The organism is Pseudomonas monachiensis, assembly GCF_047345015.1.
Lineage (GTDB): Bacteria > Pseudomonadota > Gammaproteobacteria > Pseudomonadales > Pseudomonadaceae > Aquipseudomonas > Aquipseudomonas monachiensis.
This window is the reverse complement of record NZ_CP178857.1, coordinates 2852453-2910123: the sequence shown is the minus strand read 5'-3', so window position 1 is coordinate 2910123 and position 57671 is coordinate 2852453. Positions and strand designations below refer to the sequence as shown.

At 60.5% G+C, this 57671-nt stretch carries 51 protein-coding genes (2 of these 51 running past the window's edge); 33 read left to right on the top strand and 18 right to left on the bottom strand.

Going from position 1 to position 57671, the window contains the following annotated elements:
* From ACMDB8_RS13030 to ACMDB8_RS13010, 5 genes are all read left to right on the top strand, one after another.
* Positions 1–436, top strand: the 3' portion of a protein-coding gene (locus tag ACMDB8_RS13030; RefSeq protein ID WP_008018646.1) for an amino acid ABC transporter ATP-binding protein. 287 nt of this gene lie to the left of the window's left edge; the window shows 436 of its 723 coding nt (coding positions 288–723); its start codon lies off the left edge, out of view; it ends in the stop codon at positions 434–436.
* 115 nt (positions 437–551) lie between these two features.
* Positions 552–1580 carry a trans-3-hydroxy-L-proline dehydratase gene (locus tag ACMDB8_RS13025; protein WP_056724735.1) on the top strand — a complete coding sequence of 343 codons (1029 nt, stop codon included), beginning with the start codon at positions 552–554 and terminating at the stop codon, positions 1578–1580.
* A gap of 126 nt (positions 1581–1706) precedes the next feature.
* On the top strand, positions 1707–2624 hold the full coding sequence (locus ACMDB8_RS13020) for a dihydrodipicolinate synthase family protein (RefSeq protein WP_056724733.1): 918 nt from the start codon (positions 1707–1709) through the stop codon (positions 2622–2624).
* Between the two features lie 73 nt (positions 2625–2697).
* Positions 2698–4095 (top strand): fosfomycin efflux MFS transporter AbaF, encoded by a 1398-nt coding sequence (gene abaF, locus ACMDB8_RS13015; RefSeq protein WP_409079030.1) that lies wholly within the window; start codon positions 2698–2700, stop codon positions 4093–4095.
* Positions 4096–4234: 139 nt separating this feature from the next.
* Positions 4235–5815, top strand: coding sequence for an aldehyde dehydrogenase (NADP(+)) (locus ACMDB8_RS13010; protein ID WP_056724729.1), 1581 nt, complete (start codon positions 4235–4237; stop codon positions 5813–5815).
* 148 nt (positions 5816–5963) lie between these two features.
* Here the strand turns inward: ACMDB8_RS13010 and ACMDB8_RS13005 are convergent, their stop codons facing one another.
* The gene (locus ACMDB8_RS13005) at positions 5964–6971 is read right to left on the bottom strand and encodes an Ldh family oxidoreductase (RefSeq protein WP_409079031.1); all 1008 of its coding nucleotides are present in this window, start codon (positions 6969–6971) and stop codon (positions 5964–5966) included.
* A 314-nt stretch (positions 6972–7285) separates the two neighbouring features.
* Between ACMDB8_RS13005 and mexE the strand changes: the two genes are divergently transcribed.
* From mexE to ACMDB8_RS12990, 3 genes are read left to right on the top strand one after another with little or no spacing between them, the layout of a single operon-like run.
* Positions 7286–8539, top strand: a complete 1254-nt coding sequence (gene mexE, locus ACMDB8_RS13000) for a multidrug efflux RND transporter periplasmic adaptor subunit MexE (RefSeq protein ID WP_056724725.1) — start codon at positions 7286–7288, stop codon at positions 8537–8539.
* A 12-nt stretch (positions 8540–8551) separates the two neighbouring features.
* Positions 8552–11731, top strand: coding sequence for an efflux RND transporter permease subunit (locus ACMDB8_RS12995; RefSeq protein ID WP_056724724.1), 3180 nt, complete (start codon positions 8552–8554; stop codon positions 11729–11731).
* Positions 11731–13152 (top strand): efflux transporter outer membrane subunit, encoded by a 1422-nt coding sequence (locus tag ACMDB8_RS12990; protein WP_056724721.1) that lies wholly within the window; start codon positions 11731–11733, stop codon positions 13150–13152. The genes ACMDB8_RS12995 and ACMDB8_RS12990 overlap by 1 nt, the downstream gene beginning before the upstream one ends.
* 201 nt (positions 13153–13353) lie before the next feature.
* On the opposite strand, the gene ACMDB8_RS12985 is transcribed toward ACMDB8_RS12990, so the two are convergent.
* The 3 genes from ACMDB8_RS12985 to ACMDB8_RS12975 are packed head-to-tail and all read right to left on the bottom strand — an operon-like array spanning position 13354 to position 16631.
* A complete protein-coding gene (locus ACMDB8_RS12985) occupies positions 13354–14301 on the bottom strand; it encodes an HlyD family secretion protein (RefSeq protein ID WP_056724719.1) in 948 nt (315 codons plus the stop codon).
* A gap of 4 nt (positions 14302–14305) precedes the next feature.
* Positions 14306–14506, bottom strand: coding sequence for a DUF1656 domain-containing protein (locus ACMDB8_RS12980; RefSeq protein ID WP_056724717.1), 201 nt, complete (start codon positions 14504–14506; stop codon positions 14306–14308).
* Positions 14496–16631, bottom strand: coding sequence for an FUSC family protein (locus ACMDB8_RS12975; RefSeq protein ID WP_056724715.1), 2136 nt, complete (start codon positions 16629–16631; stop codon positions 14496–14498). Before ACMDB8_RS12975 ends, ACMDB8_RS12980 begins: the two co-directional genes overlap by 11 nt.
* A gap of 184 nt (positions 16632–16815) precedes the next feature.
* Between ACMDB8_RS12975 and ACMDB8_RS12970 the strand changes: the two genes are divergently transcribed.
* The 3 genes from ACMDB8_RS12970 (at position 16816) to ACMDB8_RS12960 (ending at position 21157) form a co-directional block, all read left to right on the top strand.
* Entirely contained in the window at positions 16816–17871 is a 1056-nt protein-coding gene (locus ACMDB8_RS12970; protein WP_056724713.1) for a tetratricopeptide repeat protein, read from the top strand.
* A 116-nt stretch (positions 17872–17987) separates the two neighbouring features.
* Positions 17988–19490 carry an ATPase domain-containing protein gene (locus ACMDB8_RS12965; protein ID WP_056724711.1) on the top strand — a complete coding sequence of 501 codons (1503 nt, stop codon included), beginning with the start codon at positions 17988–17990 and terminating at the stop codon, positions 19488–19490.
* Complete coding sequence (locus ACMDB8_RS12960) at positions 19487–21157, top strand: response regulator (RefSeq protein ID WP_056724709.1); 1671 nt, start codon at positions 19487–19489, stop codon at positions 21155–21157. Before ACMDB8_RS12965 ends, ACMDB8_RS12960 begins: the two co-directional genes overlap by 4 nt.
* A 4-nt stretch (positions 21158–21161) precedes the next feature.
* On the opposite strand, the gene ACMDB8_RS12955 is transcribed toward ACMDB8_RS12960, so the two are convergent.
* From ACMDB8_RS12955 to ACMDB8_RS12935, 5 genes are all read right to left on the bottom strand, one after another.
* Positions 21162–21539, bottom strand: coding sequence for a response regulator (locus ACMDB8_RS12955; protein WP_007970583.1), 378 nt, complete (start codon positions 21537–21539; stop codon positions 21162–21164).
* 77 nt (positions 21540–21616) lie between these two features.
* Positions 21617–22798 (bottom strand): hybrid sensor histidine kinase/response regulator, encoded by a 1182-nt coding sequence (locus ACMDB8_RS12950; RefSeq protein WP_409079032.1) that lies wholly within the window; start codon positions 22796–22798, stop codon positions 21617–21619.
* On the bottom strand, positions 22792–23385 hold the full coding sequence (locus ACMDB8_RS12945; protein ID WP_056724704.1) for a chemotaxis protein CheB: 594 nt from the start codon (positions 23383–23385) through the stop codon (positions 22792–22794). The genes ACMDB8_RS12950 and ACMDB8_RS12945 overlap by 7 nt, the downstream gene beginning before the upstream one ends.
* Entirely contained in the window at positions 23382–24215 is an 834-nt protein-coding gene (locus tag ACMDB8_RS12940) for a CheR family methyltransferase (protein ID WP_409079033.1), read from the bottom strand. The genes ACMDB8_RS12945 and ACMDB8_RS12940 overlap by 4 nt, the downstream gene beginning before the upstream one ends.
* Positions 24215–27706 (bottom strand): response regulator, encoded by a 3492-nt coding sequence (locus ACMDB8_RS12935; protein ID WP_409079034.1) that lies wholly within the window; start codon positions 27704–27706, stop codon positions 24215–24217. The genes ACMDB8_RS12940 and ACMDB8_RS12935 overlap by 1 nt, the downstream gene beginning before the upstream one ends.
* 246 nt (positions 27707–27952) lie before the next feature.
* Between ACMDB8_RS12935 and ACMDB8_RS12930 the strand changes: the two genes are divergently transcribed.
* The 13 genes from ACMDB8_RS12930 to ACMDB8_RS12870 all read left to right on the top strand — a co-directional run bounded on the left by ACMDB8_RS12930 (position 27953) and on the right by ACMDB8_RS12870 (position 41490).
* Positions 27953–28315 (top strand): response regulator, encoded by a 363-nt coding sequence (locus tag ACMDB8_RS12930; RefSeq protein ID WP_056724696.1) that lies wholly within the window; start codon positions 27953–27955, stop codon positions 28313–28315.
* Between the two features lie 74 nt (positions 28316–28389).
* A complete protein-coding gene (locus tag ACMDB8_RS12925; protein WP_056724694.1) occupies positions 28390–29688 on the top strand; it encodes a glycosyltransferase in 1299 nt (432 codons plus the stop codon).
* Between the two features lie 106 nt (positions 29689–29794).
* Positions 29795–30685: a phospholipase gene (locus ACMDB8_RS12920; RefSeq protein ID WP_409079035.1), complete on the top strand. Its 891-nt coding sequence runs from the start codon at positions 29795–29797 to the stop codon at positions 30683–30685.
* Positions 30686–30746: 61 nt separating this feature from the next.
* On the top strand, positions 30747–31652 hold the full coding sequence (locus tag ACMDB8_RS12915) for an AraC family transcriptional regulator (protein WP_056724690.1): 906 nt from the start codon (positions 30747–30749) through the stop codon (positions 31650–31652).
* Positions 31653–31937: 285 nt separating this feature from the next.
* Positions 31938–33248: an ABC transporter substrate-binding protein gene (locus tag ACMDB8_RS12910; RefSeq protein ID WP_056724688.1), complete on the top strand. Its 1311-nt coding sequence runs from the start codon at positions 31938–31940 to the stop codon at positions 33246–33248.
* A 199-nt stretch (positions 33249–33447) separates the two neighbouring features.
* Positions 33448–34347, top strand: coding sequence for a carbohydrate ABC transporter permease (locus ACMDB8_RS12905; protein ID WP_223541245.1), 900 nt, complete (start codon positions 33448–33450; stop codon positions 34345–34347).
* Positions 34348–34355: 8 nt separating this feature from the next.
* Complete coding sequence (locus tag ACMDB8_RS12900; protein ID WP_056724684.1) at positions 34356–35186, top strand: carbohydrate ABC transporter permease; 831 nt, start codon at positions 34356–34358, stop codon at positions 35184–35186.
* 131 nt (positions 35187–35317) lie between these two features.
* Positions 35318–36421, top strand: coding sequence for an ABC transporter ATP-binding protein (locus tag ACMDB8_RS12895; RefSeq protein ID WP_409079036.1), 1104 nt, complete (start codon positions 35318–35320; stop codon positions 36419–36421).
* Positions 36422–36437: 16 nt separating this feature from the next.
* Positions 36438–37910 (top strand): mannitol dehydrogenase family protein, encoded by a 1473-nt coding sequence (locus tag ACMDB8_RS12890; protein WP_409079037.1) that lies wholly within the window; start codon positions 36438–36440, stop codon positions 37908–37910.
* 74 nt (positions 37911–37984) lie between these two features.
* Positions 37985–39490 carry a xylulokinase gene (gene xylB / locus ACMDB8_RS12885; RefSeq protein ID WP_409079038.1) on the top strand — a complete coding sequence of 502 codons (1506 nt, stop codon included), beginning with the start codon at positions 37985–37987 and terminating at the stop codon, positions 39488–39490.
* A 7-nt stretch (positions 39491–39497) separates the two neighbouring features.
* Entirely contained in the window at positions 39498–40442 is a 945-nt protein-coding gene (locus ACMDB8_RS12880; protein ID WP_409079039.1) for a carbohydrate kinase family protein, read from the top strand.
* Positions 40443–40732: 290 nt separating this feature from the next.
* Entirely contained in the window at positions 40733–40999 is a 267-nt protein-coding gene (locus ACMDB8_RS12875) for a DUF2790 domain-containing protein (RefSeq protein ID WP_409079040.1), read from the top strand.
* Positions 41000–41094: 95 nt separating this feature from the next.
* Entirely contained in the window at positions 41095–41490 is a 396-nt protein-coding gene (locus tag ACMDB8_RS12870; protein ID WP_056724672.1) for a hypothetical protein, read from the top strand.
* On the opposite strand, the gene ACMDB8_RS12865 is transcribed toward ACMDB8_RS12870, so the two are convergent.
* Positions 41487–41753 (bottom strand): DUF1652 domain-containing protein, encoded by a 267-nt coding sequence (locus ACMDB8_RS12865; protein WP_056724670.1) that lies wholly within the window; start codon positions 41751–41753, stop codon positions 41487–41489. The genes ACMDB8_RS12870 and ACMDB8_RS12865 overlap by 4 nt on opposite strands.
* Positions 41754–42032: 279 nt before the next feature.
* On the opposite strand from ACMDB8_RS12865, the gene eco reads away from it, so the two are divergent.
* On the top strand, positions 42033–42515 hold the full coding sequence (gene eco / locus ACMDB8_RS12860) for a serine protease inhibitor ecotin (protein WP_409079041.1): 483 nt from the start codon (positions 42033–42035) through the stop codon (positions 42513–42515).
* A 174-nt stretch (positions 42516–42689) separates the two neighbouring features.
* Here the strand turns inward: eco and ilvA are convergent, their stop codons facing one another.
* The 3 genes from ilvA to ACMDB8_RS12845 all read right to left on the bottom strand — a co-directional run bounded on the left by ilvA (position 42690) and on the right by ACMDB8_RS12845 (position 45486).
* Positions 42690–43706 carry a threonine ammonia-lyase, biosynthetic gene (ilvA, locus tag ACMDB8_RS12855; RefSeq protein ID WP_082562959.1) on the bottom strand — a complete coding sequence of 339 codons (1017 nt, stop codon included), beginning with the start codon at positions 43704–43706 and terminating at the stop codon, positions 42690–42692.
* Positions 43707–43910: 204 nt separating this feature from the next.
* Positions 43911–45071: a PQQ-dependent sugar dehydrogenase gene (locus tag ACMDB8_RS12850; RefSeq protein ID WP_409079042.1), complete on the bottom strand. Its 1161-nt coding sequence runs from the start codon at positions 45069–45071 to the stop codon at positions 43911–43913.
* Positions 45072–45138: 67 nt separating this feature from the next.
* Positions 45139–45486 carry a hypothetical protein gene (locus ACMDB8_RS12845; RefSeq protein ID WP_056724664.1) on the bottom strand — a complete coding sequence of 116 codons (348 nt, stop codon included), beginning with the start codon at positions 45484–45486 and terminating at the stop codon, positions 45139–45141.
* A 193-nt stretch (positions 45487–45679) separates the two neighbouring features.
* Here ACMDB8_RS12845 and ACMDB8_RS12840 point away from each other — a divergent pair, with 193 nt between their 5' ends.
* On the top strand, positions 45680–46540 hold the full coding sequence (locus ACMDB8_RS12840) for a Ku protein (RefSeq protein ID WP_409079043.1): 861 nt from the start codon (positions 45680–45682) through the stop codon (positions 46538–46540).
* Between the two features lie 64 nt (positions 46541–46604).
* Here the strand turns inward: ACMDB8_RS12840 and lpxO are convergent, their stop codons facing one another.
* Positions 46605–47504 carry a lipid A hydroxylase LpxO gene (lpxO, locus tag ACMDB8_RS12835; protein ID WP_056724661.1) on the bottom strand — a complete coding sequence of 300 codons (900 nt, stop codon included), beginning with the start codon at positions 47502–47504 and terminating at the stop codon, positions 46605–46607.
* A 489-nt stretch (positions 47505–47993) separates the two neighbouring features.
* Here lpxO and ACMDB8_RS12830 point away from each other — a divergent pair, with 489 nt between their 5' ends.
* Together ACMDB8_RS12830 and ACMDB8_RS12825 are read left to right on the top strand one after the other, a co-directional pair.
* Positions 47994–49580: an ABC-F family ATPase gene (locus ACMDB8_RS12830; RefSeq protein WP_056724659.1), complete on the top strand. Its 1587-nt coding sequence runs from the start codon at positions 47994–47996 to the stop codon at positions 49578–49580.
* A 280-nt stretch (positions 49581–49860) separates the two neighbouring features.
* Positions 49861–51048 carry an MFS transporter gene (locus ACMDB8_RS12825; RefSeq protein WP_409079044.1) on the top strand — a complete coding sequence of 396 codons (1188 nt, stop codon included), beginning with the start codon at positions 49861–49863 and terminating at the stop codon, positions 51046–51048.
* Between the two features lie 84 nt (positions 51049–51132).
* On the opposite strand, the gene ACMDB8_RS12820 is transcribed toward ACMDB8_RS12825, so the two are convergent.
* Positions 51133–52170: an alpha/beta hydrolase family protein gene (locus tag ACMDB8_RS12820; RefSeq protein ID WP_056724655.1), complete on the bottom strand. Its 1038-nt coding sequence runs from the start codon at positions 52168–52170 to the stop codon at positions 51133–51135.
* 167 nt (positions 52171–52337) lie between these two features.
* Complete coding sequence (locus tag ACMDB8_RS12815) at positions 52338–52949, bottom strand: FMN-dependent NADH-azoreductase (protein WP_056724653.1); 612 nt, start codon at positions 52947–52949, stop codon at positions 52338–52340.
* Between the two features lie 131 nt (positions 52950–53080).
* On the opposite strand from ACMDB8_RS12815, the gene ACMDB8_RS12810 reads away from it, so the two are divergent.
* Both ACMDB8_RS12810 and ACMDB8_RS12805 read left to right on the top strand, forming a co-directional pair.
* Positions 53081–53989 (top strand): LysR substrate-binding domain-containing protein, encoded by a 909-nt coding sequence (locus ACMDB8_RS12810; RefSeq protein ID WP_056724651.1) that lies wholly within the window; start codon positions 53081–53083, stop codon positions 53987–53989.
* Complete coding sequence (locus ACMDB8_RS12805) at positions 53986–54345, top strand: MmcQ/YjbR family DNA-binding protein (protein ID WP_056724649.1); 360 nt, start codon at positions 53986–53988, stop codon at positions 54343–54345. Before ACMDB8_RS12810 ends, ACMDB8_RS12805 begins: the two co-directional genes overlap by 4 nt.
* A gap of 11 nt (positions 54346–54356) precedes the next feature.
* Here the strand turns inward: ACMDB8_RS12805 and ACMDB8_RS12800 are convergent, their stop codons facing one another.
* The gene (locus tag ACMDB8_RS12800) at positions 54357–54785 is read right to left on the bottom strand and encodes a DUF1294 domain-containing protein (protein WP_056724647.1); all 429 of its coding nucleotides are present in this window, start codon (positions 54783–54785) and stop codon (positions 54357–54359) included.
* The gene (locus tag ACMDB8_RS12795; RefSeq protein WP_056724645.1) at positions 54782–55612 is read right to left on the bottom strand and encodes an undecaprenyl-diphosphate phosphatase; all 831 of its coding nucleotides are present in this window, start codon (positions 55610–55612) and stop codon (positions 54782–54784) included. Before ACMDB8_RS12795 ends, ACMDB8_RS12800 begins: the two co-directional genes overlap by 4 nt.
* Before the next feature lie 296 nt (positions 55613–55908).
* On the opposite strand from ACMDB8_RS12795, the gene pnuC reads away from it, so the two are divergent.
* From pnuC to ACMDB8_RS12780, 3 genes are all read left to right on the top strand, one after another.
* Positions 55909–56472 (top strand): nicotinamide riboside transporter PnuC, encoded by a 564-nt coding sequence (gene pnuC / locus ACMDB8_RS12790; RefSeq protein WP_056724643.1) that lies wholly within the window; start codon positions 55909–55911, stop codon positions 56470–56472.
* On the top strand, positions 56469–56993 hold the full coding sequence (locus ACMDB8_RS12785; RefSeq protein WP_056724641.1) for an AAA family ATPase: 525 nt from the start codon (positions 56469–56471) through the stop codon (positions 56991–56993). The genes pnuC and ACMDB8_RS12785 overlap by 4 nt, the downstream gene beginning before the upstream one ends.
* Before the next feature lie 354 nt (positions 56994–57347).
* Positions 57348–57671 carry the 5' portion of a hypothetical protein gene (locus tag ACMDB8_RS12780; protein ID WP_056724639.1) on the top strand. The gene runs 114 nt beyond the window's last position, so only the first 324 of its 438 coding nucleotides appear in the window; the start codon lies at positions 57348–57350; its stop codon lies off the right edge, out of view.

Below are 57671 nucleotides of genomic sequence, written 5' to 3'. Positions count from 1 at the left end.
AAACGTCATGCTTGCGCCGCGCAAAGTGCTGGGCAAAAGCAAGGCTGAAGCTGAAGAACTGGCGGTCAAGCAACTGACCCACGTCGGTCTGGGCGACAAGCTCAAGACCTTCCCCGGCAAGCTGTCCGGTGGACAGCAGCAACGCATGGCCATCGCCCGCGCCCTGGCCATGTCACCGGACTACATGCTGTTTGACGAAGCCACCTCGGCCCTCGACCCGCAGTTGGTCGGTGAAGTGCTGGACACCATGCGCATGCTCGCCGAAGACGGCATGACCATGGTCTTGGTGACCCACGAAATCCGTTTTGCCCGGGACGTGTCCGACCGTGTGGCGTTCTTCCGCAATGGCCTGGTGCATGAGATTGGTTCGCCGGATCAGGTGATTGGCAATCCGGTGCGTGCGGAGACTGCAGAGTTTCTGAAATCAGTGAAATAGCCACTGTCCCCATCGCGAGCAAGCTCGCTCCCACCCTGATCTGTGTACGCCGTAAACCCTGTGGGAGCGAGCTTGCTCGCGATGAGGCCTTCACAGGCGAAACAAGGAGCAAACCATGCGTTCATCGAAAGTCATTCATGTAGTCAGCTGCCACGCCGAAGGCGAAGTCGGCGACGTGATCGTCGGCGGTGTCGCCCCGCCGCCCGGCGCCACCGTGTGGGAACAGTCGCGCTGGATCGCCCGGGACGAAACCCTGCGTAACTTCGTCCTCAACGAACCCCGCGGCGGCGTGTTCCGCCACGTCAACCTGCTGGTCCCGGCCAAGGACCCACGGGCGCAGATGGCCTGGATCATCATGGAACCGGCGGACACCCCGCCGATGTCCGGCTCCAACTCGTTGTGCGTCGCCACCGTATTGCTCGACAGCGGCATCCTGCCCATGACCGAGCCGCAAACCCGCCTGGTGCTGGAAGCGCCCGGTGGCCTGATCGAAGCCGTGGCCGATTGCCGCGATGGCAAGGTCCAGCGAGTGGAGGTCAAGAACGTGCCGTCCTTCGCTGATCGCCTGGATGCGTGGATTGAAGTCGAAGGCATCGGCTCGCTGAAGGTTGATACCGCTTATGGTGGCGACAGTTTTGTGATTGCCGATGCCAAAGGCCTGGGTTTTTCCATCAGCCCGGATGAAGCCGCCGATCTGGTGGCGGTCGGTCTGAAAATCACTCGAGCGGCCAACGAACAACTGGGCTTCGTGCATCCGCTGAACCCCGAGTGGTCGCACATTTCCTTCTGCCAGATCGCTGCGCCCATCGTCCATGAGAACGGCATCGCCACCGGTGCCAATGCGGTGGTCATCCAACCAGGCAAAATCGACCGCTCCCCCACCGGAACTGGTTGCTCGGCGCGCATGGCGGTGTTGCAGGCCAAAGGCTTGATGCAGGTTGGCGAGCGCTTTATCGGCCGTTCGATTATCGGCTCCGAGTTCCACTGCCGCATTGATTCGTTGACCGAAGTCGCCGGCCGCGCCGCGATTTACCCGTGTATTTCCGGCCGAGCCTGGATCACCGGCACCCATCAATTGCTGCTCGACCCAAGCGATCCGTGGCCACAAGGCTATCGCCTGTCCGATACCTGGCCCGGCGCCTGATCGCGGCATGCCTGAACACCGGACCAACGGCGCATAAACAACCCCTGAAAACTGAAAAAAGCACTAGCCGAAATTTGTCATTTTAAATATCGTATACGAAATACTATTAACGAACCGGAGGCAACAATGAGCAAGCGCATTAACTGGAGTGGCGTCTTCCCTGCAGTGACCACTCAATTCAACGATGACTTCACGATCAACCTGGATAAGACACACCAGGTGATTTCCAATGTGATTCGCGATGGCGTCTCAGGCCTGGTGGTCTGCGGTTCGGTGGGAGAGAACACCTCGCTGACCGCCGAAGAGAAAATCGCCGTGACCGAAGTCGCTGTCGATGCCTCCCGCGGTCGCGTACCGGTGATTTGCGGCGTGGCCGAGTTCACCAGCATACAAGCGGCCAAGGTCGCCAATGCCGTACGCCGGGTCGGCGTCGATGGCGTGATGCTGATGCCGGCGCTGGTCTACGGTTCCAAGCCGTTCGAGACCGCCGAGCATTACCGCTACGTGGCGAAAAACGCCGACGTGCCACTGATGGTCTACAACAACCCGCCTATCTATAAGAATGACGTCACCCCGGACATCCTGATTTCCCTGGCCGACTGCGACAACGTGGTGTGCTTCAAGGATTCTTCCGGCGACACCCGCCGCTTCATCGACGTGCGCAACGAAGTCGGTGACCGTTTCGTGCTGTTCGCCGGCCTCGACGACGTGGTGCTGGAAAGCATCGCCGTGGGTGCCGAAGGTTGGGTCTCGGGCATGTCCAACGTGTTCCCGAAAGAAGGCGAAACCATCTTCCGCCTGGCCAAGGCCGGGCGTTTCGCCGAAGCCATGCCGATCTACGAATGGCTGATGCCGATCCTGCACCTCGATGCCCGTGCCGACCTGGTGCAGTGCATCAAGCTGTGTGAAGCCATCGCCGGTCGCGGCAGTGCCTTGACCCGTCCGCCACGCCTGGCCCTGCCGGAAGCCGACCGCGTATTCGTCGAGCAGATCATGGCCAAGGCACTGGCCAACCGCCCGGAACTGCCGGACGTCGGTCTCTGAGTGATTGTCGGGCGGGCCTTTACCGGCCCGGCCCGGCTGCCCGCTTTTTTGCGCCTTAACAAGGTACGTCAGCATGTCGAATCCTCAACACACGCAAAGCGCAACCTCACCCTCCGGACTCAAACGCGTAGTAGCCGCCGCCATGGCTGGCACCGTCGCCGAATGGTATGAATTCTTTCTCTACGGCACCGCCTCGGCATTGGTTTTCGGCAAGCTGTTCTTCCGCCAGACCGACAGCCCCATCGACGGCATCATCGCCGCCTTCGCCTTGTACGCGGTCGGCTTTCTCGCCCGGCCGTTGGGCGGGTTGGTATTCGGTCACTACGGTGACAAATTCGGCCGCAAACGCCTGCTGCAACTGAGCCTGGTCGTGGTCGGCATCACCACCTTCCTGATGGGTTGCCTGCCTGGCTTCGACCAGATCGGTTACGCAGCGCCGGTGCTACTGGTGCTGTTGCGGTTGATCCAGGGCTTCGCTTTCGGTGGCGAATGGGGCGGCGCGATTCTGCTGGTGTCCGAACACTGCCCGGACAATCGTCGGGGCTTCTGGGCCAGTTGGCCGCAAGCCGGAGTGCCGGCCGGCAACCTGGTGGCCACGGCCGCCCTGCTGCTGTTGTCGTCGAACCTGTCAGAGCAACAGTTCCTGGCCTGGGGCTGGCGCGTGGCGTTCTGGTTCTCGGCGGTAGTGGTGTTGATCGGTTACTGGATTCGCACCAGCGTCGATGACGCGCCGATCTTCAAGGAAGCCCAGGCCCGTCAGGCACAGACCCAACAGCAACAGCTCGGTGTGGTGGAGGTGCTGCGTCATCACTGGCGCTCGGTGTTGGTGGGAATCGGTGCACGCTTTGCCGAGAACATCCTCTACTACACCGTGGTGACGTTCTCGATTACCTATCTGAAACTGGTGGTGCACAAGGACACTTCGCAAATTCTGCTGCTGATGTTCGGCGCGCACCTGGTGCACTTTTTCCTGATTCCGCTGATGGGCTATCTGTCGGACATTGTCGGGCGCAAGCCGGTGTACCTGACCGGCGCGGTGCTCACAGCGTTCTGGGGTTTCATCGGTTTCCCGATGATGGACACCGGCAACAACTGGCTGATCATGGCCGCCATTACCCTGGGCCTGGCCATCGAATCGATGACTTATGCGCCTTACTCGGCGCTGATGGCTGAACTGTTCCCGACCCACGTACGCTACACCGCTCTGTCTCTGTGCTACCAGGTGGCGCCGATCTTCGCCGGTTCCCTGGCACCGCTGATCGCCATCACCTTGCTCAACAAGTACAACAGCTCGACTCCGATCGCCTGGTACCTGGTGGGCGCCGCGCTGATTTCCGTGGTGGCGGTCGGCCTGACCCGCGAGACCCGTGGCAAGTCATTGCGCCAGGTGGATGCCGAGTCGGCGGCGCGGGTTGCTGCCGTGGACGCAGCCTTGCCAGCCACCCCGTGCCGGGGTGATTCGTTGGCTTGAGTGCCTCAAAAGATCGCAGCCTTCGGCAGCTCCTACAGAAATGGTGTCCATCCGTTAATGCCGGGTGAATACGGTCAGTGTAGGAGCTGCCGAAGGCTGCGATCTTTTGCCCTTTATCTTTCCAGACCGGAGATTTTCAATGCTCGAAATCCTTGGCCACAACTACATCGGCGGAGCGCGCAGCGCCGTCGGCGGAATCATCCTGAACAGCCATGACGCCAGCACCGGCGAAGCACTGCCCTACTCTTTCGTGCAAGCCACCGCGCAAGAAGTCGACGCGGCCGTCCAGGCCGCTGCGGCCGCCTACCCGGCCTTTCGCAACCTGCCGGCGACGCGCCGGGCGCAATTCCTTGAAGCCATCGCCGCGCAACTGGATGCCCTGGATGACGAGTTCGTTGCCCTGGTGACCCGTGAAACCGCCCTGCCCAGTGCCCGGATACAGGGCGAGCGCGGCCGCACCAGCGGCCAGATGCGTCAGTTCGCTCAGGTCCTGCGTCGGGGCGATTTCTACAGCGCGCGCATCGACCGTGCCCTGCCGGAGCGTCAGCCGCTGCCACGGGTTGACCTGCGCCAGTACCGGATCGGCGTCGGCCCGGTGGCCGTGTTCGGCGCCAGTAATTTTCCGTTGGCCTTTTCGACGGCTGGCGGCGATACCGCAGCGGCCCTGGCCGCCGGTTGCCCGGTGGTGTTCAAGGCCCACAGCGGGCACATGGCAACCGCCGAATGCGTGGCCAATGCGATCCTGCGCGCCGCCGAGCAGACCGACATGCCCAAGGGTGTGTTCAACATGATCTACGGCGCGGGTGTCGGTGAAGCGCTGGTCAAGCACCCGGCGATTCAGGCCGTCGGTTTCACCGGCTCGCTCAAAGGTGGCCGTGCCCTTTGCGACATGGCCGCCGCACGGCAACAACCCATCCCGGTGTTCGCCGAGATGAGCAGCATCAATCCAGTGTTGGTGTTACCCGAAGCCTTGCGTGCGCGCGGCGAGAAAATCGCCGGTGAACTGGTGGCATCGGTGGTCCAGGGTTGCGGGCAGTTCTGCACCAATCCGGGGTTGGTCATTGGCATTCGCGCCCCTGAATGGACGGCGTTCATTGCGCGACTAAGCAACCTGATGGCCGAACAACCGGCACAAACCATGCTCAATGCCGGCACCCTCGGCAGCTATGAAAAAGGGCTGCGGGCCTTGCTCGAGCATCCGGGTGTGACGCACCTGGCGGGCCACGACCAGCAGGGCAATCAGGCGCGGCCGCAACTGTTCAAGGCCGACGTCAGCCTGCTGCTCAATGGGGATCCGCTGCTGCAGGAAGAAGTGTTCGGGCCGACCACCATTGTCGTTGAAGTGGCGGACAAGGTTGAACTGCGGCAGGCGTTGAACAGCTTGCACGGGCAACTGACTGCGACATTGATTGGCGAAGCATCGGATCTTCAGACCCATGCGGACCTGCTGATACTGCTGGAACAAAAAGTCGGCCGGGTACTGTTCAACGGTTACCCCACCGGGGTCGAAGTCTGCGATGCCATGGTCCATGGCGGGCCGTACCCTGCAACCTCCGACGCCCGTGGCACGTCGGTTGGCAGCCTGGCCATCGAGCGCTTCCTGCGTCCGGTGTGCTACCAGAATTGCCCGGACGCCTTGCTACCCGACGCCTTGAAAAACGCCAACCCGCTGGGGATTGCACGGTTGGTGGATGGCAGCAGCCAACGCGACTCAATCTAGAAAACCACACAAATACCTGTAGGAGCTGCCGCAGGCTGCGATCTTTTGATGTTGATTTTTAAGATCAACAGATCGCAGCCTTCGGCAGCTCCTACGCAAAATATGTGATCGCCACCAATCAAATGTGGAAGCGGGCACGTTGATTCAATCAGGCGAGCAATGCCTTGAGGTCGTTGTACAGCGCCTCGGGAATTTGCACGCCGTCCACCAGGCTGCGTACCCGCGCCGCGTAACGTCGTTGCGACGGTAAGCGTGCGCCCTGCCCTTCAATGCCCTGGAACAACGTTTCGGCCCGGGCCAAATGTTCTTCAGTGGCGTCCCCCAGAAAGCGCCGAGGGTCCAGGGCGATGATCAATTCGCCATGGTACGGCGACGACTTGCTGCCTCCATCGTAAGCCAATGACTCGGCACTGGTCAGGTCACCAATCAGCGGCCCGGCAATCAACTCCACCATCGCCGCCAGCGCCGAACCCTTGTGCCCGCCGAACGTCAGCATCGCGCCGCTGTCGAGCACCACGTTGGCGTCGGTGCTCGACTGGCCTTGGGCGTCGACGCCCCAACCCTCGGGAATCGCCTTGCCGGCACGCCGGTGCAGTTCGATATCACCACGGGCAATCGCGCTGGTGGCGAAGTCGAACACAAACGGATCTTGCCCCGCACGGGGCCAACCGAAGGCAATGGGATTGGTGCCGAACACCGGCAGTCGTCCTCCGGCCGGCGCCACCCAGGCGTGGCTCGGATTACACGCCAGTGCCACCAGACCGGCAGCCGTCAGCTGCTCGATCTCCACCCACAGCGCCGAGAAATGCACACAGCGGTTGATTGCCAACGCCGCAATGCCGTTGGCCCGGGTTTTCTGCGCCAGCAACGGCAACCCCGCCTGAAACGCCAACTGCGAAAACCCACCGCCTGCATCCACCCGTACAATCGACGGCGCCTGGTCGATCACCTGTGGCTCGGCATCGGCTGACACCTTGCCGGCCCGCAGGGAATTGACACACCCCAGAATCCGGTACAAACCGTGGGAGGCACAGCCATCACGTTCGCCAGCAATCACCGTCGCCGCCACCGCTTGTGCATGGGCCAGATTAAAACCGTTGTGCAACAGGATCGATTCGGCCAACTCACGGGCTTCGATCAGGGTCAGTCGGATCATGGTCATCTCCTTGGACAGACCGGTCAGAGTGGTCTATCCGAGGCGTCATGGCTTGATGGGTTTGGGCATTGGCGGTGACGAAATTGGCACAGTTCGGGCCGTTGTGGCCCGTTGAACCAACTGACTATTGCATCCAAAGCAACACACAATTGTCATCAATCCAGTTGATGACGACCAAGCGCAAGGCGCAGGCTAGAGGGCTGGCTTGGGTCTTATATCATTCCGGATGATAGTTACCTTCGCCCCATTCGATTCGTGAGATACAAACCCGCCGCGCATCATTCGCCAATCTCAACACATTGGCGGATGCATCCATGGAACAGTCACTCAAACATTTGCGCTTCCCGTTGGCTCTGTTGGCCGTCGTGGTGATCAGCGCGTGCGGCAAGGCCCCGGAAACCGCCGCCAGTATGCCAGCGGCCAAGGTCAGCGTGGCCAAGGTGCTGGAACAACCGGTCAACGAGTGGGACGAATTCACCGGCCGCCTCGAAGCGCCGGAAACCGTCGAGATTCGCCCACGGGTCTCCGGCCAGATCGATGAAGTGGCCTTCACTGAAGGCGCCCTGGTCAAGAAAGGCGACCTGTTGTTCCAGATCGACCCGCGTCCGTTCCAGGCTGAGGTCCGCCGCCTCGAAGCCCTGGTTGCACAATCGCGCGCCAACGCCACCCGCAGCGAAAACGAAGCCCAGCGCGGTGAGCGCCTGCGCACCAGCAACGCCATTTCCGCCGAGCTGGCCGATTCGCGCACCAGCGCCGCCCAAGAAGCCCGCGCCGCCGTCGGTGCCCTGCAAGCGCAGCTTGATCTAGCGCGGCTGAACCTGAGCTTCACCCGCGTGACTGCTCCCATCAGCGGCCGCGTCAGCCGTGCCGAAATCACCGCCGGCAACCTGGTGACCGCCGACACCACCCCGCTGACCAGCGTGGTCTCCACCGACAAGGTGTACGCCTACTTCGACGCCGACGAGCGTGTATTCCTCAAGTACACCGAGCTCGCTCGCCAGGGCAAGCGCGGCGCCACCACCCCGGTCTACATGGGCCTGTCCAATGAGGACGGCAACCCGCACCAGGGTGTGATGAACTTCGTCGACAACCAGGTCAACCCGAAGACCGGCACCATTCGTGGTCGCGCCGTGTTCGACAACAGCGACGGCAGCTACACGCCGGGCCTGTATGCACGCCTGAAACTGGTGGGCAGCGGTACCTACAGCGCCATGCTGATCAACGATGAAGCGGTCGGCACCGACCTGGGCAAGAAGTTCGTGCTGGTGATGGATGCCGACAACAAGACCGCCTACCGCGCGGTGGAGCTGGGTCCGAAGATCGAAGGCCTGCGCATCGTGCGCAACGGCCTGAACAAGGACGACACCATCATCGTCAAGGGCCTGCAACGGGTACGTCCTGGTTCACCGGTCACCCCTGAAGTGATTCCGATGGCCAGTGAACAAACCCTCGCGGCACTCGCACAACAACGCCAAGCGCTGGAAGCCAGCAACCTGCCCCAAGTCGCGCCTGCCAAGGTCGCGCCGGGTACGGCTGTGAAACTGGCTGCCACGACCCCACGCGGTTAAGGGATTTTTACGATGAATTTTTCCCAATTCTTCATTTCGCGGCCGATCTTCGCGGCGGTTCTTTCGCTGCTGATCCTGATCGCCGGTGCGATCTCGCTGTTCCAGCTGCCGATCAGCGAATACCCGGAAGTGGTGCCGCCGACCGTGGTGGTCCGCGCCAACTTCCCGGGTGCCAACCCGAAAGTCATCGGTGAAACCGTGGCCGCTCCCCTGGAGCAAGCCATCACCGGCGTCGAGAACATGCTGTACATGTCCTCGCAGTCGACTGCCGACGGCAAGATCACCCTGACCATCACTTTTGCCCTGGGTACCGACCTGGACAACGCCCAGGTGCAGGTGCAGAACCGTGTGACCCGCACCGAGCCGAAACTTCCCGAGGAAGTGACGCGCATCGGTATCACCGTGGACAAGGCGTCGCCCGACCTGACCATGGTGGTGCACTTGACCTCGCCGGACAAACGCTACGACATGCTGTACCTGTCCAACTACGCCCTGCTCAACATCAAGGATGAGCTGGCGCGCCTGGGCGGTGTCGGTGATGTGCAGCTGTTCGGCATGGGCGATTACTCGCTGCGAGTGTGGCTCGATCCGAACAAGACCGCTTCGCGCAACCTGACCGCGACCGATGTGGTCACCGCGATTCGCGAGCAAAACCGTCAAGTCGCGGCCGGTGCGCTGGGGGCGCCTCCTGCACCGAATGCCACGGCCTTCCAGTTGTCGGTCAACACCCAGGGTCGTCTGGTTTCCGAGGAAGAGTTCGAGAACATCATCATTCGCTCTGGCGACAACGGTGAAATCACTCGCCTCAAGGACATCGCCCGCGTCGAACTGGGCTCCAGCCAGTACGCCCTGCGTTCGTTGCTGAACAACCAGCCGGCGGTGGCGATCCCGATCTTCCAGCGTCCGGGTTCCAACGCCATCGAAATCTCCAACGAAGTTCGGGCAAAAATGGCCGAACTGAAGAAGAGTTTCCCCGAAGGCATGGACTTCAGCATCGTCTATGACCCGACGATCTTCGTGCGCGGTTCCATCGAGGCGGTGGTTCACACCCTCTTCGAAGCGCTGATCCTCGTGGTACTGGTGGTGATCCTGTTCCTGCAAACCTGGCGCGCCTCGATCATTCCACTGGTCGCTGTGCCGGTATCGCTGATCGGTACCTTTGCCGTGATGCATCTGTTTGGCTTCTCGCTCAATGCCCTGTCGCTGTTTGGCCTGGTACTGGCCATCGGTATCGTGGTCGACGATGCGATCGTGGTGGTGGAGAACGTCGAACGGAACATCGAGCTTGGATTGACCCCGGTTGAAGCCACCAAGCGCGCCATGCGTGAAGTGACCGGCCCGATCATTGCCACCGCGCTGGTGCTGTGTGCGGTGTTTGTTCCGGCGGCGTTCATTTCCGGCCTGACCGGGCAGTTCTACAAGCAGTTCGCCCTGACCATCGCGATTTCCACAGTGATTTCGGCCTTCAACTCCCTGACCCTGTCGCCGGCACTGGCCGCGGTTTTGCTCAAGGGTCACGACGCGCCGAAAGACCGTTTCTCCAAGGTGCTGGACAAGATTTTCGGTGGCTGGTTGTTCCGTCCGTTCAACCGCTTCTTTGAAAAGGCCAGCCATGGTTACGTCGGCACCGTTGCCCGCGTGATCCGTTCCAGCGGTATCGCCCTGCTGCTGTACGCCGGCCTGATGGTCCTGACCTTCTTCGGTTTCTCCAGCACTCCGACCGGTTTCGTACCCGGCCAGGACAAACAATACCTGGTGGCCTTCGCGCAATTGCCGGATGCCTCGAGCCTTGACCGTACCGAAGACGTGATCAAGCGCATGTCCGAGCTGGCCCTTAAACAACCTGGCGTGGAAAGTGCGGTGGCCTTCCCTGGCCTGTCGATCAACGGTTTCACCAACAGTCCGAACGCCGGCATCGTGTTCGTGACCCTCAAGCCGTTCGACGAACGTAAAGACCCGAGCATGTCCGCAGGGGCCATTGCCGGTGCCTTGAACGGCCAGTACGCGAACATCCAGGAAGCCTACATGGCGATCTTCCCGCCGCCGCCGGTACAAGGCCTGGGCACCATCGGTGGTTTCCGCCTGCAGATCGAAGACCGGGGCAACCTGGGCTACGAAGAGCTGTACAAGGAAACCATGAACATCATCAACAAGAGCCACAACGTGCCGGAACTGGCCGGCCTGTTCACCAGCTACACGGTGAACGTGCCCCAGGTCGATGCCGCCATCGACCGCGAGAAAGCCAAGACCCACGGCGTGGCCGTCAGCGACATCTTCGACACCCTGCAGATCTACCTGGGTTCGCTGTATGCCAACGACTTCAACCGCTTCGGTCGCACCTATCAGGTCAACGTCCAGGCCGAGCAACAGTTCCGCCTCGAATCCGACCAGATCGGCCAGCTGAAAGTGCGTAACAACAAGGGCGAGATGATCCCGCTGGCGACCTTCATCAAAGTCAGCGACACCTCGGGGCCCGACCGCGTGATGCACTACAACGGCTTCATCACCGCTGAAATCAACGGTGCGGCAGCCCCCGGCTACAGCTCCGGCCAGGCGGAAAAAGCCATCGAGAAACTGCTCAAGGAAGAATTGCCCAACGGCATGACCTACGAATGGACCGACCTGACCTACCAGCAGATCCTGTCCGGCAACACCGCGTTGTTCGTGTTCCCGCTCTGTGTGCTGCTGGCGTTCCTGGTACTGGCGGCGCAGTACGAAAGCTGGAGCCTGCCACTGGCGGTGATCCTGATCGTACCGATGACTCTGCTGTCGGCCATCACCGGAGTGATCGCCTCTGGCGGTGACAACAACATCTTTACCCAGATCGGCTTGATCGTATTGGTGGGACTTGCCTGCAAGAACGCGATCCTGATCGTCGAGTTCGCCAAGGACAAACAGCTGGAAGGCCTCAACCCGCTGGCAGCGGTCCTGGAAGCGTGCCGCCTGCGTCTGCGGCCGATCCTGATGACCTCCTTCGCGTTCATCATGGGTGTGGTGCCGCTGGTGTTCTCCAGCGGTGCCGGTGCCGAGATGCGTCATGCCATGGGTGTGGCGGTGTTCTCCGGGATGCTCGGGGTGACCTTCTTCGGTTTGTTGCTGACACCAGTGTTCTACGTACTGATCCGTAACTTTGTCGAGCGCGGCGAGAAGCGCAAAGCTGCCAAGGCCACCCTGAAGCTGGAGTCGCACTGATGAGTTTGAAAGCCTTCCTGCCGAGCCTGCTGGTACTGGCCCTGAGTGCCTGTGCCGTGGGCCCGGACTACAAGACGCCAACCACCGAGGCGGCCAACATCACGGCTGCCACCGATGGCGCCGCCGGCCAGAAGAACTTTGACCGCTCGCGTTTCGAAGGCATCTGGTGGCAGCAGTTCGAAGATCCGACCCTCAACCAGCTGGTGACGAAATCCCTGCAAGGCAACCGCGATTTGCGCGTCGCCTTCGCCCGCTGGAAAGCCGCACGGGCGATCCGCGATGATGTCAGCAACGACGCCATGCCGACTGTCACCAGCCGCGTCAGCAGTGACCTGGGCAAAGGCCAGATTCCGGGCCAGACCACCGACCGGGTCAACAGCGAACGCTATGACCTGGGCCTGGACATGGCCTGGGAAATCGACCTGTTCGGCCGCATCCAGCGCAACCTGGAGTCGGCCAACGCCGAGCAACAGGCGTTCGAGGCCGACCTGTACCAACTGCAAGTCACCATGATTGCCGAACTGGTGGATTCTTACGGTCAACTGCGCGGCGCGCAGCTGCGGGAGAAAATCGCCCTGGCCAACCTGGAGAACCAGCAGGAATCGCGCAAGATCACCATCAGCTTACGTGATGCCGGTGTCGGCGACCAACTCGATGTGGAGCGCGCCGATGCGCGACTGGCGTCGGTCGAGGCCAGCGTGCCGCAACTGCAGGCCGAACAGATCCGGCAGAAAAACCGCATCGCCACCCTGCTGGGTGAGCGTCCGGACAAGCTGACCGTGGACCTGAGCCCGAAAGACCTGCCGGCGATCGCCAAGGCTTTGCCGATCGGTGATCCGGGTGAACTGCTGCAACGCCGTCCGGACATTCGCAGTGCCGAACGCCAACTGGCATCGGCCACGGCGCGTATCGGCGTGGCCAAGGCGGATCTGTTTCCTCGGGTCAGCCTTAGCGGCTTCCTTGGCTTTACCGCCGGGCGCGGTTCGCAGATCGGCTCCTCGGCGGCCAACGCCTGGGCGCTGGGCCCGAGCATCACCTGGGCGGCGTTTGACCTGGGCAGTGTGAAGGCCCGTTTGCGCGGCGCCGATGCCGATGCCGAAGGCGCCCTGGCAACCTACGAGCAACAAGTGTTGCTGGCCCTGGAAGAATCGGAAAACGCTTTCAGCGACTACGGTAAACGCCAGCAGCGCCTGATCTCGCTGATTCGCCAGAGCGAGTCCAGCCGCTCGGCCGCCGACCTGGCGGAAATCCGCTACCGCGAAGGCACCGCCGATTTCCTCGTGCTGCTCGACGCCCAGCGTGAACGCCTGGCGGCCGAAGACACCCAGGCCCTGGCCGAAGTCGACCTGTATCGCGGGATCGTCGCGATCTACAAGGCCCTCGGTGGCGGCTGGCAGCCGGAGACGGTCGCCAGCAAGTAATGCGGTTTTAAAGCGCTCCTTTGGTTGGCCGCAACCAACCAATTTCCTTGCCCTGCGTCTCATTCGGTCGCGGGGCTTTTTTTGCACACAATACATATCCCTGTAGGAGCTGCCGAAGGCTGCGATCTTTTGACCTTTTTGTGTACTTGACCCGCGAAGATCAAAATCAAAAGATCGCAGCCTTCGGCAGCTCCTACAGGGTTAGCGCTGTTCTTCGACGGTCACAGTAGCCGTGGTCCCCGCCCGCAGATTGTTTTTACCCGCATAGTCGGCATCTATCTCGATCCGCACCGGTACCCGTTGCGCCAGTTTGATCCAGGTGTAACTGGGGTTGATGCTGGCCAGCAGGCGACCGCCCGGCAGGTTTTCCCGGTCGGCAATGGCGAAGGCAATGCTCTGCACTTTGCCGCCAAATGTCTCGCCACTCATCAACTCGATCCTGACTAGGTCGCCCTCCCCGATCCGCGGCAACTTGGTTTCTTCGAAGTAACCGCTGACATAGAACGATTCGCTGTCCACCAGCGCCAGCAAGGGACCGCCGGCCGAGGCGTAATCACCCTCCCGGGTCAGCAGATTGGTGACATAGCCGGTCACCGGTGAAACGACGTGGGTACGCTGCAAGTCGAGCTCGGACTGGGTCAAGGCCGCAATGGCCAGTTGCACGTTGGCCTGGGCCAACACCATATTGGCCTGGTTACGCAGCAAGTCGGCCTGGGCCACCGATACATCGGTGTTGGCCTTCTCCCACTCTTCGCCGGAAATCGCCGAACGATCCTTGAGCGTGCGCCGGCGCTGCTCCTCGCTCTGACGTTGCTTGAGCAACGCTTCGCTGGCGATGATGGCCGCCTGGGCCTGCCCGAGCGAGGCTTTCGCCACCTCCACCGCGCGCTTGGCATGTTCCACCGCCAGGGTGTAACGCGCCGGGTCGATCTCCAGCAGCGCCTGGCCTTTGTTCACATGCTGGTTGTCCTGTACGGCCAGGCTGACGATTCGCCCCGATACGTCGGCGGACAAGGTCACCACATCGGCACGCACTCGCGCATCCCGGGTCCAGGGCGCACGGGTGTAATGCTCCCAGGCGAACCAGCCCAGGATAAAGGCCAGCAGTACCACCGCCACCGTCGTGAGTCGGGAAAGGATGTTCTTCATGGCATCAAGCTCCCATCACCAGAATCAACGTGGCGCAGACGCAGGCGTAAAGCGCGCCTTCGAACAACGCCTCGTGCCAGATGAACTGCAGCACGCCGAGGCGCCGCAACGCCCAGTCCAGCAGCAGGAAAATCGGCAGGCCCAGTAGCAGCGCCTGGGCAATCGGGGGCAGATAGGCACCGCCCACTTCAAGATCAATGGGCAAGGACAGGGTCTCCTTCAAGGCCTGATGGTTGAAAGTAGCCGCGATAGCGTTCGACGAACGACACCACGATCAACAGCGCCACACGCATGCGGAACACCGACCACAAGTGCTCATGAACATCGGTATGCAGGGCATCCAGGTCGTCGCCCAGGGTGTGCAGGCTATCGAGCACCTGCGCCACTTCGACCCCGGGCCGGCCGGCGACCAGCCTGCCGGTTTCCCGGACTGTCGAAAACAGGCGACTTTGCAGATCAGGAGTCAGCAATGCGTTGTTCTGCCCCTGCTGCCTGAGCTGATTCAAGGCAATACCCAATGCCATGCAGGCCAGGCTGACTTGAAACAGCTCACGGGATTGTGGCTCCCGGGTCGCCGGCAGCAGCCCCAGCATCATGGTCAGGCGATCAACCATGCGGCTCTCGAAGGCAAACTGCTGTTCATCGCTCGCCGAGGTTTTCAGCAAGGCATACACCTGCTCGCCGTTCTCTTTGTGGAGCCGGCGCATGCGCAAATCCGGCATGAACGGAAAGACCAGCGCATAGACACTCAACGCCAGTGCGGTCGCGCAGGTATAGGCACCCGCAAACTCAAACCACTGGATGGCGGTGTTTTGCCCAATCCCCACGTTCAACGGGCCGAGCAACAGAAAGGTCGTGAGCCCCAGGCCAATGCCGGTACCGGTGGTGGCTGGACTGGCCAGCCCCACCGCGACCGCGTAGAGCAAGGGCGCCAGCAGCAAGGCCAGCATCTCGAAATTGCTGATCATCGGCACAAACATGAACTGAAGGAGCGCCGAGGCCACCAGTGCCAGCCCGAACCCCCTGGCATAGCTTTGCACCGCCAGCAGCGGCCGGGGAAACGTCGACATCAGCGAACACAGGATCCCCACCAGCACCATTCCGCCTCGGGCACCGTCCCAACCGGTTTCGATCCAGATCAGGCCGGCGATCAACAGCGCGCAAAAGGCCCGGACGGCATTCATGGTCGCCAGGGTGAAGTCCAGGTGCAGCGGGTTTTCCCGCCCGCGATACACGCTGCTGGCCGGTCGCCCGCTCTGGATGGCATCACTCAATTCCAGAATCTGCTCCAATTGCTGCAACAGACGCGCCTGCTCCCAGCGCAGCGACCAGGCCAGCGAACGCAAGGTGGCCGGCAGCGGTTCGGTCAATTGTTCGGCCCTGTAGGCCAGCTCATCAAAGCGTTGTTGCAGCGAAGTGAAATGCTGGCGCTTGTCACTCGACAGCGAACGGCCCTCCCGCGCCAGTTCATCGAGAAAGGCCAGTTCTTCGCCGCGCAACCGTTGAATCTCTTCAGGCAACTCGCCCTCCCAGCGCTCGGTCAATAACAGTCGCTGGTGGCGCAAGGCGGTCAACCGCGCGGTCAATAGCACCAATTGGTTGCCCAACAGTTGCACCAGACCGTTGGCACTGCGCAAGCGCGGAGCATCGAAGTACAGGTGCCGGCGCACGCCTTCCAGGCCGCTGATCTGGCCCAGCAGCTGCATTTGCCGCTGCTGGAACTCGGCTTCGCTCTCTTCGGTGCGGATGACGGCGCTGGCGTGGGTGGCCAGCAAACGGGTGATTTGATCGATCCTGGCGAAGTAATCCCGGGCCACGGCTTGTGGCCTGGCGGTGAGCAGGCTGACCACGCACACGCAGGCAACCGCCAGCAGCGTCTCGGTGACACGGGTGACCGCCAGCAAAAACATGCCGTCCGGGTCCGGCACCGCCAGCAAGGCCACCACCACGGCGGTGTAGCCGCTGAGGACAAACGCCCCGGAACTGGTATAGCGCAACAGGGTGCCACCGGCGGTGCACAGCGCCAGCCACAGCGCCAGGGTGGTGATGAACGGCAGCGGCGCCTGGGGAAAGATCGCCATGATCAGCACCGCCACGGCCGCGCCCACCGTGGTGCCGATCACCTGGCCAAAGCTGCGGGCCAGCACCATGCCGCCAAGGGGCTGGCTGATGATGACCACGGCCATGATCGACCACTTGGGCTGGTCCAGGTCGAACAAAAACGCCAGGTACAGGGTCAACAATCCGGCTGCGATGGTTCGCAGGGCAAACAGCAACACCCCGGGCCCGGGGTTGAGAATGGCCTTGAAGTACTGTAACAACCCTTGCATGGAAGCACCCGTCGAGACACCTCCAGCAAGCGTAGTCACTGCCGCGCTGCCTCGAGAGGTTTTGCTGTCGACGCAGCTTGCTGGTCCATTGAATCGTCAGTGAACGTCGTCAAGGTTTGACTCAAAGCCTGGCCTGACCGAAGCTGGCGCCTTTGCAAAAGCTTGCCAGCTTCCGGATTCCTGCATGCCCAAGTCCCGCCGCCTCCTGTTTATCAGCGTCTTTGCCCTGCTCGTCATCGGCCTTGTGTGGTTCTCCCTGCGCGATACCACCCCGGTGGTTCCCGAAGCCATCCAGCATGGCTACAGCGAAGCGCTGGCGGCTGCCCGGGGCGGTCAACCGGGTGCCGCGCGGGTGCTCTACCAGCAATTGGCCCGTCCGGACCTGTCCCCCAAGCGGCGTATCTGGTTGCATGCCGAGCTGCCCAACTATCCAAGCTCGGTGGCCCTGAAGCTGGCGGATGCCGACTTGCAGAACGAGTCGCCCGAAGTACGTATCGCGGCGATCAGGAGTATCAGTGGCCTGGTACCGAACGGCCAGCGCAGTCTGCTGCTGGGGCCATTGCTCGATGACAGCGAACAAAGCGTGCGGCTGGCGGCGATCAACGCGCTGCTGGGGTTGTCCCCGGATGAACTGGGTTTGTATTTCGGGCCGCTGGAACAAGCCATCGATGCCTGGGAACAAGTGCTCAAGAGCGAGCCGCAAAGCGCCGCAAACCAATTCCAACTGGCCCGGTTGCACCTGCACAACGCCGAGCTCAAGCAAGCGCAACAGGCGCTGGATAACACCCTGCGCCTGGCGCCGGAGAACCTGCCGGCGCTGGTGCTGCAAATCGAGGTGCTGGATAAACAGGGCCAGAACGACGCCGCCCGGCAGCTGTTGGCCAGGCAACTGCAGACACAACCCAACTCGGCCTACCTGCAACACGCGCTGGGGCTCTGGCTGCTGCATCACGAGCAAAGCGAATTCGCCCTGCTCGGCCTGTCCAAGGCCGTAGAGCTTGAGCCTGACAACCGGGATTACCGCTACGACCTGGCCACCACGTTGCACGGTGAACATGAGCTCGAAGCGGCACAGAACCAGTTGCAGGAAGTCGTTCAGCGCCATCCGAACGATCGCAAGGCCCGGGTGCTGCTGATCAATTACTGGAAGGAAAGCGGGCAGCTGCAAAACGTGCAGATCCTGTTGGCCCAACTCGAACAGATGAACCCCGATGATCCGGCGTTGCAACAAGGGCTTTGACCCCGACTGAAATTTCGTTGAACCGTCGTCCTGGCCAAGGGTCAAGTGAACAAGCAGCCCGTTGCGGCACTTCGCAGCGGCTGCTTCGTTGACCCTGGCCATATGAGGACGCTTGTTTGTCTCTATCCGACGATTTGAACCAAGCCAAGGCCGCCACCGGTATCGAAGGTCTGGACGATATCCTCGACGGCGGATTGTCCCGCGGACATGTGTTTTTGCTCGAGGGCGAGCCGGGCACCGGCAAGACCACCGTGGCGCTGCACTTCCTGCTGGCGGGCGCGCAAGTCGGTGAGCGCTCGTTGTACATCACGCTGTCCGAGACCGAACGCGAACTGCGCCAAGGCGCCTTGTCCCATGGCTGGGAGATGGACGAAAACGTCCATATCTTCGAGCTGACGCCCCCGGAAAGCCTGCTCAATGCCGAACAGCAGCAGACACTGCTCTACTCCTCCGACCTGGAACTTGGCGAAGCCACCCGCCAGATCTTCGAAGTGGTCGAGCGGCTCAAGCCGACCCGCGTTGTCTTGGACAGCCTTTCGGAGATTCGCCTGCTGGCGCAAAGCTCGCTGCGCTACCGCCGGCAGATTCTGGCCATCAAGCATTATTTCGTGCGTTACGACGCCACAGTGCTGCTGCTCGATGACCTGACCGCCGAGTCCCTCGACAAAACCGTGCACAGCGTGGCCCACGGCGTGATTCGCCTGGAAGAACTGACGCCAAACTACGGCGCCGAGCGACGTCGCATCCGCGTGGTCAAGTACCGTGGCCAGAAGTACCGCGGCGGCTTCCATGACTTCACCATCATGGGCGACGGCGTGCATGTATTCCCGCGCCTGGTGGCCGCCGAACATCGCGGTCAATACCTGCGTCAGCAATTGACCAGCGGCATCCGGGAAATGGATGCGCTGCTGGGCGGTGGTATCGAAACCGGTTCCAGCACCTTGATCCTCGGTCCGGCAGGGACCGGCAAATCGCTGATCTCCATGGTGTTCGCCGCCGCAGCCGTGGCCCGGGGCGAAAAAGCCGCGCTGTTCATTTTCGATGAAGAGTTGGGGTTGCTGTTCGAGCGCATGAAGAACATCGGCATCGACCTGCAGGCCCTGCAAGACAGCGGCAATTTGCTGATCGAACAAGTGGACGCGGCTGAACTGTCCCCCGGCGAGTTCTCCCACCGGGTCCGGCGCTGCGTTGACGAAGGCAATATCAAGACTGTGGTGATCGACAGCATCAACGGCTATCAGGCGGCGATGCCGGAAGAAAACGCCCTGGTGCTGCACATGCACGAGTTGCTGCTGTACCTCAATCGCCAAGGCGCCGCGACCTTCATGACGGTGGCCCAGCACGGCCTGGTCGGCGATATGCAGGCGCCGGTGGACATCACTTACCTGGCCGATACGGTCATTCTGCTGCGTTACTTCGAAGCCCTGGGCAAGGTGCGCCGGGCCATTTCGATCATCAAGAAGCGTACCGGCAGCCATGAGTCGACCATCCGTGAATACCGCATCAGCGGCCTGGGCATGACCATCGGCGAACCGCTGGAAGCCTTCCAGGGCGTATTGCGTGGCGTCCCCACCTATCTCGGGGCCAGCAACCCGTTGCTCGCGGATGAAATCCGGTGACGGCCATGCTAGCCACGCCCGAACGCACAATCATCCTTGCACCGCGAGGGCGCGATGGCCAGATCGCCCTGATGATGCTCAACGAGGCCGGGTTTCACGGGGTGATCAGCTCCGACCTGCCAGGATTGTGCGCCGAACTGGAACAGGGGGCCGGCCTGCTGCTGATCTCCTCCGAGGCACTATTGGGTGCCGATCTGGAACCGCTGATCCGCCTGATCGAACACCAGCCCGCCTGGTCGGATCTGCCGATCGTGGTGATGACGCACCACGGTGGCCCGCAACAGGACCTGGCATCACGCTTCGGCCCGCAATTGGGCAACGTCACCTTCCTTGAGCGGCCGTTTCACCCGGTCACACTGATCAGCCTGGTCACCACGGCCCTGCGCGGGCGGCGACGACAGTATGAAGCCAGGGACCGGCTGATCGACCTGAGCCAGAGCGAATTGCGCCTGCAGAATACCCTCGAAACCCTTGAGCAACAGGTGGAAGAGCGCACGGCGCAACTGCGTCACAACGAAGAGGCATTGCGTCAGTCGCAGAAAATGGAAGCCGTCGGCCAGCTCACCGGCGGCATCGCCCATGACTTCAACAACATGCTGACCGGTATCATCGGCAGTCTGGAGTTGTTGCGCCGACGCCTGGCCCGGGGGCGAACCGAAGACCTCGACAGCCTGATCGACCTGGGGGTGACGTCGGCCAACCGCGCGGCGGGCCTGACCCACCGCCTGCTGGCGTTTTCCCGGCGCCAGTCGCTGGATTCGAAACCCGTGGAGATGAACAGTCTGGTGATCTCCATGGATGAACTGCTGCAACGCAGCATCAACGAAACCATTCGCCTGGACATGCAACTGGACGAGCAACTGTGGGTGGCCGAAGCCGACCCCAATCAACTGGAAAGCGCCCTGCTCAACCTGGTGATCAATGCACGCGATGCCATGCCCAATGGCGGACGGCTGCTGGTCTCGACCGCGAACCAGCACTTTGACGAGGACTTCACCCAGGGCCAGAACAGTCTCGATGCGGGTGACTACGTGGTGCTCAGCGTCACCGACACCGGCTGTGGCATGCCGCAAAGCACCATCAACCGCGCCTTCGACCCCTTCTTCACCACCAAGCCCATCGGCCAGGGCACCGGGCTGGGGTTATCGATGATCTATGGTTTCAGCAAGCAGTCGGGAGGTCACGTCGCCATCCACAGCGTCGTGGGCGAAGGCACCACGGTGAGCCTGTTCCTGCCACGCTTTAGTGGAGACCTGCCCCTGGAGCGTCCATTGGACGTCGAACATTCACCTTTGGCCAAGCATGGCGAGACGGTGTTGATCGTCGAGGACGACCCGGCGGTGCGGGTGCTGGTCAGCACGGTGTTGAGCGACCTGGGGTATGCCTACGTCGAGGCCTGTGATGGCGATAGCGCGGTGCCGATACTCGACTCGGCCCAGCGCATCGACCTGCTGATCAGCGATGTCGGCCTGCCCGGCATGAATGGCCGGCAACTGGCGGAAATCGGCCGGCAACTGCGACCCGACCTCAGGGTGCTGTTCATCACCGGCTACGCCGAGCACGCCGCAGTGCGCGGCGGGTTCCTTGATCCGGGCATGCAGATGATCACCAAACCGTTTACCTTCGACCTGTTGACGGCGAAGGTCAGGGAGATGATCAGCGCCTGAGCGCTCAGGAAAGCATGTCCTGCATCAGTTCCTGCAATTTATCCAGATCGAAGGGTTTGTCGAGGATCGGCGCCTTGCGGGTGATCGGGCTGTCGGTCTCACGGATTTCCTGGGCATAGCCACTGATGAAAATCACCTTGAGCTCCGGTCGCAGCTTCACGGCGGGCTCGGCGATCTGCACGCCGGAGATTCCCCCGGGCAGGCGGAAGTCGGTGATCATCATGTCCAGGTGCGGTTTGCTCGCCAGGATCTCGAAAGCCTGCTCGCCGTTTTCGGCCTGCAACACGCGGTAACCCTCGCCCGACAGATAAGCGGACAGCACCATCAGAATCGAGGGATCGTCCTCGACGACGAGTACTACATCTTGTGCATCTTCGCTCATGGGAAGCCTTTGTTCGGTCAATTGCTGCTGATACGACCGTGGTGTCGATCAGAGGTTGCGTTTACCTGGCTGTTTTCCTACAGCGGCAGACAAACGCGAAACAAGGCGCCTTCGCCAATCCTGCTCTGGACGGTAATAGTACCGCCATGGGCGGCCACAATCTGCTCAGAAATAAACAATCCCAGACCCAGTCCGGCGACGGCGTGCCTGGCCGATACCCGCTCGAACTGCTGGAAGATCCGCTTCTGGTTTTCCTCGCTGATGCCGATCCCTTGATCCTGAACATCCACCAGTGCCTGGCCACCCTCACTGTAGACCTTCACCGCGATCGGGCTCTTGGCCCCGTAGCGCAAGGCGTTGGTCAACAGGTTGGAAATGACCTGTTCAATACGAAACTCATCCCAGTTTCCGATCACCGGTTGCACGGCATCGAGCGAAACCGAAGCCTCTGCGGCGTCGATCTGCTGGGAGAAGTTGTGCAGCACGTCGCGAACCAGCGTCGAAAGATCAACGCGCTTGGGCCGGATCGACAACTTGCCGGTACGGATGCGCGAGACATCGAGCATGTCTTCGATCAAGCGAATGAGGCTTTTGATCTGCCGCTCGTCGCGGTCGACCATGGCATGCATCTTGTCCAGGGTGAAGGCGGCGGCGTTGTCCCGGGCCAGGTGCATCTTGCGCAGCTGGGTCTCAAGGATCAGACCGTTGAGCGGCGTTCGCACTTCATGGGCGACGATGGACATGAAGTCATCGCGCATGCGCACCGCCTGCTCCAGTTCCAGCTGGGTGTTTTGCAGTTGCTCGAGCAGCGCTTCCTGTTCGCGGCGGCTTTGCTCAAGGGCCAGCACTTGTTCCTTCATCGCCTTGCTCTGGCGATACAGGTCGACGAACACATTGACCTTGCTCTTGACCGCCTGGACGTCCAGCGGCTTGTGCAGGAAGTCCACGGCTCCGCTTTCATAGCCCTTGAATGCATAGTTCAGTTCACGCCCGGCGGCGCTGACAAAAACGATCGGGATGTTCCTGGTCTTTTCCGTGCCGCGCATCAACTCGGCCAGCTCGAAGCCATTCATGCCGGGCATCTGCACATCGAGGATGGCCAAGGCGAACTCGTGTTCCAACAGCAGGGACAAGGCTTCGTCGGCGGACAGCGCCTTGTACACGATGCGGTCTTCACGCTTGATCAGCGCTTCGAGCGCCAGCAGATTCTCCGGCAGATCGTCCACGATCAGCAGTTTGGCCTGGATATTACTCAACATGCGATTCGTTCCAGCTCGACAAGCAAACGGCCGATGCCGCGTACAGGAAGTATGTGGTCCGGCTGGTGCATGTCCAGCGCGGCCTGGGGCATGGTGGCAACCTGAGCCTCCTGCGGGTCCTGCACGATGGTCATGCCACCGCGCTGCTTGACCTGAGCCAGGCCGCGCGCGCCATCGCGGTTGGCGCCGGTAAGCAACACTGCAGCCAGATGGGCGCCGTACGCATCGGCGGCCGATTCGAACAGGTAATCGATGGCGGGTCGCGAATGATGCAACCGAGGCTCCAGGCTCAGCGAAAAGCTGCGGTCCCGCTCCACTGACAGGTGATAACCGGGCGCGGCGAAATACAGCGTGCCGGCCTCGACCGGGGTCTTGTCGCAGGCCTCCCGCACCGGCAGGGCAACCCGGCGGGAAAACACGTCCGCCAGCTGGCTGCGGCGCTCGTCCGGCATGTGCAGCACGACAATGATCGGCAGTGCGAAGCCTTCGCGCAGCGGGCCGAGGATGCTCAACAGCGCCTCGACGCCACCGGCGGAGGCACCGATCACGATCGCTTCGATCGCCGGTAATTTCCTTGCACTGTTCATGTTTTTCGATAAATCCGTTCTTGTTTGACCAACGGCTCGAACTGATCGCCGAAGGCTGAGAAATCCGGGGTTTCCTTACTGCCCAGCACCAAAAAACCGCGATGACAGAGGGACTCATGAAACAGTCCGAATGCCCGATCCTGAAGTTTTTTATTAAAATAAATCAATACGTTACGGCATGAAATTAATTGAGTTTCCGAGAATACGCTGTCCGTCGCCAGGCTGTGATCGGCGAAGGTCACGTTCTCGCGCAGTGTCTTGTCGAAAATCGCGTACCCATAGGCCGCCGTATAGTAGTCGGCAAACGAACTCTGGCCACCGGCCTGCTGGTAATTAGCAGTGTAGGCGCGGACGTTCTCCATCGAGAAAATCCCTTGCTTGGCCTTTTCCAGCGAGCGCGGATTGATATCGGTTGCATAGATGATCGTGCGGTCCAGCAGGCCTTCTTCGCGCAGCAGAATGGCCATTGAATACACCTCTTCTCCGGTGCTGCATCCAGCGATCCAGACCTTGATCGAGGGATAGGTTCGCAGCAACGGCACCACTTCCTTGCGGATGGCCAGGAAGTGCGAGGGGTCGCGAAACATCTCGCTCACCGGAATGGTCAGCCATTGCAGCAGTTGCATGAACGCGGCGGGATCGTGCAGGACCTTATCCTGCAATGCCGAGATGGTGTTGCACTCCAACTGGCTCAACGCATGGTTGACCCGGCGCTTGATCGAAGCGCCGGAGTAATCGCGAAAATCGTAGCTGTACTTGAGATAGATCGCCTCGATCAACAACCGCAGTTCGATTTCGCTGTTTCGCTCCACTGGGAAATTGCGCTCCACTAGATCCGTTCCATCTTCGGTAACCACACACGGATCAGCGAAAACAGGCGATCGAGGTCAATGGGCTTGGCCAGGTAATCGTTGGCGCCGGCCTGCAGGCAGCGCTCCTGATCGTCCTTCATGGCCTTGGCCGTCACCGCGATGATCGGCAGCTTGCGCCAGCGCGGGTCCTTGCGGATTTCAACGGTGGCTTCAAAACCATCCATTTCCGGCATCATCACGTCCATCAACACTAGATCGATGTCTTGCACCTCATTGAGTCGTTCTATCGCTTCGCGGCCATTGCGGCCAATGACCACGACTGCGCCCTTATGCTCCAGCGCACTGGTGAGGGCGAAAATGTTGCGCACATCGTCATCCACCAGCAGCACCTTGCGGCCTTCAAAGACCTTGTCGCGGCTGCGGGCGACCTTGAGCATCTTCTGTCGATCATGGGACAACCGTGATTCGACTTTGTGCAGAAAAAGCGTCACCTCATCCAGCAACCGCTCTGGCGAGCGTGCGCCCTTGATGATGATCGAACGCGAATACTTGCGCAGTTCGGCTTCTTCATCCCGGGTCAGGTTGCGCCCGGTATAGACGATGACCGGTGGAAAGGAGCAGATGTCTTCGGTGGACATGCGCTTGAGCAGGTCATTGCCGAGCATGTCCGGCAACTTGAGGTCGATGATCATGCAATCGAAGACCGACGTGCGCAGCAGGTCCAGCGCCTCCTGCGCCAGGCCAACGGCGGCGATCTCGATGTCATCGTCGCCGATCAGGCGGGCAATGCTATCGCGCTGCAAGTCATCGTCCTCGACCAGCAGCACGCGCTTGACCTTCTGGGTCAGCTTGGCCTCGAGGCGTGCAAACACCTCTTTGAGTTCCTCGCGGCTGGTCGGTTTGACCGCATAGCCAATGGCACCCATGTGCATCGCCGCCTCGACCCGGTCTTCGACTGAAATCACATGCACCGGAATGTGTCGGGTTTCGGCGTGCTCCTTCAAACGTTGCAGCACGGTCAGGCCGGAATGATCCGGCAGGCGCATATCCAGCAGGATCGCATCGGGGATGAACGCCTTGGCCAGCTCGTAGCCTTCATCGGCACCATGGGCCACCAGGCATTGATAACCCAGTTCATGGGCCAGATCGTAGAGGATGTGGGCAAAGTTCGGCTCATCCTCCACCACCAGAATGCAGCGGGTGGTGAACGGACCCTTGTTGCGATCGTCATCGAAACGCGGAATGTCGACTTCGGCCACCCGTGGCGACAACGTGGGCGTCGGCACACTCGACGCCGCCACCACTGGAGCGGCTCGCATCGGTTCGACAGGCACTTCGCCCGGTTCCACGTACTGCCGCGGCAAGACCAGGGTAAATACACTGCCCTGCCCCGGCGTGCTGGTCACGCTGATGGAGCCGCCGAGCAAGGCCGCCAGGTCTCGGGAGATCGACAAACCCAGCCCCGTGCCACCGTAGCGCCGGTTGGTGGTGCCATCGGCCTGACGGAACGCTTCGAAGATGCTTTCGTGATGATCCACCTCGATGCCGATCCCGGAATCGCCGATGCTGAACGCGATGCCGTCGTTCGGCGCCGAGGCGACGGACAGGCTGACGCTGCCGCTTTCCGTGAATTTCACGGCGTTGGACAACAGGTTCTTGAGCACTTGCTCCAGGCGCTGGCGGTCGGTGAATAGCATCAGCGGTGCGCCGTCCTGAATATCCACCTGGAAATCCAGCTGCTTGTCCGTGGCCAATGGCTGGAACAGGCCGCGCAGGCCATCCACCAGACGCGCCACGCTGGTGTTCTCCGGATGGATCTCCAGCTTGCCGGCCTCGACTTTGGAGATATCCAGAATGTCGTTGATCAGGTGGAGCAAGTCATTGCCGGCGCAGTAGATCGACTCGGCGAACTTCACTTGCTCGGCGGTGAGGTTTTCTTCCGGATTTTCCGCCAGCAGCTTGGCCAGGATCAACGAGCTGTTGAGCGGCGTGCGCAACTCGTGGGACATGTTGGCGAGGAATTCGGACTTGTATTTGCTCGATCGCTGCAGTTCTACCGCGCGCTCTTCGAGCTGGATCTGGGCCTGATTGAGTTCGGTATTCTTCAGGTCCATGGCGTCGCGTTGTTCGGCCAGTATTTCTGCCTGCTCGGCGAGTTGTTCGTTGGTCTGCTCCAGCTCCACCTGCTGGGTTTCCAGGTGTGCCTGGGACTCCTTGAGAATCCGCGACTGCTCCTCGAGTTCTTCGTTGGCGGTCTTGAGTTCTTCCTGCTGAACCTGCAATTCTTCGTTGAGTTGCTGGGTTTGGGCCAACACCTCCTGCAAACGCTGGCGATAGCGTGCCGCCTCGATCGAGGTGCCGATGTTGCCGGCTATCAACTCAAGCAATTCAACGTCACGGTCGGTCAGTGGACGCAGGAAGCCCAACTCGATCACGCCATTGACCCGCTCGTCGTCGCTGGTGGGCACCACCAGCACACTGCGGGGCAAGCCGTCACCGAGGCCGGAGCAGACCTTGAAATAATCCCCCGGCACCTCGTCCAGGCGAATCAGCCGTGCCTGTTGCGCCACCTGGCCGACAATACCTTCGTCGCTGTAGATCTGCTGTTCACGCTCTTCCTGTTCACGGGAAAACCCGTAGGTGGCGATGCGCTTGAGGCCATCGTGGTCTTCGCGCACATAAATGGCCGCCACGGCGCTGCCCAGGTACTGCGCACAGAATTGCAGGATGTTGCGACCGAGCATGGCCAGGCTCAATTGCCCCAATACCTGCTCGGCCAGTTCGGTCTGGCCGTTGCGCAGCCAGGCCTGTTGCTCCAGACGATGGGCGCTGGCCTGTTGGCCGGCAAGGTTGACGCTGTAGTTCTGCGACAGGGTCATCAAGTCGCGACGCCCGACATACGCCAGCAACCCGCTGACCCCGGCTATGAGCAACAGGTAGAGGCTGATGCTCATAATCGTGGTGCGCCGCACTTCATCATTGCGCGATGCGCGCAACTGTTGCTCGGTGTCGATCACCGCCTCGAACTGCTTGCGAATTTCATCGGTCAGGCGTTTGCCGCGTCCGGCCTTGACCACGGCGCGATAATCGCCGCTGCTGCGCTGCAAATCGATCATCGATTGTGCGTAGCTCGCCCACTCCTGCTGCAAGGCCTGCAACCGCAACAAGCGGTCGGTCTGCACCGGGTTGTCGTCAGTCAGTTCGAGCAAGGTGTTGAGCGCCACGGCGATGCGCGGCTTGGCGGTTTCGTAGGGGTCGAGGAAATGTTCATCGCCACTGAGCAGGAAACCGCGCATCCCGGTTTCCAGATCCACGGTCAGCTTGACCGCTTCATTGGCGTTATTGATCACCCGGTCGGTGTGCTCCACCCACTGGATCGTCGACAACAAATAGCTGATCAGCGAGACGAAGAACACGGCGCTGATGAAACCCAGCCCCAACGGCAGGCTGATGTTACGGCTCAGGAGTTTACGAAATCGTTGCTCATCAACCGAGGACGCTGAGGTCATGGGGCAGGCCTTGTCGAACTGTCAGGATGCAAGGAGTTTGCCCCAAAACTGGCACATCGATCCAATTATCTGACATGTTTGCGCGCAAGGTCCTAATTACGCTGTGTCCGCGCTATCCTTGCCTTTCCCGCGCCGTGAAAGCTTTTTCCAACGTGCTGGGAACTTGTCGGGATCCACCACTTACTCATGCAAGAGGCCGGTGATCTCCTGCGACCGGCAATACCAATCTTTTTCGGGAATTCGACCATGTCATCCGCCAACGCCTCCACCATCCTCGTCGTCGAAGACGATGCCATCGTGCGCATGCTGATCGTCGATGTACTGGAGGAACTGGAGTTCAAGGTGCTGGAAGCCGATGGCAGCGAACAGGCGCTGGAGACCCTCAAGGATGTGAACCTACACATTGACCTGATGATGACGGATGTTGGCCTGCCGGTCATGGACGGACGTGAACTGGCCACCCTTGCCCGCACGTTACGTCCCAACCTGCCCATCCTGTTTGCCAGCGGCTATGCCGAAAGCATCGAAGTCCCTGTCGACATGCACGTGATCGGCAAACCCTTCTCCATTGATCAGTTGCGCGACAAGGTCAAAAGCATTCTCGGGTGACCCTGGGCTGCGCTGTGGTTTAATGCGCGCCTTTTTCATCCCCGCCCTGTCTTCGCTTCAAGGAACGCCCGTACATGATTGAGTCCCGCGCAACCAAAGTCCTGGTCATTGGTTACGTCTGGCCCGAGCCCCGTTCTTCGGCGGCCAGTGGGCATGTCATGCAGATTCTCGAGGTTTTCCTGGAACAAGGCTGGGACATCACGTTCAGCAGCCCGGCAGGCTTCGGCGAGCAACGCGCAGACCTTACTGCGTTGGGTATCCGTGAAGTCCCCATCGAACTGAACAACAGCAGTTTCGATGCTTTCATCAGCGAACTGGCGCCGGACATCGTGCTGTTCGATCAATTCATGATGGAGGAACAGTTCGGCTGGCGAGTCGAGAAGCATTGCCCCGATGCCTTGCGCGTACTCGAAAGCTGCGACCTGCAAAGCCTCAGGCAGGGCCGGCATCAACGCCTCAAGGAGCGTTTGAAGGCCAGTGACGACAACAACGACTTCAGCGATCTGTTCGCCCCCGCGTCGCGTGAAGAGTTCGAACACATGGCCGATACCGATATGGCGAAGCGCGAGATCGCCTCGTTCTATCGTTGTGATTTGACGCTGATGGTTTCCGAAGTGGAAATCGAATTGCTGGTCGAGCAGTTCAGGTTTGCGCGCAACCTGTTGCACTGGTGCCCGTTGATGGTCGATGTTCCGACCCGTGCGCCGGTACCCTTTGAAGACCGGGCACACTTTCTTCATATCGGTAACTTTCGCCACGCGCCCAACTGGGATGCCGTGCTCTGGTTGAAAACCGCTATTTGGCCGCTGATTCGCGAGCAGATACCCGGCGCTCAATTGCATATCTACGGTGCCTACACACCACCCAAGGCGACAGCCCTGCATAACCCGGCCCAAGGTTTTCATGTGATGAACTGGGCAGAAGACGCTCTGCAAGTCATGTCGTCGGCGCGGGTCTGCATGGCGCCTCTGCGTTTTGGCGCGGGAATCAAGGGCAAGATTGTCGATGCGATGCTCTGTGGCACACCGAATGTGACGACGCCAGTGGGTGCCGAGGCGATGCATGGCGAAGAGGCATGGCCAGGCGCAGTGACCCGTTCGGCACGGGAGTTCGCCGATCATGCCGTGCAACTGCACAACGACAAGACGCGCTGGCTTGACGCCCAGGCGCACGGGCAAACCCTGCTGGCCGGCCGCTACCGCAAATCCGTTCATGGCCCGGCGTTGATCCAGCGGCTGGTCGATTGCCAGCGGGATCTGGCAAACATACGACGAGATAACTTTACCGGCAGCATGTTGCGTCATCACCAGCACAAGAGCACTCAATACATGGCGCAATGGATTGAGGCGAAGAACCGGCTGAATCAGGAGTAGCCCACTTTTCTTGTGCAATACATAGTTACCGCCGTTGCTGTGCCCGACCGGTTAACCTGAGCGCTTCACACCCCATGGACGGGGGTGTTTCGCACAAGGAATGGCCATGACCCGCAACACGCGTGGTTTGCTCGACAAGCAAACCTGGATGAGCAACACCCTCGAGATCGATCAACTCAAACTCACCGATATCGTCTGGCCTGGCGTGCATAACGCCGGCATGGACAAGAAAGCGCCGAACTACGACGTCGTGACCGGCAACTGGACCGCCTGTCAGAACGACACGTTTTCCTGGCAACTGGCCAACGGCGCCCGCGCCTTCGACATCCGTCTGGGCTACAGGGCCGGAGCGGCTCGATCGGGCTTCCACTTTCATCACAACGGCTATCGCTCGCATCGCGTCCTGGACGACCTGATCGACGCGGTGTTGCTGTTCCTCGATCGCAACCCGGACGAATTCATCGTGCTGGACTTCCATCAACTGGCCGATGGCAATAAACCTTTCGATCATCAACGGCTCAATGACTGGCTCGTGCGTCGCCTCGGGCTGCGAGCCGTCCTACCCGGCGACGGACTCAAAACAGTGGGAGAACTGAAAAGCGTCAGCCAGCATCGCCGGGTGATCATGGCGGCACCCGCCGGGCCAGAACTCGATGGCGAATACTTCTGGCCACGCATCCCGCACAAATGGCGCGACAACAGGTTCTCCGCCCCAGCCGAACTGCAACGCTACATCGCGCAGACCCTGGAAGATGCGCCTTACGAAACTTTCCTCTGGTTACTGTCCGCGACCACCTACTCGCTGCTCGGTGGGCCCGGGAATATCAAGCGGCAAATCAACGACTGGTTCAACACCACGGGAAACTGGGTGACGCGTTGCAGCATCATCAGCACCGACTTTTTCGACGAGTCCGACATCGTCCGTTATTGCTGGAGTGCCACCAGCATGAAAGCGGTTTACGGCCGTGCCTTGCATGAACAGACGCACCGGCGGTAGTAGCGCTGGCCCTGCGTCAAGAGGCATGATCCGGGCGGGATAACTACAAAAGCGCCCTGACATGACCCGCACCGCCAGAGTCACCGATCCTTCCTACGAGTTGATGGACGACCACAACGGCTTGTCCATCATCTATCGCCAGCACGGTTTCCCCTGCCCGTTGGTGCGCTGGCATTTCCACAAGGAATACGAGCTGCACCTGATCGTCGCCAGTTCCGGCAAGGTGTTCATCGGCGACTACATCGGCAACTTCTATCCGCAAACCCTGTTCCTGACCGGCCCCAACCTGCCCCACAACTGGATCAGTCAGGTGGCCGAGGATGAAGTGGTGCCAAAACGCGACATGCTGGTCAACTTCACCGACGAGTTGTTCGACAGCGGCTATCAGGTGTTCGCCGAACTCAAGGCCCTGGCACCGCTGCTGGAGCGTGCGCAGTACGGCATCGAGTTTCGCTGCAAGCACACCATCGCCAAGGCGATGGATCTGATGCAGCGCATCGCCGACACGACCGGTGTGACCCGTCTCGGGAATTTTTTCATTCTGCTGGAGTTGCTCGCGGCCACCGACGACTACCAATTGCTCTCTGGCGCCACGACCCCGCAACTGGCCGACGAACACAACATCGATCGCACCAACCGCGCGGTGGATTACATCTTCGCCCATTACGCCCGGGACTTGACGCTGGAGGAAGTCGCCGAGCACCTGGGCATGAAACCGACGTATTTCAGCCGGGTATTCAAGCAGGCCACCGGGCGCAATTTCATCGAGTTCGTCAATCGCCTGCGCATCAGCAAGTCCTGCGAGTTGCTGGCCGATGGCAACAAGCCGGTGACCGATGTCTGCTTCGAATCGGGCTTCAACAATATTTCCAACTTCAACCGGCGCTTCCAGCAACTCAAGGGCATGACGCCTTCTCACTACCGGCGCTTGGTGGTGCAGCGGTTGACCGAGCAAAACCTGGGCTGAAGTCACACCTCAAATCCCTGTGGGAGCGGGCTTGCTCGCTCCCACAGGTACAGCGTTACCCCCTCAAACCTGTACGGATTCAATACCCCTCCTTCGCTGAAAAGCCCTTCCCTGCGTCTACCCCGTAAAACCTCAGTGCAAAAAAGTATCGATCAAAGTGCGATGGATGATTTGTCTCGCCTGCCATTGAAGGATGTAATCAGCACAGATTCTTCCCTGCGCAGGAAGACACAAAAACAATAACTGTCCTTCTGTTTCCCGCCGGGTGCAGAAAAGGAGTGCACGATGCAACCTTCGGTAAAAGCCCTGCTTGCCCTCACCTGCATGACCCTGAGCAGCGTCAGCCTTGGCGCACAGACCCTGACCATCGCCACCGTCAACAACAGCGACATGATCCGCATGCAAAAACTCTCGAAAACCTTCGAGGCCGAGCATCCGGACATCAAGCTCAATTGGGTGGTCCTCGAAGAAAACGTCCTGCGCCAGCGCCTGACTACCGACATCGCCACCCAGGGCGGACAGTTCGATGTGCTGACCATTGGCATGTACGAAGCCGCACTCTGGGGCGCCAAGGGCTGGCTGGAGCCGATGAAGGATTTGCCGGCCAGCTATGCCCTCGACGATGTGTTCCCATCGGTGCGCGAAGGCCTGTCGGTCAAAGGCACGCTGTACGCCCTGCCGTTCTACGCCGAAAGCTCGATCACCTACTACCGCACCGACCTGTTCAAGGATGCCGGCCTGACCATGCCCGAGCGCCCGACCTGGGAGCAGATTGGTGAATTCGCCGCCAAACTGAACAAACCCGGGCAGGAACAGTACGGCATATGCCTGCGGGGCAAGGCTGGCTGGGGCGAGAACATGGCGCTGATCAGCACCGTGGCCAACGCCTATGGCGCGCGCTGGTTCGATGAAAAGTGGCAGCCGGAATTCAACGGTCCCGAATGGAAAAACGCGCTGAACTTCTATGTCGACACCATGAAGAAATCCGGCCCGCCGGGGGCGTCGAGCAACGGTTTCAATGAAAACCTCGCGTTGTTCAACAGCGGCAAATGCGCGATCTGGGTCGATGCCAGCGTCGCCGGATCGTTCGTCACCGACAAGTCCCAGAGCAAGGTCACCGATCACGTCGGCTTCACCTATGCGCCGCATCAGGTCACTGACAAGGGCTCGGCGTGGTTGTACTCATGGGCGCTGGCCATTCCGACCAGTTCCAAGGCCAAGGACGCGGCGAAAACCTTCAGCGCCTGGGCCACATCCAAAGAATACGGCGCACTGGTCGCGGAAAAAGACGGCATCGCCAACGTGCCGCCGGGCACCCGCGCCTCGACCTACAGCGAGGCGTACATGAACGCCGCGCCATTCGCCAAGGTGACGCTGGAATCGCTCAAGGCCGCGGACCCGGGCAAGCCGGGCGCCAGGCCCGTGCCTTACATCGGCATCCAGTTGGTGACCATTCCCGAGTTCCAGGGCATTGGTACCCAGGTCGGCAAATCCTTCTCGGCGGCGCTGATCGGCCAGACCACGGTCGACCAGGCGTTGGCGGCGGCCCAGCAAACCACTGAACGCGAAATGAAGCGCGCGGGTTATCCCAAGTAAGCAGTCCCCTTCCCTGTGGGAGCGGGCTTGCCCGCGATGAGGCAGTCACATTCAACATAGATGTTGGCTGCTCAATCGCCATCGCGGGCAAGCCCGCTCCCACAGGGACCGCGTCGATGCCAGGAATGATTTCTGTCCTGAACATATATGTGTACCCAATCGGTTTAACGCCATGAATACATCAACTGCAAAAGCTCACATGGACATTGCCCAGCCGCAGCACAAAAGCCGTGTGGTCAATCCCGGCTGGTTCCTGGTCAGCCCTTCGGTGGCCTTGCTGCTGTTGTGGATGATCGTACCGCTGGGTATGACCGTCTACTTCTCGACGATTCGCTACAACTTGCTCAATCCCGGCGAAAACGAGTTCGTCGGCCTGGAAAACTTCACCTACTTCCTCACCGACTCGGGCTTCCTGCCCGGCGCCACCAACACCCTGTTGCTGGTGGGCAGCGTGCTGCTGATCAGTGTGGTGCTCGGCGTGCTGATCAGTGCATTGCTGGAGGCCAGTGAGTTTTTCGGTCGCGGCATCGTGCGGGTGATGTTGATCTCGCCGTTCTTCATCATGCCCACGGTAGGCGCACTGATCTGGAAGAACCTGATCTTCCATCCGGTATCGGGGATTCTCGCCTACGTCTGGAAGCTGTTCGGCGCGCAACCGGTGGACTGGCTGGCGCACTACCCGCTGCTGTCGATCATCATCATTGTCTCGTGGCAATGGCTGCCCTTCGCGATCCTGATCCTGATGACCGCCATGCAGTCCCTCGACCAGGAACAGAAAGAAGCCGCGCGCCTGGACGGTGCCGGGCCCATCGCGATTTTCTGGCACCTGACCCTGCCGCACCTGGCGCGGCCGATTGCGGTGGTGGTGATGATCGAAACCATCTTCCTGCTCTCGGTGTTCGCCGAAATCTTCACCACCACCAACGGCGGCCCCGGCTACGCCTCGACCAACCTCGCCTACCTGATCTACAACCAGGCGCTGGTGCAGTTCGATGTCGGCATGGCCTCGGCGGGCGGCCTGATCGCCGTGGTCATCGCCAACATCGCCGCGATCATCCTGGTGCGGATGATCGGCAAAAACCTGACCGACAAAGCCTGAGGCCTGCCATGACTCTTCAACAATCCCGTCGTTTGCAAAGCCTGCTGCTCGGTACATTGGCCTGGGCCATCGCCATCGTGATTTTCTTCCCGATCTTCTGGATGGTGCTGACCAGTTTCAAGACCGAAATCGATGCCTTCGCCACGCCGCCGCAGTTCATCTTCATGCCGACGCTGGAGAACTACCTGCACATCAACGAGCGCAGCGACTATTTCAGTTTCGCCTGGAACTCGGTGGTGATTTCCTTCAGCGCCACCGCCCTGTGCCTGCTGATCGCGGTGCCGGCGGCCTACTCCATGGCGTTCTATGAAACCCGGCGCACCAGGGGCACGCTGCTGTGGATGCTCTCGACCAAGATGCTGCCTCCAGTGGGCGTGCTGATGCCGATCTATCTGCTGGCCAAGAGTTTCGGCCTGCTCGACACGCGGATCGCGCTGATCGTGATCTACACGCTGATCAACCTGCCGATCGTGGTCTGGATGATTTACACCTACTTCAAGGACATCCCCAGGGACATCCTCGAAGCCGCACGACTGGACGGCGCAACGCTGGCCCAGGAGATGCTCCGCGTGTTGCTGCCCATCGCCAAGGGCGGCCTGGCATCCACGGTACTGCTGTCGCTGATCCTGTGCTGGAACGAGGCCTTCTGGTCGCTGAACCTGACCTCGTCGAAAGCCGCGCCGCTCACTGCATTGATCGCGTCCTACTCCAGCCCCGAAGGGTTGTTCTGGGCCAAGTTGTCAGCGGTGTCGACCCTGGCCTGTGCGCCGATCCTGATCTTCGGCTGGATCAGCCAGAAACAACTGGTGCGCGGCCTGTCGTTCGGCGCCGTGAAATGAATCAAAAGCAAAAGATCGCAGCCTGCGGCAGCTCCTACAGGGGGGGGCGCGGTGCTTGGGGGCTCTGTGTAGGAGCTGCCGAAGGCTGCGATCTTTTGATCTAAAAAAACAACAAACGGAGGCCCATCATCATGGCCAACCTGAAAATCAAGAATCTGCAAAAAGGCTTCGAAGGCTTTTCCATCATCAAGGGTATCGACCTTGAAGTGAACGACAAGGAGTTCGTGGTCTTCGTCGGCCCCTCGGGCTGCGGCAAATCCACACTGCTGCGGCTTATCGCCGGGCTGGAGGAAGTCAGCGGCGGCACCATCGAACTCGACGGCCGCGACATCACCGAAGTCAGCCCGGCCAAGCGCGACCTGGCGATGGTGTTCCAGACCTACGCCCTGTACCCGCACATGAGCGTGCGCAAGAACATGTCGTTCGCCCTCGACCTGGCCGGCGTGGCGAAAACCGAAGTGGAGAAAAAGGTTGGTGAAGCGGCGCGCATCCTCGAACTGGGGCCGATGCTGGAGCGCAAGCCCAAGCAACTGTCCGGTGGCCAGCGCCAGCGCGTGGCGATTGGCCGGGCCATCGTGCGCAACCCGAAAATCTTCCTGTTCGACGAACCGTTGTCCAACCTCGATGCCGCCCTACGGGTGCAGATGCGCCTGGAACTGTTGCGCCTGCACAAGGAACTGCAAGCCACGATGATCTACGTGACTCACGATCAGGTCGAAGCCATGACCATGGCCGACAAAGTGGTCGTACTCAATGGCGGCAAGATCGAGCAAGTCGGCTCGCCACTGGACCTCTATCACCAGCCGGCCAACCTGTTCGTCGCCGGTTTCCTGGGCACGCCGAAAATGGGCTTCCTCAAAGGCAAGGTCACCCGCGTCGACAATAAGGGCTGTGAAGTGCAACTGGACGCCGGGACCCGCATCAGCCTGCCCTTGAGCGGCAGGCACCTGAGCGTCGGGAGTGCAGTGACACTGGGCATTCGCCCGGAGCATCTGGAACTGGCCAAACCCGGCGACTGCACCTTGCAGGTCACCGCCGATGTCAGTGAACGCCTGGGCAGCGACACCTTCTGCCACGTCCGCACAGCATCCGGCGAAGCCCTGACCCTGCGTGTTCGCGGCGATCTGGCCAGCCGCTACGGTGAAACCCTGAGCCTGCATCTGGATGCGCAACACTGCCATTTATTCGATGTCGACGGCGTGGCGTTGACCCGTCCGTTGCGCGTTGCTGCCTGATTTCAGAGAGCCTGCGATGAAACTGAACAAACAAAACCTCAGCCGCCTCGCCCCTGAAGTGGCCCTGCCCGCATACGCCCTGGGCGAGACCCGCCAAGGCATCGCGCACATCGGCGTCGGCGGTTTCCACCGTGCCCATCAGGCGTACTACACCGACGCCCTGATGAATACCGGCGAAGGCCTGGACTGGGCCATCTGCGGTGTCGGCCTGCGCGCTGAAGACCGCCGAGCCCGTGACGATCTCAAGGACCAGGACTACCTGTTCACCCTGTTCGAACTCGGCGATAGCGACGACACCGAAGTGCGGGTAATCGGCGCCATCCGCGACATGCTGCTGGCCGAGGACGGTGCCCAGGCGGTGATCGACAAACTGGCCTGCCCCGAGATTCGCATCGTCTCGCTGACCATTACCGAAGGCGGTTACTGCATCGACGACAGCAGCGGCGAGTTCATGGCGCACTTGCCGCAGATCCAGCATGACCTGGCGCACCCGGATGCACCGAAAACCGTGTTCGGTTTCCTCTGTGCCGCACTGGCCAGGCGCCGCGCCACTGGCACAGCGGCCTTCACCCTGATGTCCTGCGATAACCTGCCCCACAACGGCGCCGTCACCCGCAAGGCCCTGCTGGCCTTCGCCGCCTTGCACGACAGCCAGTTGCGCGACTGGATCGACGCCAACGTCAGTTTCCCCAACGCCATGGTCGACCGCATCACGCCGATGACCAGCACTCCTCATCGCCTGCAATTGGCGGACCTGCATGGCGTGGACGATGCCTGGCCGGTGGTCTGCGAACCCTTCGCGCAATGGGTGCTGGAAGACCGGTTCGTCAACGGTCGCCCGGCCTGGGAAAGGGTCGGCGTGCAATTCACCGACGACGTCACGCCCTACGAAGAAATGAAGATCAAGCTGCTCAACGGCAGTCATCTGGCGCTGACCTACCTGGGGTTCCTCAAGGGTTACCGCTTCGTCCACGAGACCATGAACGACCCGCTGTTCGTGCGCTACATGCGCACCTACATGGATCTGGACGTGACGCCACAGCTGCCGGCGGTGCCAGGAATCGACCTGACCGAGTACAAGAACACCCTGGTGGCGCGCTTCTCCAATCAGGCGATTGCCGACCAGCTTGAACGGGTGTGTTCGGACGGCTCGTCGAAGTTTCCGAAATTCACCGTACCGACCATCAACCGCTTGATCGCCGATGGCCGCGAGACCAAGCGCGCGGCGTTGGTGGTGGCGGCGTGGGCGCTGTACCTCAAGGGCGTGGATGAGCATGGCGAGACCTACGCGATTGCGGATCCACGGGCGGCATTCTGCCAGGCGCTGGTGGCCGATGATGTGTTGATTACCCAGCGTTTGCTGGCGGTCGAGGAGATTTTTGGTACGGCCATTGCGCGCTCGCCGGAGTTTGTCGCGGCTTTTGAGTGGTGTTGCAACAGCTTGCGGGAGGTTGGGGTTTCGCGGACGTTGGAGCGGGTGCTGGCTTGAGGTCGGTGGTGTAGCGACTGCCGTCTTCGCGAGCAGGCTCGCGATAAGGGCTTACTGATATCCAAGGATCTTGCATGACAACCCAACAACTATTCCTCGGCATCGACTGCGGCACCCAGGGCACCAAAGCGGTCATCCTCGACGCCGTCAGCGGCGAGGTGCTGGGCCAAGGCGCAGCCACCCACACGATGATCAGCGGCCCCAACGGCCGTCGCGAACAGGGCACCGGCCAGTGGCTGGAAGCCTTCGCCACCGCCACCCGCCGCGCCTTGCTCGCGGCCAAAGTCGATGGCCAGTCTATTCTCGGCATTGGCGTGTCCGGCCAGCAACATGGCCTGGTGCTGCTCGACGATCAGGGCAAGGTGCTGCGCCCGGCGAAACTCTGGTGTGACACCGAAACGACCCCGGAGAATGACCGACTGCTCGCGCACCTGGGTGGTGAAAAGGGTTCTCTGGAACGCCTCGGCGTGGTCATCGCGCCGGGCTACACCGTATCCAAGCTGTTATGGACCAAAGAGCAGCATCCCGAGGTGTTCTCCCGGATCGCCCGCATCCTGCTGCCCCACGATTACCTCAACCATTGGCTGACCGGCCGCAGTTGCAGCGAATACGGCGATGCCTCGGGCACCGGGTACTTCAATGTGCGTAGGCGCCAGTGGGATGTGCAATTGTTGCGTGACATCGACCCCAGCGGACGCCTGCAAGCGGCGTTGCCGGAATTGATCGATGCCCACCAGGCGGTCGGCACCATTCTGCCAGGCATTGCCGAACACCTGGGCATCAACCCCCAGGCACTGGTGTCCAGCGGTGGTGGGGACAACATGATGGGGGCCATCGGCACCGGCAACATCCAGCCCGGTGCAATCACCATGAGCCTCGGCTCGTCGGGCACGGTGTACGCCTATGCCGATCAGCCGAACATTGCCGCAGATGCCGCGGTCGCCACCTTCTGCTCTTCAAGCGGCGGCTGGTTGCCATTGATCTGCACCATGAACCTGACCAATGCCACCGGCCTGATTCGTGACCTGCTGGACCTTGACATCGATCAGTTCAACGAACTGGTTGCCCAGGCGCCGATCGGTGCCGACGGAGTGTGCATGCTGCCGTTCTTCAACGGTGAGCGGGTGCCTGCCCTGCCCCATGCCAGCGCCAGCCTGTCGGGCCTGACCATGACCAACCTGACCCGGGCCAACCTGTGTCGCGCGGTGGTCGAGGGCACGACCTTCGGTTTGCGTTACGGACTGGACCTGCTGCGCCACAATGGCTTACAAAGCCGCAGCATTCGGCTGATTGGCGGCGGGTCAAAAAGTGCGGTCTGGCGGCAAATTGTCGCCGACACCATGAATACGCCGGTGATCTGCACCGAACAAAGCGAGGCCGCAGCCTTGGGTGCGGCAATTCAGGCGGCTTGGTGCGTATCCCGGGCAAACGGTCGCGAAGACAGCCTGGCGCAATGGTGCAAGCGCTGCGTAAAACTCGACCCGGCCAGTGAAACCCCGCCCGTCGCCGACAATGTACAAGCCTGCCAGCAGGCGTATGAACGCTATCGACAGCAAGTCGCAACCCTAATTAAAGAGTGAACAAACTATGTACCTGGTGTGTGGCGAAGCGCTGTTCGATTTTTTCAGTGAAAACGACGCCAGTGGGCTGGCGTCCAAAGTGAACTTCAAGGCCATTGCCGGTGGCTCGCCGTTCAATGTGGCGGTGGGCTTGCGCCGATTGGGCGTGGACGCGGCGCTGTTGGCCGGGTTGTCCACCGACTACCTGGGCCGGCGCCTGCTGCAAGTCTTGCAAGATGAAGGCGTGCGCCAGGACTACCTGCTGGATTTTGCCGCGCCGACCACCCTGGCGATGGTCGCCGTGGGGGCCAATGGTTCGCCGCAGTACAGCTTCCGTGGCGAAGGCTGCGCGGATCGACAATTGCAACCGGAGCACCTGCCAGCGCTCGGGCCTGAAGTACGCGGCCTGCATATTGGCTCGTTTTCCCTGGTGGTGCAGCCGATTGCCGACACGCTATTGGCATTGGTGCGCCGGGAAAGCGGCAAGCGCCTGATCAGTCTCGACCCGAACGTGCGCCTGAACCCGGAGCCGGACATTAACCTGTGGCGTAACCGGATCGCGACGCTGGTGGAGCTGGCGGACCTGATCAAGGTCAGCGACGAAGACCTGCATCTGCTGTACCCCGGCCAGGACCCGGCACAGATGATCGAAGGCTGGTTACGGCATCGCTGCCAGCTGGTCTTCCTGACCCGGGGTGGCGAAGGTGCGAGCGTGTTCAGCCGGGCTCACGGCTCGTGGTCGACTCCTGCGTCTGCGGTAAAAATCGCCGACACCGTGGGCGCGGGCGATACCTTTCAGGCGGCGCTGATTACCTGGTTGACCGAACAGCAACTGGACTCGATAGAGGGCGTGAAGCAACTTGGCCGCGAACAGATCGACAGCATGCTGAAGTTCGCGGTGCAGGCTGCGGCGCTGACGTGCAGCAAGACCGGGCCGGATTTGCCTTATCGGCAGCAGTTGGATTTGCACTGACACTGACGTCCTCATCGCGAGCAAGCTCGCTCCCACAGGGTTGCGGGTCGTTCACAGCATTTGTGTCCAGCCTTGTTCGCGATGCCTTTCCATCAGGCCCCCGATGGTCTTAACTGATACACAGGATCGCGCACCCGCGACAGGCGGCGTTCAGCCGGGTTAACCCTCGCTTAACCGTGCGATCCAACACTTCACTGGACCGCACGCCCTCAGACTGTTCTGACGCCCAGTGCGGCAAGTTCGACCAGCGACATATCGAACTGACATTCCGTCCGCACCGGAGATCCCTGATGAACACTCGCACCCTGCTGGTTACCGCCGCCCTCGGCTGCACCGCGTTTGCCGGCCTGGCTCAGGCCACTGACACCACAACCTCCCAAGCCGTGCCCTATCACTACGGCATGCCATTGCATGTCAGCAAAGTGATTTCACTGACCGAGCCGGACACCCTGGAGTGCAAAGTGGTGAAGGCCGAAATGAAGTACATCGATGACACGGGGAAACTCGCAGAAATTTCCTACCGTAAACTTTCTGACGCTTGCGAGAACCAGGGCTGACTGAAAGGTCTGATTTGGTACTTGGCGGTATTCCTTTGAGGGTTGCGGCGCTATGCTTTAGCGCCCCCCCCTCTCTCTGCCCGCAAGGATTAGCCATGCAGTTGTCGTTTCGCGCACTGTCGATGTTTACCGCAGCCTTATGTCTTTTGCTGAGCCTGGTCTGGGGCCTGACACCGCAATGGTTGTTGTCGTTCTGGGACATCGAGTTTTCATTCGCGGTGGGATTGGTCGCGCGACGCACCGCCGTGCTGTTTGGGGCGTTGAGCGTGTTCTCTTTTCTGGTTCGCAACGCGCCCCCTTGCGCAACCCGCAATGCCCTGAGCCTCGGCTTCGTCGTCGGCAGCTGGGGATTGGCCGTGCTGGGTTTTGCCGAATGGCTCAGTGGCCATGTCGGGCCGGGGATTCTACTGGCGGTCGGATTTGAACTGGCGCTGGGCCTGGCGTTCTTCCAGACCCGGCGCGTGTCCGTGGAACCCGAAACAGCAAGCTAGAGTGCATTGCCCAGCCTGGAATGCGGTTCGACCTCGACGTGATGCTGCCTGGAACGCAGTTGGGCAATCAACTCGTTGATTTCCCGACAACCATTGAGCCCGGAGGCATCGATACCGGTGACCAATAGATCGAGCTGATCGGTTTGCCCGTCTGCATAGACCTTGACGGTCATCGAGAGATCCGGTGACAGCGTGCACTGGCAGCGCTTGGGCAGAAAACTGCTTTCGATGATGTTGCGAATTTCCAAGGCAGAAAGAAACATGGCGACTCCCTCCTTTGTGAGACTGCCTGACAACCGATGCTTGCTCATTTGAAATCCCGGCAAGCTTCAAGGACAGCTACAGCATAAAACATACCCTGAACTTCGTTGTGCAGCTCATCGGTAATTCAAGGGTCCGGGCGAGTTACCTGTAAAACCTGTCATGCAATTTACAATTATAGACCCTGGCGCCCCTGCATATTGCACACCGGATGTCCCGGGTTTGCATTCACTGCGCACGACAGTGAAAATGCCGCCCTTCACTTCAAGCAAGGAGGCATCATGAATTCTTTGACCGTTAACGCTTGCACAGCGCTATTCGCACTGGGGCTTGCCGGGGTGGCGCATGCCGCCAAACTCGAAGACACCGCACCCTTTGCGAAGGCCGAAAGCGGGTTTACCCGCCAGGTGATTCACCTCGCGCCACAGCCCCGGGAAAACGACTTCCAGGTCGAGATCCTGGCCGGCAAGACGATGACCGTCGACTGCAACAACCCGCGTCTGGGTGGCATTCTCGAGGAGAAGAACCTCGAGGGCTGGGGCTATCCGTTCTATCGCCTGGAAAAAGTCATTGGCCCGATGAGCACGCTGATGGCCTGCCCGGCGGGCACGAGCAAGCAGGGTTTTGTACCGGTGGTCGGTGACGGCTTCCTGCTGCGTTACAACAGCAAACTGCCGCTCGTGCTGTACGTGCCCAAGGACATCGAAGTGCGCTATCGGATCTGGTCGGCGTCGACCAAGGTCGAGAAAGCCGTTCAGGAATAACCCGGCCATCCGGTGTAATGCTGTTCGCTTAAGAGATATTGAAAGTGCAATAAGTAACCTGTGGCGAGGAAGCTTGCTTCCGTTGGACTGCGCAGCAGTCCCAGTTTTGGGGTCGCTTCGCGCCCCAGCGGGAGCAAGCTCCCTCGCCACAGGTACAGTGTTCATCCTTCAGTATTACGACGGCATACTGCAGCCCCTCTTGGCGCGCTCGGCCACATGCCCCAGGCTGTCGAAGTTGATATTGGCACCCGAGTCGATCGCCACCAGGGTCTGCCCCAAGGCACCGGTTTGCGCGACGTATTTCTTGATCCCGGCGACGGCGAGCGCACCGGAAGGTTCGGTGATCGAGCGGGTATCGTCGTAGATATTCTTGATCGCGGCGCAAAGCTCATCGTTGCTGACCGTCACCACGTCATCGACGCAAAACCGGCAAACCTCAAAACCGTATGCGCCGATCTGCGCCACCGCCACCCCATCGGCGAAGGTACCTACGCTTGGCAGCACGGCCCGTTCGCCGGCATGCATCGCCGCTTGCAGGCACGCGGAATGTTCCGACTCGACGCCAATGATGCGAACTTCCGGCCGCAGGTACTTCACGTAAGCGGCGATACCCGCGATCAGCCCGCCGCCACCTACCGGAACGAAGATCGCATCAAGCGGCCCCTGATGCTGGCGCAGGATCTCCATGGCCACCGTGCCTTGCCCCGCGATCACCTCCGGGTCGTCGAAGGGCGATACAAAGGTGCGACCGGTTTCCTCGGCCAAATCCAGCGCATAAGCCAGTGCGAACGGAAAGCTTTCGCCGTGCAACACCGCCTCGGCGCCGCGACTGCGCACCCCGATGACTTTCAGTTGCGGCGTCGTGCAGGGCATGACGATGGTGGCGCTGATGCCCAACTCCCGCGCGGCCAGGGCCACGCCTTGGGCATGATTACCAGCAGAAGCGGTGACCACGCCACGAGCCTTTTGCGCCTCGCTCAAGTGCACCAGCTTGTTGTAGGCGCCGCGGATTTTGAAGGAAAAGGTCGGTTGCAGGTCTTCGCGCTTGAGCAGGACCTGGTTACCCAAGGCTTCGGACAAGGCAGGTGCCGGTTGCAACGGCGTGCGCACGGCCAGTTCATACACCGGCGCGGCAAGGATTTTTTTGACGTAGTGTCCAAGCAGGCTTTGCTGGTCGGTCGTAAAACTCATGGTCGTCTCCTGACATTGTTCGGGGCCCGGGAGACAGAAAGTAAAAACCCGCCTCCAGGGCGGGTTGGGTGCTGCAGTCGTGAGCTAGCCCGCCAAATGAGGAATGGCGGTAATAATGCTTGGCTGGCAGCGCAATACGGTGGAAGTCATGGTTCGAAATTAGCCGGGGGTTGATGGCAAGTCAATGGCAAGTTTTCAGATATCTTAGTCAGCCAGCAACTTCAAACCCACCTTATACAACCCACCGTTCTCCTCATCAGTCAAAACATACAAATAGCCGTCCGGCCCCTGTCGCACATCGCGGATGCGTTTTTTAAAATCCCCGAGCAAGCGCTCCTCGTGGATCACCTTGTCGCCATCGAACTCCAGGCGGATCAGTTCCTGGCTGATCAGCGCTCCGATAAACACGTTGCGCTGCCAGGCCTTGAAACGATCGGCATCGTAGAACGCCATGCCACTCAGGCCCGGGGATTTTTCCCAGACATGATTCGGGGCAACGGTACCTTCAGCGGTCTCACCCTTGGCTTCGGGAATCGGTTGACCGGAGTAATTGATGCCATGGGTCGCCAGCGGCCAGCCGTAATTCTTGCCGCGCTCGATGATGTTGACTTCATCACCGCCCAGAGGGCCGTGTTCGTTTTCCCACAGCGTGCCGTTCCACGGGTTGAGCGCCGCGCCTTGCGGGTTACGCTGCCCGTAGGACCAGATCTCCGGCCGTACGTTGGCCTGGCCGACAAAGGGGTTGTCCTTGGGCACCGTGCCATCCGGGTAGATGCGCACCACTTTGCCTTGCAGCTTGTCGAGGTCCTGGGCGGTCGGGCGGTCGTTGTTTTCCCCCAGTGTCACGAACAGATAGCCGTCGCGATCAAACACCAGCCGCGAGCCAAAATGGTTGCCGACCGAGAGCTTGGGCTCCTGACGCAGGATCACCTGGAAATCCTTGAGTGCCGTCATATCGTCGGAGAGCCGGCCACGGCCCACCGCCGTGCCGGCCTTGCCGCCCTGGCCGCCACCTTCGGCATAGGACAGATAGACCATCCGGTCCTGCTTGAAGTCGGGTGACAGTGCCACGTCGAGCAATCCACCCTGCCCTTTGGCCCAGACCGTGGGTACGCCATTGAGCGGTGCGGACAACTTGCCTTCGGCGGTCACCAGTCGCAGATTGCCGGGCCTTTCGGTCACCAGCATGCCTTTGCTATCCGGCAGGAATGCCAGGGCCCAGGGGTGCTCCAGCCCCGTCACGACGGGGGTGACCTCAAGGGTGCCGTCTTCGCTTTTCATCGTCTGGGCCGGCGCGGAAAGCACAGGGCCGGCGCTAATCAGTACGCTGGCACAGAGGGTTGCCAACAGGTTTTTACGCAACATGCAGGATTCCTTTTCTGATGGAAATGAGACTTGGTGAAAAGTAGCGGGTAGACGTCACGCCTGCCACTCAACGGTTGCTGGTGCCGGTGTCTCGTGGGGGTGGATTGGGAATGAATTTCGGTGGGCTGGCGGGCGCTGTCCGGTCGGGATAGCGATTACCGATGCCACCGTTGTCCAGCGTCGGCGGGCGCGGGACCGGCACGGTATTGGGTCCGCGAATGGCCGGGGCGCTGGGTTGAGTGCCTTGCATACTGTTGGGATTGGCCCGCCGGATCGGGCTGTTGTAAGGATTGTTGCTGGTGCTGCCCGGCAGGTTCTGGGCCAACTGCAACGAAGCAGGGTCGTCGGCCTGGACCAAGGGGCCCAATATGCCACTCAAGGCCAGTGCAATGGCGCCAGACACGTATCGGTTCATGGGGTGCCTCTCTGCGTCCGCGTGGATAAGGACTTCGATACCACGCTACGCCCGAGGTTCGGATTTGTTAACCAAAAACTCCCCGGCAAGAGGTTGCACCCCGGTTGATCCCGCCAGGGAGCCGGCGCGCAGCCCACAGAAACTTTTGCCCAGGACCGCAGGTCACCTGAACATCACCTGCGAGTAGACGACCATGGCACGGGCAATCTGGAAAGGCGCAATCAGCTTCGGACTGGTGCACATCCCCGTGGCGCTGGTCTCGGCAACGTCCTCCCGAGGCGTCGATTTCGACTGGCTCGACAGCCGCAGCATGGACCCGGTGGGCTACAAGCGGGTCAACAAAGTCACGGGCAAGGAGGTCACCAGGGAGCACATCGTCAAGGGCGTGCAATACGAAAAGGGCCGGTACGTGCTGCTCAGTGAAGAGGAGATCCGTTCCGCTCACCCACTCTCGACCCAGACCATCGACATTTTTTCCTTTGTCGACGGCAAGCAGATTCCCTTGCAGAACATCGACACGCCTTACTACCTGGCCCCCGACAAGCGCGGCGGCAAAGTCTATGCACTGCTGCGCGAAACCCTGACCAAAACCGGCAAGGTTGCCCTCGCCCGCGTGGTCTTGCATACCCGCCAGCACCTGGCCGCGCTGATGCCTTTGGAGTCGGCGCTGGCCCTGGTGATGCTGCGCTGGCCGGCCGAGGTGCGAAGTCTCGATGAACTGGCGCTGGGCAGCGAAGTGACCAGCCCCGAACTGGCCAAGGGCGAACGGGACATGGCCAGGCGCCTGGTGGAGGACATGAGTGCCGAGTGGACGCCGGATGACTATCGGGACGGCTTTGAGGACAAGATCATGGCCCTGGTGGACAAAAAGGCCCGTGAAGGCAAGATCGAAGACGTCGAAACCGCTTCTGGTGAAGAGGAGCGCAAAACGGCGGATGTCATTGACCTGACCGAACTGCTCAAGCGCAGCCTCGGCAGCAAAGGTGCCGGTAAAGCAGCGGCCAGGCCGAAGCCGGGCAGCAAACCGGTTGCCAGGAAGAAAGTCAGTAAGTGATCCGCTGGATGTCCCGGCTTCTTCGCGAGCAGGCTCGCGAAGCCCAGATACGCCACACCGAAAATCAGATAAGAATGAAGACCGCCAGCAACCCGGCAAAGATCGACCACTTCTGCAGGTAGTAAAGCTTGCGGTTGCGCTTTTTCAGTTCCTTGGCGCGCAGGCGCACCTTGTAGACCTTGCTGAACAGCCGGTTGAGCCCGCCGGTGTGGTCTCCGTCCTCGTTCGGTGCACCTGCCGCCGACATGACATTACGGCTGAACCAGCGATTGAAAGCCGCCGCCCACCGATACTTCATGGGCCGTTCGACGTCGCAGAACAGGATGATGCGATTGTGTGGCGTGGTGTTCTCTGCGTAATGAATGTAGGTCTCATCGAACATCACCGCTTCGCCATCACGCCAATGGTAGTTCTGGCCATCGACATTGATGTAGCAACCTTCGGCGTTGGGTGTGTCCAGCCCGAGATGATAACGGTACGAACCGGCATACGGGTCGCGGTGGCGCACCAGTCTGGAGCCCGGTGGCAACTCGGCGAACATCGCCGCCTTGATCGAGCCGATGCCCTGCACCAGTTCGGTGGTGCGCGGGCAGAGCTTCATGGCCGACGGGTGGCTATCGCCATACCACTTGAGATAAAAGCGCTTCCAGCCAGTCTTGAAAAACGAGTTGAAACCGACGTCATCGTATTGGTTCGAACGCTTGATCTCGCCGGCGTGAAGCAAGTTCTGGCCTTCGACGCGAATTTCTTCCCAATGTGCCTGCAAGGGGCTCAGGTCGGGAAAATCAGCCGGATCGAGATACGGCTTGTTGGGGATTTTCGAGAACAGATAAAGAAAGCAGTTGATCGGCGCCAGGAACGTCGAGTGATCACTCAACTGGCGGCCCAGCTTGTGGCGCACTCGGCCACGCAGGTGGACGTACGCAATAGAGACAATGTAAATAACGGCAATGATCAGTTTCACGGAAATCGTCACAGGTCGGAAGTATACAAACTGCGCCCTTTACCGGCATGCCGGTCCCCGGGTCTTGTGCAGCGGTTGAATACGAAACAGCGGCCCCTTGGCGCCATCCAGCTACGCCGATTGGTCACCGTTCAGCTGTTAGATGGCATTTTAGCCACAGTTTGTAACCAATAGTTAACCTGTAACTGTGAAAATGTGTCCGCAAAAACCGTCAAAGCGTTGCATAGGCCTCATCGCCCTATCGTTTAAAGAGCCAGACCAGTACAATCGCCGCCAAACTTTACGCGCCCCCAGGTTGAGAGCGGGAAAATCCCCCTTTCAGCGCACATTGACTCGGGCCAGGCGCGCCACATGCTGCTGTCCACTTGATGCCAGATGGATCTTCCACTGCCGATCGGGATGAATGTCCCCGGGTCCGGACAGTGGAACGGGTACTGAACCGGTACTGCCGCACCCCTAGCTACTCTGAATGCTTCGCAGGAAAAACCTTTGATTTCTACAGCTAACATCACGATGCAGTTCGGCGCCAAGCCGCTCTTCGAAAACGTCTCGGTCAAATTCAACGGTGGCAACCGTTACGGTCTGATCGGCGCCAACGGTTGCGGCAAGTCGACCTTCATGAAGATTCTCGGCAATGACCTCGAGCCGTCCGGCGGCCAGGTCATGCTGGAGCCGAACGTGCGCCTGGGTAAATTGCGCCAGGACCAGTTCGCCTACGAAGAATTCACCGTGATCGACACCGTGATCATGGGTCACGAAGAGCTGTGGAAGGTCAAGGCCGAGCGCGACCGCATCTATTCGCTGCCGGAAATGAGCGAAGCGGACGGCATGGCCGTGGCCGAGCTGGAAACCGAATTCGCAGAGATGGACGGCTACACCGCTGAATCCCGCGCCGGTGAACTGCTGCTGGGCCTGGGTATCCCCCTGGAACAGCATTTCGGCCCGATGTCCGAAGTGGCTCCAGGCTGGAAACTGCGGGTATTGCTGGCCCAGGCACTGTTCTCCGATCCTGAAGTTCTGTTGCTCGACGAACCGACCAACCACCTGGACATCAACACCATTCGCTGGCTGGAAACGATCCTCAAGGCGCGTAACAGCACCATGATCATCATTTCCCACGACCGTCACTTCCTCAACAGCGTCTGCACCCACATGGCTGACCTGGACTACGGCGAGCTGCGCCTGTTCCCGGGCAACTACGACGAGTACATGACGGCGGCGACCCAGTCCCGCGAGCAACTGCTGTCGGACAACGCCAAGAAGAAAGCCCAGATCTCCGAACTGCAAACCTTCGTCAGCCGCTTCTCGGCCAACGCCTCGAAAGCCAAGCAGGCCACTTCCCGCGCCAAGCAGATCGACAAGATCCAGCTGGCCGAAGTCAAGCCATCGAGCCGCGTGAGCCCGTTCATCCGCTTCGAACAGACCAAGAAGCTGCACCGCCAGGCCGTGACCATCGAGCAGATGTCCAAGGGCTTCGACGGCAAGACCCTGTTCAAGAACTTCAGCTTCACCGTCGAAGCCGGCGAGCGCGTGGCGATCATCGGCCCGAACGGTATCGGCAAGACCACCCTGCTGCGCACCCTGATGGGCGAACTGACCCCGGACGCCGGTTCCGTGAAGTGGACTGAAAGCGCGGAACTGGGCTACTACGCCCAGGACCACGCCCATGACTTCGAAGACGACGTCAGCCTGTTCGACTGGATGGGCCAGTGGACTCAGGGCGAGCAGATCATTCGCGGCACTTTGGGCCGCATGCTGTTCTCCAACGACGAAATCCTCAAGTCGGTCAAGGTCATCTCCGGTGGTGAGCAAGGCCGCATGCTGTTCGGCAAGCTGATCCTGCAAAAGCCGAACGTACTGGTGATGGACGAACCGACCAACCACCTGGACATGGAATCGATCGAAGCGCTGAACCTGGCGCTGGAAAACTACCCGGGCACGCTGATCTTCGTCAGCCACGACCGTGAGTTCGTATCGTCCCTGGCCACCCGCATCATCGAGTTGAGCCCTAACGGCGTGACCGACTTCAGCGGCACCTACGACGACTACCTGCGCAGCCAGGGTGTGGTGTTCTAAAGGTAGCTACAAGCCTTTAGCTGCAAGCCTCAAGTGAAAAGCCCCGTCCATGTGACGGGGCTTTTTGCGTTTCATGGGTGGGATTTTCTGGGTGGAGAATCCTTCGCGAGCAAGCCCGCTCCCACATTTGGAATGCGTTCCCCTGTGGGAGCGGGCTTGCTCGCGAAGAGGCCATGAGGAACAGTGATAATGCCACGGCAAAAGTAGTTAGCCTGCTTTCATTTATCCCGACACCGCGCCATGATGCAGGTCTCCCACCGCCGCCCGCGAACGAGCCCTCATGTCTGTGCCGCAAGTGCCTGCGCAAAGCTCCATGGCGATCACCCTGCAGATCGTCTCTATCGTCTTCTATACCTTCATTGCCTTCCTCTGCATCGGATTGCCGATTGCCGTTTTGCCGGGTTATGTCCATGAACAACTCGGGTTCAGCGCCATCGTGGCCGGGTTGACGATCGGCTCGCAATACCTCGCCACCCTGCTCAGCCGCCCCATGGCCGGGCGGATGTCCGACAGCGTTGGTACCAAGCGCGCAATCATCTATGGCTTGTGCGGGATTGTGCTCAGCGGCGTGCTGACCTGGCTGTCGACCCTGTTGCAAGGTTTTCCCTTGCTCAGCCTGCTGATCCTGATCGCCGGGCGCCTGTTGCTGGGGATCGCCCAAGGGTTGATCGGCGTCGGCACCATCAGTTGGTGCATGGGCCAGGTGGGCGCCGAGCATACTGCGCGGTCGATTTCCTGGAACGGCATCGCATCCTATGGGGCGATTGCCATTGGCGCGCCGCTGGGCGTGGTCATGGTGCAACAACTGGGTTTCGCCAGCCTGGGCATTGCCCTGTCGTTGCTGGCCCTGGCTGCACTGCTGTTGATTCGCAACAAGCCCTCGGTGCCGGTGGTGCGCGGTGAACGCTTGCCGTTTTGGGCGGTGTTCGGACGCATTGCGCCGTTTGGCGCGAGCCTGAGCCTGGCGTCCATTGGCTATGGCACCCTGACGACCTTTATCACCTTGTACTACGTCAATCGCGGTTGGTCCGGCGCGGCCTACTGCCTGACGGTGTTTGGCGCGTGTTTCATTCTGTCGCGACTGCTGTTCATTTCCGCCATCAGCCGTTTCGGCGGGTTCACCTCGGCCATTGCCTGCATGTGCATTGAGACCGTTGGCCTGGTGCTGCTGTGGCTGGCACCGTCGACCGGTTACGCGCTAATTGGTGCCGGCCTGACCGGATTTGGCCTGTCCCTGGTGTATCCGGCGCTGGGTGTCGAGGCCATCAAACAGGTCCCCAACTCCAGCCGGGGCGCAGGCCTGAGTGCTTATGCTGTGTTTTTCGACCTGGCGCTGGCCATCGCCGGCCCGTTGATGGGCGCAGTGGCGTTGAACCTGGGTTATGCGTGGATTTTCTTCAGTGCGGCGTTGTTGTCGGTGACGGGGCTGGGGCTGACCCTGCTGTTGAAACACCGCGCCATGGCTTGAATCCCTGTAGGAGCTGCCGAAGGCTGCGATCTTTTGATCTTAAAATCAAAAGATCGCAGCCTTCGGCAGCTCCTACAAAGGGATCTATTGATCGGCGGTCTGCATCCCGGCCCGGGTTGCTCTGCCCAGGGTGCGCGAGAAAAAGCTTCCGGCTTCAGCGATCAGATTGCGGTGAATGTCTTGCCGGTCGACGCCATCGGCATCGGTGCACAGCGCGGGCATGATCACGATCTGCTCGTCATTGCATGGCGCCATGAAGACGAAGTGCCCTGCCCCGGCCAGCAGTTTGAAGTCCGGCGCGGTCGGCAGTTTACGCGCCAGTGCCGCGGCGTTCTTGTCGACAGCCACCAACTTGTCGCCATCGCCGCTGTAGAGCAGCACCGGCACATGCACATCGGCCAGGGTGTGGCGGCCGAACTTCAGGCTCAACGGCGCCATCAGCATCAAGGCGTGGACGCGAGGATCAGCCACCGGTTGCAGGTCGTCGCGGTCGACAATCAATTCGCCCTGGGTGTTGCACGCATCGCGGTCGTCCGGGCGCTCCTGGCAGTATCGGCGCAGACGATCCAGGTCCGGGGTCGCGCCGGACAGGATCAATGCAGTCTCACCACCGGCCGAGTAACCGATGACCCCTACCTGGTTGGCATTGACGAACGGCGACAGCATAGGGTCGCCCAAGGTCGCGGTAATGGCTTCGGAGATCTGGATCGGCCGGCCATACAGGTTACTCAAAGTACCGAGTCGGCTGTGATCCCTGGAGTTGTCACCGGGGTGAATCACCGCCACCACGACAAAGCCTTTGCGCGCCAGCGACGTGGCAAGGTCGTGCAGGGCCAGGGGAGTACCGGTGTTGCCGTGGGACAGCATCAGCATCGGGAACCGGCCGATGGCGACCTTGGTGTCCTCCCCGGCTTCGACGGTGTAACCCTCAAGCTTGCTGGTGTGCTCCCGATCACTGGAAGGATAGAAGGCGATGGCCCGCATCGGCTGCAGGTCCAGCGGGTCGAGAAAAGTCATCTCATGGAAGCCGACGCTCCAGTGAGGATGCGGTGCTGGTGCGGCGTGCACTGTATTCAGGCTGCTTAGCAGGCAAATCAGTAAAGCTGCACAAAGACGCATCATGGATGCCCCACCTTGTTACCGGACTTGAGACGTACACCCTGGACTGCATAAGTCGGGCCACAGCCTGAAACGACCAGAAACAAAAAACTCCGCAACTGGTACTTGCGTAACCAGAATACAGAGTTTTTGGGGCTTTACCTGAACGGCTGCCTACTTTTACGCAAGCCTTACGCTGCGGCGAACAATTGCTCGCTGATTTGTGCGTGGGCAGCGCTCATGGCCTTGTTGCGTACGTCGTCACCGTAAGACAGTCCTTCGGCACGCACGATTTCGATATCGGTGATGCCGATGAAACCGAACAGCACCTTCAAATACTCTTCGTGGGCAACACCGGTCGCCTGGCCGGCGTGCATGCCACCGGAAGTCGAGACGATCACGACTTTCTTGCCGCCGCACAGGCCTTCAGGGCCGGCTTCGGTGTAACGGAAGGTCTGGCCGGCAACGGCGATGCGGTCGATCCAGGCTTTGAGTTGAGTCGGGATGGTGAAGTTGTACATCGGTGCGGCAATCACCACGGCATCGGCAGCCAGGAATTCGGCCAGGGTCGAGGCGCTCAGTTCGGCTTCGTGCTGTTGTGCCGCGTTGCGCAGTTCAGCGGTGGTGCCGGCGGCGACCAGGGTGGTGGCGGAGAAATGGCTGATGGCGTCGGCGGCCAGGTCACGGTAGGTCACCACGGCGGTTGGCTCGGCGGCTTGCCAGGCCTTGACGACTTCGCCGCTCAACTGACGGGAAGCCGAGTTGTCGCCCAGGATGCTCGAATCGATATGCAGCAATTTCATGTGGGATCTCCAAGTGAGGATCGCCCACAAGGGCGATCTGATGGGACTAATCCTACACACGAAACCAATAGCTGATTAGACGCTAACAATGCGATAGTTCGTCCCACAGATAGAACAATCGGATTCACATCATGCAAGACCTCAACGACCTGTATTACTTTGCCAAAGTCGTGGAAGCCGGGGGATTCGCCGCAGCCGGGCGTTTGCTGGGCATCCCCAAGTCCCGATTGTCACGGCGCATCGCCGAACTGGAAGAACGTCTTGGCGCACGATTACTGCAACGCACCACCCGACAACTGAAGCTGACGGCCGTCGGTGAACGTTACCTCAGGCACTGCCAGGCGATGCTGCTGGAGGCGGAAATGGCCGACGAAGCCGTGGCCAGCATGTCCAGCGAGCCCCGCGGACGCTTGCGGGTGTCCTGCCCCGTCGGGCTGGCCCACGAAATATTGCCGGGGGTGATCAGCGACTTTCTGGAACGGTTTCCGCAAGTCCAGCTGGAGGTGATGTTGCTCAACCGCCGGGTCGACCTGGTGAACGAAGGCATCGACGTAGCCCTGCGTGTGCGGGAACTGGGAGACGAAGACCCGCTGCTGGTCACTCGCCGCCTGCGTCAGGCGCAGATGCTGATGGTCGCCAGTCCCGGCTTCCTGCTTGGCCGTGAGATCAACCATCCCGAAGATCTGAAAAGCCTGCCGGTGCTCGGTGCCCTGGAAGCCGACCGCCTGGTGCACATCCGCCTGCTGGATCAAAAAGGCAAAAGTTGTGAACTGGCGCTCGAGGCCCGGCTGGGCATCGATGACTTTATCGTGCGCAAGGCCAGCACCCTCTCCGGCCTGGGCTTCACCATGCTGCCCATGATGTATTGCGAGCAGGAACTGGCAAACGGTTCGCTGGTGCAGTTGTTGCCCGACTGGTCGTTGCCCGGTGGCTGGCTGCAAGCGGTCTATCCTCATCGACGCGGAGTCATGCCGGCGGTACGCGCCTGGATTGACCATCTGGTTGAGTCATTCAATGCCTGTGGGGAACGATTGTTATGAAAACCGCACGGATGAGCGAAGAGGATGTCGCGAAATTCTGCCTTAGCCTGCCCGGAGCGCGCGAAGACTATAAATGGGGCGGCGTGCGGGTGTTTTCGATTGCCGGGAACAAGATGTTCGCCTTGCAGGGCCTGCGGGGTGACTCCCTGGCCTTCAAGGTCGATAAGGATCTGTTTCTCGGTCATTGCGACCGCCCGGGGATTCATCCGGCGCCTTATCTGGCGCGCGCCCAGTGGATCATCATGGAAACGCCCTACCCGCTCGGCAGCGAAGAACTACAGGGACTGCTACAGCGTTCCCACCAATTGGTGGTCAGCAGGCTGCCAAAGCGCACTCAAGTCAGCCTGTTGCTATAAGGCGTTGTTGATCAGAACAAGGCGAACAGGTGTGCGCCGAGGAACAGGTGGTCGATCCAGAACACCTGGTGCATGAGCACGATGATCCAGAGCACCAACTGGTACGAGACTTTGCGGGTTTTGTGCCGGAACGCTTGCTGGGCCAGCAAGGCACCGGGCCAGCCTCCGGCGAGTTCCAGCGCATGCAGGACATTCTCCGGCGTACGCCATTGCTCGGCGCGGGCCTTGCGCTTGTCGCTCCAGTACAGGAAAAACGTCACGACGCTGACGATGCCGTAGGCCGCCAGGGGAATCAGCGACACCCCGTGCAGCCATGACGACACCGAACCCGACAGCGGCAATGCGCACAGGATTGCAAACACCAGCCACTTCAGCCGTGGATGACGGATATGTCCCCCGGGCTGGCGCCCGGGGTTATTGCGCGAGCTTGAGTCACTCACGGCTTGACCGCGCTCCAGTCGACCCAGCCGAACTGCCAGGTCGCCAGGATGATCAGGCCGAACACAATGCGATACCAGGCAAACGCCGCATAGCTATGGTTGGCGATGAACTTGAGCAGCCCGCGGACCGCGATCATCGCGAAGACGAACGCCGTGACGAAACCGATCGCGAACACCGGGAAATCAGACGGGACAAACAGGTGACGGTATTTATAGCCCGAGTACACCGCTGCGCCGACCATGGTCGGCATCGCCAGGAAGAACGAGAACTCGGTAGCGGTCTTGCGCGACAGGCCGAACAGTAACCCGCCGATGATCGTCGAGCCCGAACGCGAAGTACCCGGAATCATCGCCAGGCATTGGGCGAAGCCGACTTTCAGGGCGTCTTTCCAGGTAATGTCATCCACCGTTTCGGCGTGGACTTCATGCTGGCGGCGCTCGGCCCACAACATGATGAACCCGCCCACGACCAGCGCCGCTGCCACGGTGATCGGATTGAACAGGTATTCGTGGATCAGGTCAGCGAAGATCACGCCCAACACCACGGCCGGCAAGAACGCGATCAACAGGTTCGCGGTAAACCGCCGGGCGCCCGGCTGGGTCGGCAGGCCGATGACCACGTCGAAGATCTTGCGTCGAAACTCCCATACTACAGCCAGGATGGCACCCAGCTGGATAATGATGTTGAACGCCATCGCCCGCTCGCCCCCGAAGCCGAGCATGTCGGCCACGATGATCTGGTGGCCGGTACTGGAAATGGGCAAAAACTCGGTCAGCCCTTCTACAACCCCAAGAATCAATGCCTGAAAGGCGGTCCAAAGATCCATCAATCCCCCAAAAGGCTATGCGCGCCGGCATGCCCCGTTAGTATTTTTCCAAAGCTTGAATTGCGATCAGCGTAGCTGAAGCCCCGCCTGTCAAGGATCACCACAGCACCGTCAAAATCCTGTGAAAAAACAATCCTGATCAGGGTTTACCCGCGCGGGGCCGAAATCCTATCAGACAAGTCCGCTTGGCGCTGCCGCGTTATCGCGCACCAATGAAGTACACCCGTGCGCCACGGGATTCCCGACGCCAATCCGGTTACAATCGGTCCCCTCTTCGATTTCCCCAAGGAGCCTCCATGTCCGGGCTTGAACTGTTTGCCGCCGCCCTCGGTGTCATTGCCGTCTGGCTGACGGTCAAACAGAACCCCTGGTGCTGGCCCATCGGTCTGGTCATGGTGCTGCTCTATAGCTGGATCTTTTTTGAGGTGAAGCTGTATTCGGACATGCTGCTGCAAGTCATCTATGCCGCCTTGCAGCTTTACGGCTGGTGGCAGTGGACGCGGGCTGGCGAAACGACCCATGGCCGCGAAGTCAGTTGGCTCAACTCACGCTCCGTGGCGTTGAGCCTGGCCATCGGCGCACTCGGCAGCCTGTTACTGGGGGCAGCCATGGCCCACTGGACCGACGCAGCACAACCCTGGCTCGATGCGGCGCTGACCGGATTCAGCCTGGTGGCGCAGGTCTGGATGGCGCAAAAACGTGTCCAGTGCTGGCCGCTATGGATAGCCCTGGATGTGATTTTCGTCGGGCTGTTCATCTATAAGGACCTGTACCTGACCGCCACCCTGTACGGGCTGTTCGCCGTTATCGCCGTGCAGGGCTGGCGCCAATGGCGCGCCGATCCGGCATTGCGCGCATGAAAGTGCTGGTACTCACAGGCCCGGAATCCAGCGGTAAAAGCTGGTTGGCGGCCGAATTGCAACAGCGTTTCGGCGGGGTTCTGGTCGACGAGTATGTGCGTTGGTTCATCGAGCAGAATCCGCGGGACACCACCTTGGCCGACATTCCGGACATCGCCCGCGGTCAATTGGCGTGGGAGGACGAAGCACGGGCGCAACAACCGTCTTTGCTCATCCTCGACACGCACCTGCTGAGCAATGTCCTCTGGAGCCAAACCCTGTTTGGCGACTGCCCCCCCTGGATCGAGCAAGCGCTATTGGCCCGGCATTACGACTTGCACTTGCTGCTGTCGCCGGAACACGTCGAATGGACGGATGACGGCCAGCGTTGCCAGCCCCGATTGAGTGAGCGCCAGGCATTTTTCGAGCAGACCCTGGCCTGGCTGGAGCGCCACGCACAACCGGTTCAAGTACTGCACGGAGATTGGGCCGAACGCCGATCCCTGGCACTGCATGCCGTGACCCGATTGCTCGACGCCTGAGTGGCGTCCGGGGTAATTCCCCTACCATCCCCCCTGCTCCGAGGGAAAGTGTCCGGTCCTGAAACACTCTCCTTGCCTCAAACCGCCCATTTCAGCGTCCCTCGTCGTTTGATCATCGGATTTGTCAAGCCGGTGATACAACGCCCCTGAAACCCTTGCTTTAGAACGGTTTACCCGCAATTAAGGGCTACCTGCGCAGGGTTTCGTCTCACCTTTGAAACATTCTTGGCAAAAGCTATCCGGACAATATCCATAAGCCATTGAATCAACGAGATAATCAAAAACCGGCACAGCTTTCGCTCTTACCTTCATAAAGCCGACCAGAGCCAGCCTGCATGAGAAGGTAAGAACGTCGTGTGGATATTCGATAAAAGAGTCTTGGCGTGCCTGCTGCTGATCGCGAGCGCTGCAGGCACGCTTTTCAGTTTTGACGTTCTAGCCGAAGGCAACGGCGTCATCGTGCTTGACCGCACCATTCACCCAACCCCTATCGGTCGCAGCGGCGGCAGAGATCCGAACCCCAACACCCTCAATGCCAACCCATCGGCCCGCGTCACCGGCGAACTCAGCGACGCGGACATTGCCGGGGTCTCCACCGGAACAGCCCTTCGCCACAGCAACGGACAAAGCCTGGGTGGCCTGCAAGGCCTCAACGCCGTTACCAACCCCAATGGTATG

Coding starts and splice junctions, on each gene's coding strand:
- ACMDB8_RS13005 (WP_409079031.1), bottom strand. CDS start 6,971: ATGATCCGACTGACCCTGATCGAAGCCCGTGAGTTGGCCGAATCGATC.
- ACMDB8_RS13025 (WP_056724735.1), top strand. CDS start 552: ATGCGTTCATCGAAAGTCATTCATGTAGTCAGCTGCCACGCCGAAGGC.
- ACMDB8_RS12990 (WP_056724721.1), top strand. CDS start 11,731: ATGAGTTTGAAAGCCTTCCTGCCGAGCCTGCTGGTACTGGCCCTGAGT.
- ACMDB8_RS12920 (WP_409079035.1), top strand. CDS start 29,795: ATGACCCGCAACACGCGTGGTTTGCTCGACAAGCAAACCTGGATGAGC.
- ACMDB8_RS12785 (WP_056724641.1), top strand. CDS start 56,469: ATGAAAGTGCTGGTACTCACAGGCCCGGAATCCAGCGGTAAAAGCTGG.
- ACMDB8_RS12955 (WP_007970583.1), bottom strand. CDS start 21,539: ATGAGCGAAGATGCACAAGATGTAGTACTCGTCGTCGAGGACGATCCC.
- eco (WP_409079041.1), top strand. CDS start 42,033: ATGAATTCTTTGACCGTTAACGCTTGCACAGCGCTATTCGCACTGGGG.
- abaF (WP_409079030.1), top strand. CDS start 2,698: ATGTCGAATCCTCAACACACGCAAAGCGCAACCTCACCCTCCGGACTC.
- mexE (WP_056724725.1), top strand. CDS start 7,286: ATGGAACAGTCACTCAAACATTTGCGCTTCCCGTTGGCTCTGTTGGCC.
- ACMDB8_RS13020 (WP_056724733.1), top strand. CDS start 1,707: ATGAGCAAGCGCATTAACTGGAGTGGCGTCTTCCCTGCAGTGACCACT.
- ACMDB8_RS12905 (WP_223541245.1), top strand. CDS start 33,448: ATGGACATTGCCCAGCCGCAGCACAAAAGCCGTGTGGTCAATCCCGGC.
- ACMDB8_RS12895 (WP_409079036.1), top strand. CDS start 35,318: ATGGCCAACCTGAAAATCAAGAATCTGCAAAAAGGCTTCGAAGGCTTT.
- ACMDB8_RS12945 (WP_056724704.1), bottom strand. CDS start 23,385: ATGAACAGTGCAAGGAAATTACCGGCGATCGAAGCGATCGTGATCGGT.
- ilvA (WP_082562959.1), bottom strand. CDS start 43,706: ATGAGTTTTACGACCGACCAGCAAAGCCTGCTTGGACACTACGTCAAA.
- ACMDB8_RS12825 (WP_409079044.1), top strand. CDS start 49,861: ATGTCTGTGCCGCAAGTGCCTGCGCAAAGCTCCATGGCGATCACCCTG.
- ACMDB8_RS12870 (WP_056724672.1), top strand. CDS start 41,095: ATGCAGTTGTCGTTTCGCGCACTGTCGATGTTTACCGCAGCCTTATGT.
- ACMDB8_RS12975 (WP_056724715.1), bottom strand. CDS start 16,631: ATGCAAGGGTTGTTACAGTACTTCAAGGCCATTCTCAACCCCGGGCCC.
- xylB (WP_409079038.1), top strand. CDS start 37,985: ATGACAACCCAACAACTATTCCTCGGCATCGACTGCGGCACCCAGGGC.
- ACMDB8_RS12810 (WP_056724651.1), top strand. CDS start 53,081: ATGCAAGACCTCAACGACCTGTATTACTTTGCCAAAGTCGTGGAAGCC.
- ACMDB8_RS12935 (WP_409079034.1), bottom strand. CDS start 27,706: ATGACCTCAGCGTCCTCGGTTGATGAGCAACGATTTCGTAAACTCCTG.
- ACMDB8_RS12985 (WP_056724719.1), bottom strand. CDS start 14,301: ATGAAGAACATCCTTTCCCGACTCACGACGGTGGCGGTGGTACTGCTG.
- ACMDB8_RS12850 (WP_409079042.1), bottom strand. CDS start 45,071: ATGTTGCGTAAAAACCTGTTGGCAACCCTCTGTGCCAGCGTACTGATT.
- ACMDB8_RS12970 (WP_056724713.1), top strand. CDS start 16,816: ATGCCCAAGTCCCGCCGCCTCCTGTTTATCAGCGTCTTTGCCCTGCTC.
- ACMDB8_RS13010 (WP_056724729.1), top strand. CDS start 4,235: ATGCTCGAAATCCTTGGCCACAACTACATCGGCGGAGCGCGCAGCGCC.
- ACMDB8_RS12820 (WP_056724655.1), bottom strand. CDS start 52,170: ATGATGCGTCTTTGTGCAGCTTTACTGATTTGCCTGCTAAGCAGCCTG.
- ACMDB8_RS12890 (WP_409079037.1), top strand. CDS start 36,438: ATGAAACTGAACAAACAAAACCTCAGCCGCCTCGCCCCTGAAGTGGCC.
- ACMDB8_RS12840 (WP_409079043.1), top strand. CDS start 45,680: ATGGCACGGGCAATCTGGAAAGGCGCAATCAGCTTCGGACTGGTGCAC.
- ACMDB8_RS12950 (WP_409079032.1), bottom strand. CDS start 22,798: ATGTTGAGTAATATCCAGGCCAAACTGCTGATCGTGGACGATCTGCCG.
- ACMDB8_RS12815 (WP_056724653.1), bottom strand. CDS start 52,949: ATGAAATTGCTGCATATCGATTCGAGCATCCTGGGCGACAACTCGGCT.
- ACMDB8_RS12875 (WP_409079040.1), top strand. CDS start 40,733: ATGAACACTCGCACCCTGCTGGTTACCGCCGCCCTCGGCTGCACCGCG.
- ACMDB8_RS12795 (WP_056724645.1), bottom strand. CDS start 55,612: ATGGATCTTTGGACCGCCTTTCAGGCATTGATTCTTGGGGTTGTAGAA.
- ACMDB8_RS12925 (WP_056724694.1), top strand. CDS start 28,390: ATGATTGAGTCCCGCGCAACCAAAGTCCTGGTCATTGGTTACGTCTGG.
- ACMDB8_RS12900 (WP_056724684.1), top strand. CDS start 34,356: ATGACTCTTCAACAATCCCGTCGTTTGCAAAGCCTGCTGCTCGGTACA.
- ACMDB8_RS12845 (WP_056724664.1), bottom strand. CDS start 45,486: ATGAACCGATACGTGTCTGGCGCCATTGCACTGGCCTTGAGTGGCATA.
- ACMDB8_RS12865 (WP_056724670.1), bottom strand. CDS start 41,753: ATGTTTCTTTCTGCCTTGGAAATTCGCAACATCATCGAAAGCAGTTTT.
- ACMDB8_RS12880 (WP_409079039.1), top strand. CDS start 39,498: ATGTACCTGGTGTGTGGCGAAGCGCTGTTCGATTTTTTCAGTGAAAAC.
- ACMDB8_RS12910 (WP_056724688.1), top strand. CDS start 31,938: ATGCAACCTTCGGTAAAAGCCCTGCTTGCCCTCACCTGCATGACCCTG.
- ACMDB8_RS12805 (WP_056724649.1), top strand. CDS start 53,986: ATGAAAACCGCACGGATGAGCGAAGAGGATGTCGCGAAATTCTGCCTT.
- pnuC (WP_056724643.1), top strand. CDS start 55,909: ATGTCCGGGCTTGAACTGTTTGCCGCCGCCCTCGGTGTCATTGCCGTC.
- ACMDB8_RS12995 (WP_056724724.1), top strand. CDS start 8,552: ATGAATTTTTCCCAATTCTTCATTTCGCGGCCGATCTTCGCGGCGGTT.
- ACMDB8_RS12915 (WP_056724690.1), top strand. CDS start 30,747: ATGACCCGCACCGCCAGAGTCACCGATCCTTCCTACGAGTTGATGGAC.
- ACMDB8_RS12930 (WP_056724696.1), top strand. CDS start 27,953: ATGTCATCCGCCAACGCCTCCACCATCCTCGTCGTCGAAGACGATGCC.